We start from the raw sequence: 55,589 nt of genomic DNA, 5'->3' as shown, positions 1-55,589 counted from the left end.
CAAGGGATCGGGCGAGACGGCGCAGGCGCGCCTCGAGGCGTTCAGTGTCGACCTTCAGCGCATCGAGCTCGCTGAAGGCCGCTTCGGCTTCGCGCTGGCCGACCAGGGTACGGGATTCCTCCGCCAGGTACTCGGAGAGGTTCTGGGAGAAGCGTGCCAGGCCCTGGCGGGTCCAGCGGGCGCGCAGGCGCAGGTGGCCGGCGAGCAGCGAGGTGGCCACCGGGCCCAGCCAGCGCGACAGCTCGTATTCCCAGTCCAGCTCCAGGTCCTGCAGCACGCCGACCAGGTCCAGCAGCACGGCGCTATCGCCATGCAACTCGACCTGCGGGCTGTGCAGCACGGCGTTCTTGTCCCTGGCCAAGGCCAGCTGGGCCAGGCGGCCGGCGGGGGCGCGCAGGCTGCAGTCGACCTCGCCTTCCCAGTGGGCGGCGAGCATCAGGCCTTCGGCGTCGGGCAGGATGAACAGCTGCAGGGCCGGTTGCTGGCAGTCGATGGCGATCACCTTGCCCTCGAGCGCAGCCAGGCGCGGCAGCGCCGTGCTGTCCATGCGCAGGACACGGTTGAGCCCGTGCTCGACGCTGGCGAGCAGGCCGGCCAGGAGCATCAGGGCTTGATCCCCCGGTGCACGGCGACGATGCCGCTGGTCATGTTGTGGTAGGTGACGCGGTCGAAGCCGGCCTCGACCATCATGGCCTTGAGGGTTTCCTGGTCGGGGTGCATGCGGATCGACTCGGCCAGGTAGCGGTAGCTGTCGGCGTCGTTGGTGATCAGCTTGCCGGCCAGCGGCATGAAGGCGAACGAGTAGGCGTCGTAGGCGCGCGACATCAGCTTGTTGGTCGGCTTGGAGAATTCCAGCACCAGCAGGCGCCCGCCCGGCTTGAGTACGCGCAGCATCGAGCGCAGGGCATCTTCCTTGTGGGTGACGTTGCGCAGGCCGAAGGCGATGGTCACGCAGTCGAAGTGGTTGTCGGGGAACGGCAGCTTCTCGGCGTCGGCCTGGACGAACTCGATGTTGCCGGCCACGCCACGGTCGAGCAGGCGGTCGCGGCCGACCTTGAGCATCGATTCGTTGATATCGGCCAGCACCACCTGGCCGGTCGGGCCGACCAGGCGCGAGAACTTGGCGGCCAGGTCACCGGTACCGCCGGCGATGTCCAGCACCCGGTTGCCGCTGCGCACGCCGGACAGTTCGATGGTGAAGCGCTTCCACAACCGGTGCATGCCACCGGAGAGGACGTCGTTCATCAGGTCGTACTTGGCGGCCACGGAGTGGAAGACCTCGGCGACTTTCTTCGCCTTCTGGCTCTCGGGCACGTCCTGGTAGCCGAAGTGGGTGGTGGGTTCGGCGGGTTCGCCTTTGCGCTGGTCGTTCATATCGCTTCACCGAAAAAAATTACGGCCATTCTAGGGGCAACGGGCGGATTTGTCTTGGCGGGGTGTGTCGTGGGGCGGGCGCGGGCATAATGCGTTCATTGTCTTCATATCCAGGACCGCCCGCATGACCCAGATCAGCGTTGAACGCAAACACTCCCTCGGCCGCGAAGCCGCCCGGGCCAAGGCCGAGGCGCTGGTGGAAAGGCTCAGCCGCGAATACGACCTCAAGGCCACCTGGAACGGCGACCGCGTCGACGTGTCGCGCAGTGGTGCCAATGGCAGCGTGCATATCGGCGAAGACAGCATCCGTGTCGAACTCAAGCTGGGCATGATGCTGTCGATGCTCGGCGGCACCATCAAGGGCGAGATCGAGCGCGCGCTGGACAAGGCCCTGGCCTGACCCGGGCGGGCTACCAGCGACCAGCCGCAAGCTGCAAGATAAAAGCAAGGCGTGCACCATCCGTTTCTTCTTGCCGCTTTGTAGCTGCTCTTAGGGTGAGGATTCTAATTTTTCCCCCTACCTTGTGCTCAAGCCCTCGATCCCGGGGCCGTTTCTCCCTCCCTTTACGAGCATGAGGTGCAGCGCATGGCCAAAGTGAACCTGAAGAAAAAGGACGATGCCCCGGGCAATACCCTGGGCGAGGTGCGCGGCTACGCGCGCAGGATCTGGCTGGCGGGCCTGGGCGCCTATGCCCGCGTCGGCCAGGAAGGTTCGGAGTACTTCAAGGAGCTGGTCAAGGCCGGCGAAGGCGTCGAGAAACGCGGCAAGAAGCACATCGACCAACAGCTCGATGCGGCCAACAACCAGATCGACGAAGCGGGCGCGCAAGTGAGCCGCGTCAGAGGCCGGGTCGAGGTTCAACTGGACAAGATCGAAAAGGCTTTCGATACGCGGGTCGCCCGCGCCTTGAATCGCCTCGGCATTCCGTCTAAACATGACGTTGACGCGTTGTCCATCAAGCTCGAACAGCTGACCGAGTTGCTCGAGCGTGTCGCGCACAAACAATAAGGAGAGCAGGATGGCTGGCAAGAAGAGCACCGAGAAAGAAGGCAGTTCCTGGGTCGGCGGGATCGAGAAGTATTCCCGCAAGATCTGGCTGGCTGGCCTGGGTATCTACTCCAAGATCGACCAGGACGGCCCCAAGCTGTTCGAGTCGTTGGTCAAGGATGGCGAGAAGGCCGAGAAGCAGGCCAAGAAGAATGTCGACTCGGCCAAGGACAGCGCCAAGTCCGCGACTTCGTCGCGGGTCTCCGACGTGAAGGAGCGCGCACTGGGCAAGTGGAGCGAGCTGGAGGAGGCGTTCGACAAGCGCCTGAACAGCGCCATCTCGCGCCTGGGGGTGCCTAGCCGCAACGAGATCAAGGCCTTGCACCAGCAGGTCGACACCCTGACCAAGCAGATCGAGAAGCTGACCGGCGCTTCGGTGACCCCGGTTTCGGCCAAGAAGGCCGCTGCCGGCAAGAGCGCCGCCAAGCCTCTGGCCAAGGCAGCTAAACCTGCGACGAAGACGGCTGCGGCGAAACCGGCCAGCAAGGCGGCCAAGCCGGCGGCAAAACCTGCCGCGAAGACCGCGGCGGCCAAGCCTGCTGCCAAGGCTGCAGCCGCGAAACCGGCAGCGGCGAAGAAGCCTACGGTGAAAAAGGCACCGGCCAAGCCGGCGGCGACCAAGACTGCGGCACCGGCTGCCAGCGCGACCCCGGCCGCGACGCCGGCCCCGGTCAGCAATACCCCGTCGGCACCGGTGAGCCCAGCCAACCAAGGCTGATGACCGCGTCGCCGTCTTCGCGAGCACCGGTGTATGGCAAGGGCGCGCTTCGCGCCCCATTGTCGGCAAGCCGGCTCCCACATGATCCTGCAAACCGCATCATTCGCGGTCGAGTCGGACCCTGTGGGGGGCGGCTTGCCGACAATGGGGCGCGAAGCGACCCCAAATGACTGACCAGCACCAGGGTGCCAGCCCAGCCACCGCAGGCCCAACGGCCTACCCCTCCAGATACTTCTCCGCCAATTGCTCCGCCGCCTTCTGCGCCGGCCCTTGCAGGTGCGGTGCCACCAGCATCATCACCTGGTACACCACGATCCCCACATCCCCCTCGCGCCCCAGCACCCGCTGGTAATCCAGGGAAAACATCAAGGTCAGGGTGATCTGCTCAACCAGTTGCCCCAGCGCCTGGGTCCCGCTGGTCACCAGCCCCTGGGCCTTGAGGCTGGCCAGCAGGGCGGCGAGGGTGCGCTTGAGGGCGTTGATCAGGCTGCGCATGCCACGGGCCAGCTTCGGCAGGCGGCCGGTCAGGTTCGACAAGTCCTGGAACAGGAAACGGTACTGGGCCATGCGCTCGACGATCAGGTGCAGGAACAGCCAGTAGTCCTCGGCATCCAGGCGCACGTCCAGGGGCGGGTCGAGCAGGGGCACCAGCGCTTCCTCGAAACGCTCGAACAGCCCCAGCACCAGCGGCTCCTTGCCGTGGAAGTGGTAGTACAGGTTGCCTGGGCTGATGCCCAGTTCGTTGGCGATCTCCAGGGTCGAGACGTTGGGCTCGCCCTGCCGGTTGAACAACTGCAGGGCGCACTCGAGGATACGGTCGCGGGTTTTCATCGGTTCAGCGCGCCAGCACGTAGCTGCCTGGCGCGGGGCCCAGCACCGGGTAGGTGGCGTTGCCCAGCTCCACGCGCGGCGCCTTGAGGGGGCCGGAGCGTTGGCAGATCCACTCCAGCCACAACGGCCACCAGCTGCCGTCGCTGCGCGTGGCATCGTGGAACCAGGCCCGCGGGTCGCTGGACAGCCTGGAGTTATGCAGGTAGTAGGCCTTGGGGTTGCCGGGTGGGTTGATGATGCTCTGGATATGCCCGCTGTTGGCCAGTACGAAGCGCCGCTCGCCGCCGAGCAGCAGAGCCGAGCGGTACACCGCGTCCCACGGCGTGATGTGATCGTTGCTGCCGGCCACGGTGAAGCTGTCGATGGTGACCTGGCCGAGGTCGATCGGCGTGCCGCACACCTCCAGACCACCCGGCTGGGTCAGCGGGTTGAGCTTGAAAAAATCCAGCAACTCGCCATGCAGGGCGGCAGGCAGGCGGGTGTTGTCGGCGTTCCAGTAGAGGATGTCGAAGGCCGGCGGCGTCTTGCCGAGCAGGTAGTTGTTGACCCAGTAGTTCCAGATCAGGTCGTTGGGCCGCATCCAGGCGAAGATTCGCGCCACCTCGCCGCCGTCCAGCACACCGCGCTGGTACGAGCGACGCTTGGCCGCCTCGATGGTCTGTTCGTCGGCGAACAGGCTGGCGGGGCTGTCGAACTGACTGTCGAGCAAACTGACCAGGTAGCTGGCGCTGCGCACCCGGCGCAACTGGCGCTTGGCCTGCAGGTGGCCTAGCAGGGCGGCCATGGTCAGGCCACCGGCGCAGGCGCCCATGAGGTTGGGGTCGCGGTTGCCACTGATGCTGCGGCAGGCATTGAGCGCCTCTTCCAGCGCCTGCACGTAACTGGAGAACCCCCATTCGCGGTGGCGCGGGTCGGGGTTGCGCCAGCTGACCATGAACACCTGCAGGCCGTTCTTGAGCATGTACTGGACGAAGCTATTGTGTGGCCCGAGGTCGAAGATATAGAACTTGTTGATCTGTGGCGGTACCACCAGCAGCGGCCGGGCGTGCTGTTTCTCGCTCATCGGCTTGTACTGGATCAGCTCCAGCAGCTCGTTGCGAAACACCACCGCGCCCGGCGTGCAGGCCAGGTTGACGCCGACCTCGAAGGCGCGCTCGTCCACCTGGCGCGGCAGGCCGTCGTTGTGGCGCAGGTCGTCGAGCAGGTGGGCCAGGCCACGGACCAGGCTCTGGCCACCGGTGTTGAAGAGCTCCTTGACCGCCAGCGGGTTGAGCAGCGAGTTGCTCGGCGCCAGGGCGTCGTTGATCTGGTTGAACAAGAAGTGCGCCCGGGCACGGTCGTCATCGTCCAGCGAGCTTTCCTCGATCCACAGGCGGGTCTGCTTCTGCCAGGCCAGGTAGGCCTGCAGGCCGCGACGGTAGAAGGGGTTCTGGCTCCAGGTCGGGTCGCTGAAGCGGTTGTCGCGTGGGTGGGGCTGGTACGGAGTGTCGCCCAGCATCACTCGACCCAACTGGCCGCCCAGGGCCAGCAAATGATGGGCGGTGTGCAGCGGATTGCGCAGGCCAAGGCGGCCGACGTGGCGCAGGGTGGAGATCAGGTCGCGACCGCGCAGGCCGGCGATGGCGTTCTGTACATTGATCATCGTGGCGGGGACGGGGGGCACCCCTTTTGCCTTTTTGTCTTTCATGCCAACACTCCGTCGTCAGGCCATCATCCACAGGTTGTATCGAGCGCGCCCGGTGCGGCCTCAGCCACCGGAAGCGGGGCGGGGGTGCATGACCGCGCGCTGACGCTCTTGCTGGAGGAACTTCATGATGATCGGGGCGACGGCCTCGGCCCGGGTGATCAGGAACAGGTGGCCGTCGTCGATTATGTGTAGCTGGGCGTTGGGAATCCGCCAGGCCAACAGGCGCATGTTGATCAGGGGGATCAGCGGATCGTCGTCGCCGGCCAGCACCAGGGTGGGCTGGCGGATCTTGTGCAACCAGTGGATGCTGGTCCAGCCCAGGCCGGCGAACAACTGCCAGTAGTAGCCCATCTTGCCGCCGGAGCGCACCTTGGCGGCATGGTGCAGGGCCAGGTCGGGGTCGCGGCGAAAGCCACCGCCGTAGATCAACGGGGCGATGCGGATCACATGGGAGGGCTGTACGTAGCGCCGGGGGCTGGCCATCATCCACAGCACCTTGGGCTTGCCGGGCACCATGAAGGCGCCCGCGGCGGTGGCGGCCAGCACCAGCTTCTTGCAGCGCTCCGGGTAGTCATGGGCGAACTGCTGGGCCAGCGCGCCGCCCCAGGACACGCCGATGACATTGACCTGGCCGTAGTCCAGGTAATCGAGCATGCGCGCCGTCAGCTTGGCCAGGCCCGGGAAGCGATACGGGTGGCGGGGCGTGGACGAGCCGCCGACGCCCGGCACGTCGAAGGCGATGACCTCGATGTCCGGATCCAGCGCCTCGATGAACGGGAACACCAGCTCCAGGTTGGCACCGATGCCGTTGAAGATCAGCAAGGGCGTCAGGTGCGGTTTGCCTGGGCGGACGGCGGTGCGGATGGACTGGTTGTCCAGCTCGACGGTCCTGAAGATGTACGGTTGCGGCATGCACGGAACTCATGGGTGGGTGAAGCGCCATGGCCTGCGTGCGAGCGGCCATGGCGACGTGGTTCAACGCTCGTGGACGTAGGTCCCCGGCGCCGCCTCGCCTGCGGGATAGGCGCGATTGCCCAGGCGCGTGGGCGCTTTTTTCAGATCACCGGCACGCTCGCCCAGCCAGGCCTGCCAGTGCAGCCACCAGGAGTCGGCGTGCTTGACGGCATTCTCCTGCCAGGCCACTGGGTCGTCCGGGCGGTCCTCGCCGGTCATGAAGCGTGCCTTGGGGTTGCCCGGCGGGTTGAGAATGCTCTGGATATGGCCGCTGTTGGACAGCACGAACTCGATCTTGCCACCGAACAGGTGCGCCGAGCGGTAGCACGACTGCCAAGGGGTGATGTGGTCGGCGGTGCCGGCGACGCTGTAGATGTCGCACTGGACCTGCTTGAGGTCGATCGCCGTGCCGCAAACTTCCAGGGCGCCAGGGCGGGTCAGCGGGTTGTTCTTGAACATCTCGATCAGGTCGCCGTGGAAGGCCGCCGGCAGGCGCGTGGTGTCGTTGTTCCAGAACAGGATGTCGAAGATCGGGGGTTCGTTGCCGAGCAGGTAGTTGTTGACCCAGTAGTTCCAGATCAGGTCGTTGGGGCGCATCCAGGCGAATACCTTGGCCATGTCGCTGCCTTCCAGCACGCCGGCCTGGTAGGAATGGCGCTTGGCCGCCTCGAGGGTCTGCTCGTCGACGAACAGCGCGACCTGGGTATCCACCGTGGTGTCCAGCACGCTGACCAGCAGGGTGAGGGCGTTGACCTTGTGCTCGCCCAGTGCCGCGTAATGGCCGACCAGGGCGGTGCAGGTGATGCCGCCGGAGCAGGCGCCGAGCATGTTCAGGTCCTTGCTGCCGGTGATCGCCAGTACCGCGTCCACGGCCTCCTTGAGCGCGTCGATGTAGGTCGATAGGCCCCACTCGCGCTGGGCCTTGGTCGGGTTGCGCCAGCTGATGATGAAGGTCTGCTGGTTGGAGCGCAGGCAGAAGCGTGCCAGGCTCTTCTCCGGGCTCAGGTCGAAGACATAGAACTTGTTGATCTGCGGCGGCACCACCAGCAGTGGGCGGGCGTGCACCTGCTCGGTGATGGGGCGGTACTGGATCAGCTCCAGCACGTCGTTGCGGTAGACCACCGCGCCTTCGCTGGTGCCCAGGTTCTTGCCCACCTCGAAGGCGTCCATGTTCACCTGGCTGGGCATGCCGCCGTTGTTGACCATGTCCTTGGCCAGGTTGGACAGGCCGTCCAGCAGGCTCTTGCCGCCGGTTTCGAAGAAGCGCTTGACTGCGGCCGGGTTGGCCAGGGTGTTGGTCGGTGCCATGGCCTCGGTCATCAGGTTGATGACGAACTGGCCGCGGCTGATGTCCTGGGGCGAGAGGTCGCTGTTGCCGATCCAGTCGTGCAGCTCCTTGCGCCAGGCCAGGTAGGTCTGCAGGTAGCGGCGATAGAGCGGGTTCTGGCTCCAGGCCGGGTCGTTGAAGCGACGATCGTCGCCCTCGGGGCGCAGGGCGGACTTGCCCAGCAGGACGTTCTTCAATTCCAGGCCGAAATGCGCCACGTGCTTGGCGCTGTGCAGCGGCTGGCGAACGGCTTGGCGCAACACGGTGCGTGCCGATGTCAGCAGGTCCTTGCGGCGGATGCCGATGACCGGGTTCAGGCCCAGGGTGTTTTCCGAGGCTTGCCGCTGCAACTCATCGTTGTTCTTGTTACTCATCTACGACGCTCCGTTGTCCTGAGACGAGTACCGGTTGGCTGTGGCGGGTACACAGACGATTGCCCGGTACTGCTGCTCGGGTGACCAGTGATAAGAAACAGCGGTGCTGCGGGCCGGATGCATTCGGCGATGAGCTGCGGGTTTCTCTGCGTGTGAAGACAGCCTGCTTTCGCTCGCGACCTCTACATACCGGCCAAGCCCTGCCCGTGCTCGAGACGGTGCAGGAAACTTGCCAGCTCCATTGGTTACCCGACTTTCATGTAATGCGCAAGACAGCCCTTCACTGAGCCGTCAATCAGGCATTCAAGCAGATGCGTTTAGAAAATGCGCTCTAAAGCCTGGGGGCCTTGAGCTAGAGCATTAGTTTCACCATCGACTCGGACGGGTCGCGCGACTTGCCGGCCTTGTGCAGTTCATCGAGGTACTCGGCCCACAGCTGTTCCTGGCGCAGGCACAGCTGTTCGAGGTATTCCCAGGTGAACAATCCGCTGTCATGGCCGTCGTCGAAGGTCAGTTTCAGTGCATATTGGCCAGCCGGCTCCAGGCCCGTCAGGCCGACGTTGAGCTTGCCGTATTGCAGGATCGGATTGCCGTGGCCCTGGACTTCGGCGGAGGGGGAGTGCACGCGCAGGAATTCGGCGGGCAGGTGGTAGACCTCATCGGGGCCGTAGGTGAGGGTGAGGGTCCTGGAGGCTTTGTGCAGGTTGATGGCGGTGGGCAGGCGGGCCATGGGCTTCTTCTCTTGGGGCTACAAGCTTCAAGCTTCAAGCTACAAGAGGCGATATTCAAGCCACCGCGAAAAAATCATGCGGTCGCGTAGCTCTCGGGAGCGTCGAGCTGCAAGCGAAATCAGCTTGCAGCTTGCCGCTCGGTCTTCAGAGGATGTAGCGCGACAGGTCTTCGTTCTGCGCCAGCTCACCGAGGTGGCTGTTCACGTAGGCCGCATCGATACGGATCGGCGCTTCGTCGTGGGCGCTGGCCAGGTCGCCGGCGCTGAACGACACCTCTTCGAGCAGGCGCTCGAGCAGGGTGTGCAGGCGGCGGGCACCGATGTTCTCGGTCTTCTCGTTGACCTGGTAGGCGATCTCGGCCAGGCGCTTGATGCCGTCGGCGGCGAACTCGATGTTCAGGCCTTCGGTCTTGAGCAGTTCGCGGTACTGCTCGGTCAGCGAGGCGTGCGGCTCCTGCAGGATGCGCTCGAAATCTTCCGGGGTCAGCGCCTTGAGCTCGACACGGATCGGCAGGCGGCCTTGCAGCTCGGGCACCAGGTCGCTCGGCTTGCTCAGGTGGAAGGCGCCGGAGGCGATGAACAGGATGTGGTCGGTCTTGACCATGCCCAGCTTGGTGTTGACGGTGCAGCCCTCGATCAGCGGCAGCAGGTCGCGCTGCACGCCCTCGCGGGAGACATCGGCGCCGCCGACGTTGCCGCGCTTGGCCACCTTGTCGATCTCGTCGATGAACACGATGCCGTGCTGCTCGACCGCTTCCAGGGCCTTGGCCTTGAGCTCTTCCTCGTTGACCAGGCGGCTGGCTTCCTCGTCGCGGACCATCTTCAGCGCTTCCTTGACCTTGAGCTTGCGTGCCTTGCGGCGGCCCTTGCCCATGTTGGCGAACAGGCTCTGCAGCTGGTTGGTCATTTCTTCCATGCCGGGCGGCGCGGCGATCTCGACACCCATGGACTCGGCCACTTCGATCTCGATTTCCTTGTCGTCCAGTTGGCCTTCGCGCAGGCGCTTGCGGAACAGCTGGCGGGTGTTGGAGTCGGCGCTCGACTGCGATGCCTCCTCGGTGAAGCTGCTGACCCGGGCCTGGGGCAGCAGGGCGTCGAGGATGCGGTCCTCGGCGGCGTCCTCGGCGCGGTGGCGCACGCGGATGATCTCCTGCTCGCGGAGCATCTTCAGCGCGGCGTCGGCCAGGTCACGGACGATCGACTCGACATCGCGGCCAACATAGCCAACCTCGGTGAACTTGGTCGCCTCGACCTTGATGAACGGCGCGTTGGCCAGTTTGGCCAGGCGGCGGGCGATCTCGGTCTTGCCGACGCCGGTGGGGCCGATCATCAGGATGTTCTTCGGCGTGACTTCGCTGCGCAGTTCGGCAGGCAGCTGCATGCGCCGCCAGCGGTTGCGCAGGGCGATGGCCACGGCGCGCTTGGCGTCGTCCTGGCCGATGATGTGGCGGTTGAGTTCGTGGACGATTTCGCGGGGGGTCATGGACATGATGAATATGGTCCTCGGGCGGCGTGATCAGCGTGGAAAAGTCCCGCTGCGAGCGGGACGCCAGAACAGCTGATCACTCGGCCAGGTCCTGCTCCTCGATGGTCAGGTTGTGGTTGGTGAACACGCAGATGTCGCCGGCGATGTTCAGGGCGGTCTCGGCGATTTCGCGGGCCGAGAGGTCGGTCTTGTTCAGCAGGGCGCGGGCTGCGGCCTGGGCGTAGGCGCCGCCGGAGCCCATGGCGATCAGGCCGTCTTCGGGTTCGACCACGTCGCCGTTGCCGGTGATGATCAGCGAAGCGTCCTTGTTGGCGACCGCGAGCATGGCTTCCAGGCGGCTCAGGGAACGGTCGGTGCGCCATTCCTTGGCCAGTTCGACGGCGGCGCGTATCAGGTGGCCCTGGTGTTTCTCCAATTGGCCTTCGAACCGCTCGAAGAGGGTGAAGGCGTCGGCGGTGGCACCGGCGAAGCCGGCGATGACCTGGCCGTGGTACAGGCGACGGACCTTCTTGGCGTTGCCTTTCATCACGGTGTTGCCGAGGGAAACCTGGCCGTCGCCGCCCATGACGACTTTGCCGTGGCGGCGAACTGAAACGATGGTAGTCAAGGGAGAGTCTCCACGCAGCGGGGCGAAAATGCCTGTTGCAGACTCATATGGGGGGAGGGGGGAGCAGTTTCAAGCGCCAAGCTACAAGCGGTGAGAAAAAGCGGATCGGTGGAGGCCCTGCTTTCTCTCTTGCCGCTTGTAGCTCGCAGCTTACGGTTGGCTCTCGTGGCAGAGGTGCCCATCGACCAAGGTATAACGCACCGCACCCGGCAGGCAGTGGCCGATGAACGGGCAGTTCTCGCCGCGCGAGTACCATTGCTCGCCGGCCACGGTCGAGGCCTTCGGATCGAACAGCACCAGGTCTGCCGCGGCGCCTACCTTCAGTTCACCGGCGGGCAGGCGCAGGGCTGCCGCCGGGCCGCAGGTCAAGCGGGCCAGCAGGGTCGGCAGGTCGAGCAGGCCGTCCTCGACCAGGGTCATGGCCAGCGGCAGCAGCAGCTCGACGCTGCTGATGCCCGGCTCGGTGGCGCCGAACGGCGCCAGCTTGGCGTCGCGCTCATGGGGTTGGTGGTGGCTGGAGATCGCCTGGATCACCCCGGCCTTCACCGCCTCGCGCAGGCCGTCGCGGTCAGCGGCGGTGCGCAGCGGCGGTTGCACGTGGTACAGGCTGGAGAAGTCGCGCAGGGCCTCGTCGGTAAGAATCAGCTGGTACAGGGCCACGTCGGCGGTGACCGGCAGGCCCAACTGCTGGGCCTGGGCGATCAGGCGCGCGCCGCGGGCGCTGGTGATCTGCGTGAAGTGCGCGCGCACGCCGGTCTGCTCGACCAGCAGCAGGTTGCGTGCCAGGGCCACGGTTTCGGCAGTTTCCGGGATGCCCGAAAGGCCGAGGAAGCTGGCCATGGCGCCTTCGTGGGCCAGGCCGCCCTGGGCCAGGTCGCGGTCCTGGGAGTGGAACACCACGGTAAGGTCGAAGGTGGCGGCGTACTCCAGGGCACGTACCAGGGTGCGGTTGTTGGCGATGCCCTGCAGGCCGTTGCCGAAGGCCACGCAGCCCGTGTCGCGCAGCGCCACCAGTTCGGCCAGTTGCTCGCCCTCCAGGCCCTTGGTCAGGGCGCCGATCGGGTAGACCTTGCTGTTGCCGGCCTCGCGCGCACGGTCGAGGATCAGCTCGGCGACTGCCGAGGTGTCCAGCACCGGGCGGGTCAGCGGCGGGCAGCACAGGCTGGTGACGCCACCGGCGACGGCGGCGCGGGTCTCGCTGGCGATGTTGCCCTTGCGGCTGTAGCCCGGCTCGCGCAGGGCGACGTCGAGGTCGACCAGGCCAGGAGCGGCGACCAGGCCATCGGCCTGGATCGTGCGGCTGGCGCTGAAGCCGGCCGGTGCGGCGCCGATGACGTGGAGGCGGCCGCCGTCCAGGTGCAGGTCGGTGATCTGGTCCAGGCCGCTGTTGGGGTCGATGACCCGGGCGCCAAGAATGCTGATGCTCACAGGGCGTTCTCCTGGTCGAGTTGACGTTGCGCGGCCTGGCCGCTCATGGCCATGGACAGCACGGCCATGCGCACGGCGATGCCGTAGGTGACCTGGTTGAGGATCACCGACTGGGCGCTGTCGGCCACCGCCGACTCGATCTCCACGCCGCGGTTGATCGGCCCCGGGTGCATGACGATGGCGTCGGGCTTGGCGGCGGCCAGGCGCGCGGTGGTCAGGCCGAACAGGCGGTAGAACTCGCCTTCGCTGGGCAGCAGGCCACCGGCCATGCGTTCACGCTGCAGGCGCAGCATGATCACCACGTCGACGTCCTTCAGGCCCTGGGCCAGGTCGCTGTAGACCTTCACGCCGTATTGCTCGACGCCCACCGGTAGCAGGGTCTTCGGGCCGATCACGCGGATGTCGGGGCAGCCAAGGGCCTTGAGTGCCAGCATGTTCGAGCGGGCCACCCGCGAATGCAGGATATCGCCGACGATGGCCACCGAGAGGTTCTCGAAGCTGCCCTTGTGGCGACGGATGGTCAGCATGTCGAGCATGCCCTGGGTCGGGTGCGCGTGGCGGCCATCGCCGCCGTTGATCACCGCCACGTCCGGGCACACGTGCTCGGCGATGAAGTGCGCAGCGCCGGAGTCGGAGTGGCGCACGACGAACATGTCGGCGGCCATGGCCTCCAGGTTGCGCAGGGTGTCGAACAGGGTCTCGCCCTTGCTGGTCGAGGAGGTCGACACGTTCAGGCTGATCACGTCGGCCGACAGGCGCTGGGCGGCCAGTTCGAAAGTGGTGCGGGTGCGGGTCGAGTTCTCGAAGAACACGTTGCACACGGTCTTGCCGCGCAGCAACGGGACTTTCTTCACGGCCCGGGCGCCGACTTCCAGGAAGGAGTCGGCGGTGTCGAGGATCTCGGTCAGCAGTTCGCGGGGCAAACCGTCGAGTGAGAGAAAGTGGCGCAGCTGGCCCTGGTCATTGAGCTGCAGCGGGCGCTTGGCGTCGAATGGCGTCATCGCGAGGGACTCTTAAAGGGCGGAAGCGGTGGCGAGGTCCTGGCGCTCGAGGGCGAGCGGTGCGGGTCCGGTCAATTTTACCCGTTCATTGGGCGCCAGTGACAAGGTAGCGCCGAGCACGTTGGGGCGGATCGGCAGTTCGCCGGCATCCAGGTCGAGCAAGCAGACCAAGGTCACGCTGGCCGGACGGCCGTAGTCGAACAGTTCGTTGAGGGCGGCGCGGATAGTGCGACCGCTCATCAGCACGTCGTCCACCAGCACCAGGTGCTGGCCCTCGACCTCGAAGGGCAGTTCCGACGGGCGTACCTGCGGGTGCAGGCCGTTCTGGCTGAAGTCGTCGCGGTAGAAGGACACGTCCAGGGTGCCCAGCGCGCTGCTGTCGCCCAGTGCCTGCTGCAGGGCCTGGGCCACCCACACGCCGCCGGTGCGGATGCCGATGAAGCGCGGCTCGGCGATGTTGCGACGGGCCAGGTGGGCGCGAAGGTCGACGGCCATCTGCCGGATCAGGTCGGCGGGATTGGGTAGGCTCATTGCGTGCTCCTCGGGGCGCCGGGTTGGCCCGGCTGCAAAGCGGATGGGTTAGTGCCCGGTGTTGGCCTCCAGCCAGCCTTGCAGGAGCAGGGCGGCGGCGATGGCGTCGACCGGGTTGTCGCGGTAGCTGCCGCGCTGACCACCGCGGGCCAGGCGTTCGCCCTTGGCCTCGAAGGTGGTCAGGCGCTCGTCGTGGGTGTGCACCGGCAGGTTGTAGCGGCCGTGCAGGCGGCGGGCGAATTTCTCGGCACGGGCGCTCATCTCGCTGGGCGTGCCATCCATGTTCAGCGGCAGGCCGACGACGATGGCGTCGGGTTTCCATTCGTCGATCAGTTTTTCCACCTGGGCCCAGTCCGGCACGCCGTTCTGCGCCTTCAGGGTGCACAACTCGCGGGCCTGGCCGGTGATCACCTGGCCGACGGCCACGCCGATCTGTTTGCTGCCGTAGTCGAAGCCCAGCAGCAGGCGCAGTTCGGCCATCAGGCGTGGCCCGCCTGGCTGGTCAGCAGGCTGAGGTTGATCCCCAGGCTGGCGGCGGCAGCCTCCAGGCGCAGGTCGCTGGCCAGGCCGAAGATGATTTCCGGGTCGAACGGGCAGTTGAGCCAGGCGTTGTCGGCAAGCTCGGCCTCCAGCTGGCCGGCTTCCCAGCCGGCGTAGCCCAGGGTGATCAGGCTGCGCTTGGGGCCGATGCCGTCGGCGATGGCGAACAGCACGTCCTGGGAGGTGGACAGCGACAGCCCCTGCAGCTCGACGGTGGCCTGGTAGCTGCATTCGCTGGTGTGCAGCACGAAGCCGCGGTCGGTCTGCACCGGGCCACCCTGGTAGATCGGGATCTGCAGGGTGCTGACGGGCGGCTCTTCGTCCGGGCGCAACTGCTCCAGGATGTCGGCCAGGTTCAGCTCCTGCGGGCGATTGACCACCAGGCCCATGGCGCCGTTGGCGTTGTGCTCGACGATGTAGGTCAGGGTCTGGGCAAAGTTCGGATCGGCCATGTGTGGCATGGCGATCAGGAACTGATGCTTGAGGTAGCTCGGGTTGAGGGTTTTCATGGGTGATAGTGTGGCGTCAGGTGGGCTTGGCTTCAAGCTCCACCACGTTTCGAGCTTCAAGCTAGTTGCTGGACAACCGGTCACCGCGGGCGAAGCGCCAGGTGCGGATGATTTCCAGCCGGTCGAACTCCGCCAGGTCGCCGGTGAACGGTGCGAACGGCGCTGCCAGACGGACGATACGCTGGGCCGCCTGGTCGAGCACCGGCTGGCCGGAGGACTCCAGGACCAGCACCTCGTACAGCGAACCGTCGCGGTTGATCGACACCATCATCCGCAGGTTGCCGTAGATCTGCTGGCGGCGGGCCTGCTCGGGGTAGTTGAGATTGCCGACCCGCTCGACCTTCTTGCGCCACTCCTCCTTGTACCAGGCACCCTTGTCGCGCATCGTCGAGGCCGCGTTGAGGCGGTGGATGCGCGGGCGCTTGGCGTACAGCTGCTGCTCCTGGGACAGCTCCGCCTCGAGGCTGGCGATCTGGCTGGACAACTGCGAACTGTCGAACTCCGGCACCGCCGCCTGGGGCTTGGGCCGCGGCTTGCTTTCCTTGGGCTTGGGCTCCACCTTGTGCGGCTTGGGTGCCTGGGTGGCCACCGCGGATTTTTTCGGCGCAGGTGGCGTCTCGGGTCTGGCCGCCGGCGGCGGGGTGACCTTGTTGATCTTGCTGTCCTGGAACGGCGCGACCTCGGTGGTCTTGGGCACCGCCTTCTTCTCCAGGGTGCCACTGCCCTGCTGGTCGTCCTGGGCCTGGAAGTCAGCCTTCTGCGGCGGCTTCTCGCTCTTGAAGGTGGCCAGGGTGATGTCCATGGTGTGGCGGATTTCGGCCGGCTTGACCACGGTGAAGCCCACGCCGAGGATCAGTGCCAGGTGCACCAGCGCAGCCAGGAACAGGGTGAAGCCGAGCCGGTCCACCGGGCGAACGCGGGGTGGCAGCAGGTCGGCGGGGATGTCGGCGGGCAACGTCATCAGGTATCCACAGTCAGCTTCAAGCTAGAGCTGCAAGCTTCAAGTAGCGGCGGCCAGGCGCAGGCCCGCGTTTTCTTGCGGCTTGCAGCCCGAAGCTTGCGGCTGCGTATCATACCCCACTGCGCGCGTTTGCTCCGCGTCGGTGGTCAGTGCGCCTTGAGCTTGCGATCAATGGCGTCCATCAGTTGGGCGCCGATGCGGGTGTCGTAGGCGGCGTCGATCTCGCGGATGCAGGTCGGGCTGGTGACGTTGATCTCGGTGAGGTAGTCGCCGATCACATCCAGGCCGACGAACAGCAGGCCCTTCTCGCGCAGGGTCGGGCCGACCTGGGCGGCGATCCAGCGGTCGCGCTCGCTCAGCGGGCGGGCCTCGCCACGGCCGCCGGCGGCCAGGTTGCCACGGGTCTCGCCGCTGGCCGGGATGCGCGCCAGGCAGTAGGGCACCGGTTCGCCGTCGATCATCAGGATGCGTTTGTCACCGTCCTTGATCGCCGGCAGGAAGGCCTGGGCCATGATCTGCTGGCTGCCGTGCTGGGTCAGGGTCTCGAGGATCACCGAGAGGTTGGGGTCGCCTGGGCGGTGGCGGAATACCGAGGCGCCGCCCATGCCGTCCAGCGGCTTGAGGATCACGTCGCCATGGGTGGTGGCGAACTCACGCAGGATGTCGGCGCGGCGGCTGACCAGGGTCGGCGCCATGCACTGCGGGAAGCGCGTGGCGAACAGTTTCTCGTTGCAGTCGCGCAGGCTCTGCGGGCGGTTGACCACCAGCACGCCCTCGGCCTCGGCCTGCTCCAGCAGGTAGGTGCTGTAGACGAACTCCATGTCGAAGGGGGGGTCCTTGCGCATCAGGATCACGTCGAGCTCGGCCAGGGCGCAGTCCTGCTCCTCGCCCAGCTCGAACCAGCGTGCCGGGTCGGCGAACACGGTCAGCGGGCGCATCTGCGCACGGGCCTGGCCGGCGCCCAGGTAAAGGTCACGCTGTTCCATGTAGAACAGGGTCCAGCCGCGCTCCTGGGCCGCCAGCAGCATGGCCAGCGAGCTGTCCTTCTTGTAGGAAATGGACGCGATGGGGTCCATGACAATCCCGAGGCGAACGCTCATGGGTGAATTCCTCTTGGCGGCACCTGGGCCGCGATGGCTCTAAGACAAAAGTGGTTCAGGGTGGCGCCGCGAGCGCGGATGGTCAAGGGCCGGGCAGATGGAATGGCTATCCGGAGTGTGCTAAAAATGCCCACAGCTTCAAGCTGCAAGCCCCAAGCTGCAAGAAAAGGCCCGCCATGCCCCGATCCGCTTTTTCTTGCCGCTTGAAGCTTGGCGCTTGAGGCCTGAAGCTTGCCGCTCTCCGCGAGCATCGATGGTAGCGAAGATATGGAACAACCCCTGAAGGTGATGGTGATCGACGACTCGCGCACGATCCGCCGCACCGCCCAGATGTTGCTCGGCGAGGCGGGCTGCGAGGTGATCACCGCCAGCGATGGCTTCGATGCCCTGGCCAAGATCGTCGACCACAAGCCACAGATCATCTTCGTCGATGTCCTGATGCCACGCCTGGACGGCTACCAGACCTGCGCGGTGATCAAGCACAACAGCGCCTTCAAGGATACCCCGGTGATCCTGCTGTCCTCGCGCGATGGCCTGTTCGACAAGGCCCGCGGCCGGGTGGTCGGCTCCGACCAGTTCCTGACCAAACCATTTAGCAAGGAAGAACTGCTCGATGCGATCAGGGCTCACGTGCCCGGGTTCGCCGTGCAGGCACAACACGCACCCTGACCCCGTCCGCCATGGCGGTGTCTTCTTTCCTTTGATGGGGAAACAGCATGGCCCGAGTTCTGATTGTCGACGACTCGCCGACAGAAATGTACAAACTGACTGCCTGGCTGGAAAAGCACGGGTACCAGGTGCTCAAGGCCGACAACGGCGCCGACGGCGTGGCCCTGGCCCGCCAGGAAAAGCCCGATGCGGTGCTGATGGACATCGTCATGCCCGGCATGAATGGCTTCCAGGCCACCCGCCAGTTGAGCAAGGACGCCGAGACCAGCGCCATTCCGGTGATCGTGGTCACCACCAAGGACCAGGAAACCGACCGGATCTGGGCCAAGCGCCAGGGCGCCCGCGACTTCCTGACCAAGCCGGTGGAAGAGGCCGCGCTGATCGGCAAGCTGCAAGAAGTGCTCAAGGTTTGACCACCCGCCCCCACGGCGCGTCGCTGACCGCCTTCGAGCTGTTGCTGGACATCGACCGGCGCTGCCGCCTGCTGGTGGCCGACCAGCCCCTCCAGGACACCCGGGTGCAACACTGGAGTGGCATCGGCTTTCGCATCGCCGGGCAGTGGTTCGTGGCGCCCATGGGCGAAGTCGCCGAGGTATTGCGCGAGCCGCGCAGCAGCCGGGTGCCAGGCGTGCAGCCATGGGTCAGCGGCGTGGCCAACCTGCGTGGCCGGCTGTTGCCGGTGATGGACCTGTGTGCCTTCTTCGGCCTCGGCCCGGCGGCGCCGGGCAAGCAGCGCCGGGTGCTGGTGCTGGACCACGAGGAACTGTTCGCCGGCCTGCTGGTGGACGAGGTGCTGGGGTTGCAGCACTTTGCCCTGAGCAGCCTGGAGCTGGCGCCGCCGCAGCCGCTGCTGCATGCCGCGGCGCCCTTCGTCCAGGGGCATTTCCCCCGTGAGCGCAACTGGGCGATCTTCAGCCCGTTCGCCCTGGCCCAGGCGCCGGGCTTTCTCGATGTGGCGTTGTAGAGGACCGACCGTGAACAAGCCCGTCACCCCCGTCACCCCACCAGCCGTGACGCCGCGTGCCCGTAGCAGTGCGCAGATCACCGTGCTGTTCGTGGTGCTGATCCTGTCGATCATCCTGCTGTTCGCCAACTTCGCCTACCTCAATACCCAGTCCACCTACGACAAGCAGTACATCGGCCACGCCGGCGAGTTACGGGTGCTGTCCCAGCGTATCGCCAAGAACGCCACCGAGGCGGCGACCGGCAAGGCTCTGGCCTTCAAGCTGCTGAGCGATGCGCGCAACGACTTCGAGCGGCGTTGGAGCTACCTGCGCGAGGGCGACAAGGCCACCGGCCTGCCGCCGGCACCGACAACCGTGCGCGACGAGATGGCCGCCGTGCACCAGGACTGGGAGAACCTGCGCAAGAACACCGACACCATCCTGGCCAGCGAGCAGACCGTGCTGTCCCTGCACCAGGTGGCGGCGACCCTGGCCGAGACCGTGCCGCAGCTGCAGGTCGAGTACGAGAAGGTGGTGGAGATTCTGTTGCAGAGCGGTGCGCCCGCCAACCAGGTGGCCGTGGCCCAGCGCCAGTTGCTGCTCGCCGAGCGCATCCTCGGCTCGGTCAATACCGTGCTGGCCGGGGACGACAGTGCGGCCCAGGCCGCCGATGCCTTCGGCCGCGACGCCAGCCGCTTCGGCCAGGTGCTCGAAGGCATGCTCGGGGGCAACCCGGCGATCCAGGTGACCAAGGTCGAGGACCCGGATGCCCGCGCCCGCCTGGCGGAGATCGCCGAGCTGTTCCAGTTCGTCGCAGGCTCGGTGGACGAGATCCTCGAGACCTCGCCCGAGCTGTTTCGCGTACGCGAGGCGGCCGGCAACATCTTCAGCCTGTCGCAGACCCTGCTCGACGAGGCCTCGCACCTGGCCAACGGCTTCGAGAACCTGGCCAACGGGCGCACCCTCGACACCGTCGGCGGCTACGCCCTAGGCCTGCTGGCGCTGGCGTCGATCATCCTCATCGGCCTGGTGATGGTCCGCACCACCCGTCGCCAGTTGCGCGACACCGCCGAGAAGAACGAACGCAACCAGCAGGCGATCATGCGCCTGCTCGACGAGATCGAGGAGCTGGCCGACGGCGACCTGACCGTCACTGTCTCGGTCACCGAGGACTTCACCGGCGCCATCGCCGACTCGATCAACTACTCGGTCGACCAGTTGCGCGACCTGGTGGTGACCATCAATCACAGCGCCGAGCAGGTCGCCGCCGCGGTGCAGGACACCCAGAACACCGCGCGCCAGCTGGCCAAGGCCTCGGAGCACCAGGCCGAGCAGATCAGCGAGGCCTCGCTGGCGGTGGGCGATATGGTCGAGTCGATCGACCGGGTCTCGGCCCATGCCTACGAGTCGGCCAAGGTGGCCGAGCGTTCGGTCGCCATTGCCAACAAGGGCAACGAGGTGGTGCACAACACCATCCAGGGCATGGACAACATCCGCGAGCAGATCCAGGACACCGCCAAGCGGATCAAGCGGCTTGGCGAGTCTTCCCAGGAAATCGGCGATATCGTCAGCCTGATCGACGACATTGCCGACCAGACCAACATCCTGGCCCTTAACGCGGCGATCCAGGCCTCGCTCGCCGGCGAGGCCGGACGCGGCTTCGCCGTGGTCGCCGACGAGGTGCAGCGCCTGGCCGAGCGCTCGTCGTCGGCCACCCGGCAGATCGAGGCGCTGGTGCGGACCATCCAGGCCGACACCAACGAGGCCGTGATCTCCATGGAGCAGACCACCGCCGAGGTGGTGCGTGGGGCCCGCCTGGCCCAGGACGCCGGCGTTGCCCTGGCGGAGATCGAGGGGGTATCGCAGACCTTGGCCGAACTGATCCACAGCATCTCGGATGCTGCCCAGTTGCAGACGTCCTCGGCCGGTCAGATCTCCCACACCATGGCGGTGATCCAGCAGATCACCGCGCAGACTTCCGCCGGCTCCGGCGCCACCGCCGACAGCATCCGCCACTTGGCACGCATGGCCAGTGAAATGCGCCGCTCGGTGTCCGGTTTCACCCTGCCGGCGCCTGCCGAGCGACCTTGAGGAGCCACCGATGGTCGCTGCAGCAGTGAGCCCCGAACGTCACGACACGGTTGCCCTGGCCTGGGCCAAGGCGCCCATCCTCGATTGCTTGGGGCAGGCGCGCCAGGCGCTGGAGCGCTTTGCCAGCGAGCCGGAAGACCCGGCGGTGCTGGCCTTCTTCGTCGACAACCTGCACCAGGTGCAGGGTTGTCTGCGCATGCTCGAACTGCGCGGCGCGGCGCGCCTGGCCGAGGAACTGGAACTGCTCGGGCGGGCCATGGCCGACGGCCAGGTCAGCCCCCGTGGCGACTGCCTGGGGGCACTGTTCCGTGGCCTGGAGCAGCTTCCGCCGTACCTGGAGCGTTTGCGCAGCGCCCGTCACGACCTGCCGCTGGTGATGCTGCCGCTGCTGAACCAGCTGCGCGGCTGCCGCGGTGCCGACCCATTGTCCCAGGGCTGCCTGGTGGGCGATGCGGCGCAGCGCCTGGCGGGTGCCGCCGACCTGGCCAACCTCGACTTGTCCCTGGGCAACTGGCGCGAACAGCTGCAGGCCGGCCAGGGCCGCGATGCCCTGCGCTCGGTGGTGATGGCGCTGTGTGACGATCTGGTGCGCATCAAGGAGCGCCTGGACCAGTTCGTGCGGGGCGACCGCCAGCAGAGCGAGCAGCTCGAAGCGCTGTTGGCACCGCTGCGCCAGGTCGCCGACACCCTGGCCGTACTGGGATTCCAGCAGCCGCGGCGGGTGATCGTCGACCAGGTGCTGGCCCTGCAGGCCCTGGCCCAGGGCGAGCGGGCAGCGGACGACGCGGTATTGATGGATATGGCCGGCGCCCTGTTGTACGTGGAGGCGACCCTCAATGGCATGATCGGCCCGCTGGAGGAGGCCGGCCAGGCAGGGCTGCCCGGGGCGGACCTGGCGCAGATCCGCCAATTGGTGCTGAACGAGTCGTTGGCGGTGTTGCAGCAGGCCAAGGACCTGATCGGCGACTGCCTCGAGTCCGGTTGGCCGCGCCAGCGCCTGCAACCCTTGCCGGGCCTGTTGCAGCAAGTGCGGGGGGCGCTGGCGATGCTGATGCTGCCGGCCGCCGCCGAGGTATTCGGCGCTTGTGCCGGCTATGTGCAGGGCTGGCTGTCGCACCTGGACGAAGAACCGCCGGCGGACGAGCTGAACCACCTGGCCGAGGCCCTCAGCGCCGGTGAGTGCTACCTGCAATGGCAGGTGGCCGACCCCTTGGCCGATGGCCAGCCCTTCATCGACATGGCCTGTGTCAGCCTGGCGGCGTTGGGCGTGCCGTGCCGGCAACAGCAGGCGAGCGCCGAGGCCGAGGCGATCGACGACGAACTGCGCCAGGTGTTTCTCGAGGAAGCCGGCGAGCTGCTCCCGGAGGTCGAGCGCCACTGGCTGCGCTGGCGAGCGGACAATCGCCTGCACGATGCCCTGGTCGAGGTACGCCGTGCGCTGCACACCCTCAAGGGCAGCGGGCGGATGGTCCATGCCGAGGCTGTCGCGGAGCTGGCCTGGGGCGCCGAGCATCTGCTCAACCGCGTACTGGAGGGGCGCATCGCGCTGGGTGCCGAAGGGGTAGTGGCCTTGCAGCAGGTGTTCGTGCGCCTGCCCGACCTGCTCGCCGATTTTGCGGTCGGCCAGTTGCCGCCGCTGGAGGAGGTCGAGCAACTGGCCGGCCACCTGCACGCGCTGGCGATGAACGATGCGCCTGTGGCCAGCGAGGTCGAGGGGTTCGATCCGCAACTGCTGGAGATCTTCCGCAACGAGGCGCTGGGCCACCTCGGCCGCCTCGAAGCCTTCCTGCAGGCGGCCGACGGGCAGGGGGCGCCGGTCAGCGACAGCCTGCAGCGCGCCTTGCACACGCTCAAGGGCAGCGCCGCCATGGCCGGCGTCATGCCGATCGCTGAACTGGCCACTGCCTTCGACCGCCTGGTGCGCGAATACAAGGGGCACCAGTTGCGCTTGCAGGTCGCGGAGCTCGAATGGCTGGAGGCGGCCCGCTCATTGTTCCACGTGGGCCTGGCCCAGCTGGACAGCGCGCCGCTGGCGGCCATCCCCGGTGCGGTGGAGCTGATCGAGCAGGTCGGCGAGGCGGTGGATGCGCGCCTGGCGGTCCTGCAGGACGAGCCTCTGCACACGCGCAGGGTCAAGCGCGATCCCCAGTTGATCGCCCGCTTCCTGGCCCAGGGCATGGACATCCTGCTCGATGCCGAATCGTTGCTGTCGTGCTGGCAGGAGCATCCCGGCGAGCGCCAGGAACTGGATGCCTTGCTCGACGAACTGACCACCCTTGGCCACGCTGCCCATCTGGCGGACCTGTGGCAGGTGGATGAACTCTGCGAGGCCTTGCTCGACCTGTACGGTGCGGTGGAAGAGGGTAGCCTGGCGGCCAGTGCGCGCTTCTTCGCCCAAGCTCAGCAGGCCCATGAAGCCTTGATCGACATGCTCGACGAGATTGCCGCCGGCCAGGAGGCGACCGCCCGTCCGGAGTGCCTTGCCGCCTTGCGTGGGCTGCTGGACGACGCCCTCGAGCCAGGTGCCACGGGCCTGGTGGGCCAAGATGCGGTGACACCGCTGGCCTCACCCGGGCCTGTAGCGCAAGAGACAGACAGCCCGGGCGACAACGAACTGCTGGAAGTCTTCCTCGAAGAAAGCTCGGACATCGTCGAAAGCGCTGCCGCCGCATTGGAACGCTGGCAGGCCGACCCGCGCAGCAGCGTCGAGATCGAGAACCTGCTGCGCGACCTGCACACCCTCAAGGGCGGGGCGCGGATGGTCGAGATCGCGGCCATCGGCGACCTGGCCCACGAACTGGAGTTTCTCTACGAGCTGCTGGCAGCCGGACGCCTGCCGCCCAGCCCGGCCTTGTTCGCCCTGCTGCAGAATTGCCACGATCGCCTGGCGCACATGCTCGATGCGGTTCGCCTCGGCCAGCCGCTGCATGCCGCCACGGCGTTGATCGACTACATCCGCAATTTCAGCAGCGCCGCCCTGGCCGACAGCGTGGCCGCCCAGGCCGAGGCGGCGCCTGCCGAGGCGCCTGCCGCCGCCCCCGAGCGCCCGGCGGGCGACATGGTCAAGGTCGATGCCGAGCTGCTCGATGACCTGGGCAACCTGGCCAGCGAGCATTCGGTGATTCGGGGGCGCATCGAGCAACAGATCAACGATGCCCAATTCGCCCTCAACGAGATGGAGACCACCCTGGAGCGCATGCGCGACCAGTTGCTGCGCCTGGACATCGAGACCCAGGGGCGCATGTCCAGCCGCTACCAGCCCGAGGGCGATGCCTACGACGACTTCGACCCCTTGGAAATGGACCGCCACTCCCAGTTGCAGCAGTTGTCCCGGGCCTTGTTCGAATCGGCCTCGGACTTGCTCGACCTCAAGGAAACCCTGGCCCAGCGCGCCCAGGAGACGCACAGCCTGCTGTTGCAGCAGGCACGGGTCAACAGCCAGCTGCAGGAAGGCCTGACGGCCACCTTGATGGTGCCTTTCGAGCGCCTGGTGCCGCGCTTGCAGCGGGTGGTCCGGCAGGTGGCCAGCGAGCTGGGCAAGCAGGTCGAGCTGGTGGTCGGCAATGCCGAGGGCGAACTGGACCGCAGTGTCCTCGAACGCATGGTGGCGCCCCTGGAGCATATGCTGCGCAACGCCGTCGATCACGGCCTGGAAGCCCGCGAGGTGCGCCTGGCCGCCGGCAAGCCGGAGCTTGGGACCATCCACCTCAACCTGCTTCACGAAGGCGCCGACATCGTCATCGAGATGAGCGACGACGGTGCTGGCGTGCCCCTGGAGGCGGTGCGCAACAAGGCGATCAAGCGTGGCCTGCTGTCACCCCGGGCACAGCTCAGCGACCACGAGATCCTGCAGTTCATCCTGCGCCCCGGTTTCTCCACCGCCGAGAAGATCACCCAGATCTCCGGGCGCGGCCTGGGGATGGACGTGGTGCACGAAGAGGTCAAGCAACTGGGCGGCTCGATGAGCATCGAGTCCAGCCCTGGCAAGGGCGCGCGCTTTTTGATCCGCCTGCCGTTCACCGTGTCGGTGAACCGGGCCTTGATGGTGCACCTGGGCGAGGAGCAGTACGCCATCCCGCTCAACACCATCGAAGGCATCGTGCGTGTGCCGCCCGCTGAGCTGGAGGCTTGCTACCAGTTGGACCCGCCGCGCTACACCTACGCCGGCCATGCATACGAATTGCGTTACCTCGGCGAATTGCTGCAGGGGACGGCCCAGCCCAGCCTGCTGGGGCAGAGCGTGCCGCTGCCGGTCCTGCTGCTGCATGCCCAGGCGCAGTCGTACGCGATCCAGGCCGACAGCCTGTCGCCGAGCCGCGAGATCGTGGTCAAGAGCCTGGGGCCGCAGTTCGCCGCGGTACCGGGGCTGTCGGGGGCGACCTTGCTGGGCGATGGCCGGGTGGTGCTGATCCTCGACCTGCTCGGCCAGCTACGGGGCCAGCAGCGCCGCCTGGCCCGCCTGCCGGGCGGCCAGGGTGGGCCGCGCCCGCTGTTCGGCCCGGCGCCACGGCGGCGCTTGCTGGTGATGGTGGTGGACGACTCGGTGACCGTGCGCAAGGTCACCAGCCGTCTGCTGGAGCGCCACGGCATGAGCGTGCTGACCGCCAAGGACGGTGTCGATGCCATGGCTCAGCTTGAGGCGCATCGCCCGGACGTGCTGCTGCTGGACATCGAGATGCCACGCATGGACGGCTTCGAGGTGGCCACCCGAGTGCGTCGTGACACCCGCCTGAAGGATCTGCCGATCATCATGATCACGTCCCGTACCGGCCAGAAGCACCGCGACCGGGCCATGGCCATCGGGGTCAACGAATACCTGGGCAAGCCCTACCAGGAGTCGGTCCTGCTGCAGAGCATCGCCCACTGGAGCCAGCCTCATGCTTGAACATATCGCCGGCCAGCGCAGCAGCCTGACGGGCCTGCTGCTGCCTTTGGGCGACCGCACCCTGGTGCTGCCCAACGTCGCCGTGGCCGAGCTGATCGGCCAGCGTGCCTTCGCCTGCCGCCCGGGCAACCCGGCTTGGCACCTGGGCTGGATCGACTGGCGCCAGCAGCGCTTGCCGCTGATCGGCTTCGAGGCCGCCTGTGGCGGCGAGACTGCCTGCGGGGAGCGCTCGCGCGTCGTTGTGCTCAACGCCCTGGGCGACACCGGGCTACGCTATCTGGCGCTGCTGCTGCAGGACATCCCCCGCTCATGCAAGCTCGACAGCCAGCTCAACTATGTGGACGTGCCCTTGGCCAGCCTGGAACTGGCGGCCGTGCAGGTCGGCGAGCAGGTCGCGCGGGTACCGGACCTGGCGGGTCTCGAGCGGCTAGTCCGCGAAGCCTCCCCAGCTTCAAGCCTCAAGCCGCAAGCTTCAAGCTGATCGCTGCCTGCTTTTTCTTGTAGCTTGCAGCTGCCCCTAGGAACCCGCGTCGACTGCAGAGGTCTGTGCTTGCATGTATCACGGTGAACGTTTCAACGCCTGGACGCACCTGGTCGGTGCCGTGCTGGCCTGCATCGGTGCCATCTGGCTGATCGTCGTGGCCGGGCTGCAGGGCGACCCCTGGAAGATCGTCAGTTTCTCCATCTACGGCGCCACTCTGCTGCTGCTCTACAGCATCTCCACCCTCTACCACAGCACCCGCGGGCGGGCGAAGGTGATCATGCGCAAGCTCGACCACCTGTCGATCTACCTGCTGATCGCCGGCAGCTATACGCCGTTCTGCCTGGTCAGCCTGCGCGGGCCCTGGGGCTGGAGCCTGTTCGGCGTGGTCTGGGGCCTGGCCGTGGTCGGCATGCTGCAGGAGATCAAGCCGCGCTCGGAGGCGCGGGTGCTGTCGATCATCATCTACGCGGTGATGGGCTGGATCGTCCTGGTGGCGGTCAAGCCCCTGCTGTACAGCCTGGGAGCCGCCGGCTTCGCCTGGCTGGCGGCCGGCGGGGCGTTCTATACCATCGGCATCATCTTCTTCGCCTTCGACAGCCGCTTTCGCCACTGGCATGGCATCTGGCACCTGTTCGTCATCGCCGGCAGCCTGTTGCACTTCATCGCCGTGTTCTTCTACGTGCGTTAAAAGTCGCCCCACAACTGCTGCGCCACCGACAACGCCACCACCGGCGCGGTCTCGGTGCGCAGCACACGTGGGCCGAGGCGGGCGGCGTGGAAACCGGCGGCCTTGGCCTGCTCGACCTCGGTATCGCTCAAGCCGCCTTCCGGGCCGATCAGGAAGGCCAGGCGCGCAGGTTTGGCATGGCGGGTCAAGGGCTCGGCCACCGGGTGCAGGACCAGCTTGAGGTCCGCGTCGCTCGCCTTGAGCCATTCGGCCATGGCCACCGGCGGGTGGATCACCGGCAGGGTCGAGCGGCCGCATTGCTCGCAGGCGCTGATCGCTACCTGGCGCCAATGGGCCAGTCGTTTGTCGGCGCGTTCGTCCTTCAGGCGCACCTCGCAGCGTTCGCTGACGATCGGGGTGATTTCAGTGGCGCCCAGTTCGGTGGCTTTCTGGATCGCCCAGTCCATCCGTTCGCCACGGGACAGGCCCTGGCCCAGGTGAATGCGCAGCGGCGATTCGGCCTGGCCGGGCAGGGCCTGGTCGAGGGCGACGCGCACGGTCTTCTTGCCGACTTCGAGCAACTGGCCACGGTATTCCTGGCCGCTGCCGTCGAACAGTTGCACGGCGTCACCGGGGGCCATGCGCAGCACGCGGCCAATGTAGTGGGCCTGGGCCTCGGGGAGTTCGTGCTCGCCGAGGCCCAGGGGGGCATCGATGAAGAAGCGGGACAGTCTCATGAAGGGCTCGACAGTAAAGTGGTGACGCATTCCGTGTGGGAGCGGGCTTGCCCGCGAATGCGTCCGATCAGGCAACGGGGCCGTGCTGGCTGGCGCATTCGCGGGCAAGCCCGCTCCCACAGGGGAATGCGCGATGCTTGTGGTCAACCCGGATCGCGGAAATCGGGGTGGAAGTCCTTCGGCACCGTCACGCTGACGCTGTCGCGGGTGGCGATGTCGATGCCTTCGCTGGCCACTTCGGCCAGGAAGTCGATCTGTTCCGGGGTGATCACGTACGGCGGCAGGAAATACACCACGCTGCCCAGCGGGCGCAACAGGGCACCACGGGTCAGGGCATGCTCGAAGACCTTCAGGCCACGCCGTTCCTGCCAGGGGTAGGCGACCTTGCCGGCCTTGTCCTGGACCATCTCGATGGCCAGGGCCATGCCGGTCTGGCGCACTTCGGCCACGTGCGGGTGGTCGGCCAGGTGCGCGGTGGCGCTGGCCATGCGCGCGGACAGGGCTTTGTTGGCCTCGATCACCTGGTCCTGCTCGAAGATGTCCAGGGTCGCCAGGGCCGCTGCGCAGGCCAGCGGGTTGCCGGTGTAGCTGTGCGAATGGAGGAAGGCGCGCAGGGTCGGGTAGTCGTCGTAGAAGGCCTGGTACACCTCGTCGGTGGTCAGGCAGGCGGCCAGTGGCAGGTAGCCGCCGGTCAGCGCCTTGGACAGGCACAGGAAGTCCGGGCGGATGCCGGCCTGTTCGCAGGCGAACATCGTCCCGGTGCGGCCGAAGCCCACGGCGATCTCGTCATGGATCAGGTGCACGCCATAGCGGTCGCAGGCCTCGCGCAGCAGCTTGAGGTACACCGGATGGTACATGCGCATGCCACCGGCCCCCTGGATCAGCGGCTCGACGATCACCGCGGCGATGCTGGCGTGGTGTTCGGCCAGGGTCTGCTCCATGGCGGCGAACATGTTCCGGGAATGCTCTTCCCAGCCCATGCCCTTTGGGCGCAGGTAGCAGTCGGGGCTCGGGACCTTGATGGTGTCGAGCAGCAGTGCCTTGTAGGTTTCGGTGAACAGCGGCACGTCGCCCACCGACATGGCGGCGATGGTCTCGCCGTGGTAGCTGTTGCTCAGGGTGACGAAGCGCTTCTTGTCGGGCTGGCCCTTGTTCTGCCAATAGTGGAAGCTCATCTTCAGCGCCACTTCGATGCACGACGAGCCGTTGTCGGCATAGAACACCCGCTCCAGCCCGGCCGGGGTCATGGCCACCAGGCGTTCGGACAGCTCGATCACCGGCTGGTGGCTGAAACCGGCCAGGATCACATGCTCGAGCTGGTCGACCTGGTCCTTGATGCGCTGGTTGATGCGTGGGTTGGCATGGCCGAACACGTTGACCCACCAGGAGCTGACGGCGTCCAGGTAGCGCTTGCCCTCGAAGTCTTCCAGCCACACGCCCTCGCCACGGCGGATGGGGATCAGCGGCAGGTGCTCGTGGTCTTTCATCTGGGTGCAGGGGTGCCACAGGACCTTGAGGTCGCGTTGCATCCACTCGTTGTTCAGGCCCATGGGCACTTCTCCTGGCGACGCGGCGTGTATGAACCGGTAAGCCTAAGCAAAGCCGGCGGACGGGACAACCGCAGTGCTGACTGAAACAAAAAATCCAGTGCTGCTAGGCACTTGATGGCGCTGTGCTGGCGAGGTTCGCATACCTGACGTATTCTTAACGCATCACCCCCTGGGGGCTCGTTTCCCCCCTTTTTTCGTCATCTCTGATCCGGAGTTCGCCAAAATGGCTGCTGCTTGGGTGCGCCTGTGCGCGTTGATATTGATCGGTGTGTCCAGCGGTGCCGCGCTGGCAAAGGACAAGACACCGTCGGCGATCGTGGTGGGTGGCGGCCTGGCGGGCCTGACCGCAGCCTACGAACTGCAGAACAAGGGCTGGCAGGTCACCCTGCTGGAGGCCAAGTCCGGCATGGGAGGACGCTCGGGCCTGGCCACCAGCGAATGGATCGGCAACAGCAAGGCTCAGCCGGTGCTCAATCAGTATCTGGAGCGTTTCAAGCTTGAAACACTGCCGGCGCCGGAGTTCGTGCGCACCCCCGGCTACCTGATCGACGGCGAATACTTCAGCGCCGCCGACCTGGCCACCAAGCAGCCAGTCACTGCCGAAGCGCTCAAGCGCTACGAGAAGACCCTCGACGACCTGGCCCGTTCGATCGACGATCCGCTGAACCCGGCGGCCAACAGCACGCTGTTCGCCCTCGACCAGATGAACGTCTCCACCTGGCTGGACAAGCTGCAGTTGCCGACCACTGCGCGCCAACTGATCAACCAGCAGATTCGCACCCGCTACGACGAGCCCTCGCGCCTGTCGCTGCTCTATTACGCCCAGCAGACCCGTGTCTACCGTGGCGTCAGCGACCGAGACCTGCGCGCCGCGCGCCTGCCAGGCGGCAGCCCGGTGCTGGCCCAGGCGTTCGTCAAGCAGCTCAAGACCATCAAGACCAGCTCGCCGGTGACCGCCATCGTCCAGGACAAGAACGGCATCATGGTCAAGGTCGGCGATGTCGGCTACCAGGCCGATTACCTGGTCATGGCCGTGCCGCTGCGTGCGCTGGCGAAGATCCAGATGACCCCGGGGCTGGACAGCCAGCACCTGGCGGCCCTCAAGGGGACCAACTACGGCTGGCGCGACCAGATGATGCTCAAGTTCAAGCAGCCGGTATGGGAAAGCCGTGCGCGCATGTCTGGCGAGATCTTCAGCAACGCCGGCCTGGGCATGTTGTGGATCGAGCCGGCGCTCAAGGGCGGGGCCAACGTGGTGATCAACCTGTCCGGCGACAATGCGCGCCTGTTGCAGGCGTTCGGCGACAAGCAGATGGTCGACCAGGTCCTGATTCGTCTGCACGCCTTCTACCCGCAGGCCCGTGGTGCGTTCACCGGCTATGAAGTGCGCCGCTACAGCACCCAGGCCGGCATGGGCGGCGCGTACCTGGCCTACGGGCCAGGGCAGATCAGCAAGTACTGGCGCCTGTGGGAGCGCCCGGTGCAGCGTATCGCCTTTGCCGGCGAGCACACCGATGCCCTGTACCCGGGCACCCTCGAAGGCGCCCTGCGCAGTGGCCAGCGGGCGGCCAGCCAGGTGCAGGACCTGGCGGCCGGTAAGTCGTTCGATCCGGCCAAGGCCAAGCCGGTGGCTGCGGCGCCTGCCGTCGGCAAGGACAAGCCAGCCGGCTTCTTCTCGCGCCTGTTCGGTGGCGACGACAAGCCGCAGCCCAAGGAAGCCCCCATCAAGGCAGCGCCCGAGGCGGGCTGATTCGACGTAACAGCTGGGGCTGCAAGGCAGCCCCAAGTGCGCTCCCTTGCGACAACACCTCATCTCCCGTCTACCGTTAATGTTTCCTTAATAGGAAGCTCGCACACTACATATCGGATTTATCGATAATCCGAAGCAAGTTTTTCCGCTTTTATTCGATACGTTTCGCGCTAGTCTGTGCGTAGCTTTCACGGGGAACATGCCAACATGCAACTGCGCAACTCACCTTCTCGCTATGGCCTGGTCAGCATCGTCCTGCACTGGGGCGTAGCCCTGGCGGTCTTCGGCCTGTTCGGCCTGGGCCTGTGGATGGTCGGCCTCGACTACTACAGCCCATGGCGCAAGTCGGCGCCCGACCTGCACAAGAGCATCGGCCTGATACTGCTGGCGGTGATGCTGCTGCGCGTGCTCTGGCGCTTCGTCAGCCCGCCACCACCGGCACCGGCCAACCACGGGGCATTCACCCGGCTGGCCGCCAAGCTGGGGCACCTGGCACTGTACCTTGGCCTGTTCGCGGTGATGATCGCCGGCTACCTGATCTCCACCGCCGACGGTGTCGGTATCCCGGTATTCGGCCTGTTCGAGGTGCCGGCGCTGCTCAGCGATCTGCCCGACCAGGCGGACACTGCCGGGGTCATCCACCTCTACCTGGCCTGGGGGCTGGTGATCTTCGCCATCCTGCATGGCCTGGCAGCCCTCAAGCACCATTTCATCGACCGTGACGCGACCCTGACCCGCATGCTGGGCCGCAAAGCTTGACTCTCAACCTCAATTGCAAAGGAAGGAAGTAAGGATGTTGAAAAAGACTTTTGCCGCCCTGGCGCTCGGTACCGCCCTGTTCTCCGCCGGCCAGGCCATGGCCGCCGAATACAAGATCGACAAGGAAGGCCAGCACGCGTTCGTCGACTGGAAGATCAGCCACCTGGGCTACAGCTTCATCCACGGCACGTTCCGCGACTTCGACGGTGCGTTCACCTGGGACAGCGCCAAGCCCGAGGCCAGCAAGATCAACGTGGACCTGAAGACCGCCAGCCTGTGGTCGAACCACGCCGAGCGTGACAAGCACATCGCCAGCGCCGATTTCCTGGACGTGAAGAAGTATCCAGAGGCCAAGTTCGTTTCCACCAGCGTCAAGCCGACCGGTGACAAGACCGCCGACGTGACCGGCGACCTGACCCTGCACGGCGTGACCAAGCCGGTCACCTTCAAGGCCGTGTTCAACGGTGAAGGCAAGGACCCATGGGGCGGCGAGCGTGCGGGCTTCAACGCCACCACCACGCTGAACCTGAACGACTTTGGCATCAAGGGCCCGGGCCCAACCTCCCAGACCCTGGACCTGGACATCAGCATCGAAGGCGTGAAGAAGTAACGCGCTGATCCCTTAGGGCTGCTGTGCGCAGCCCTATCGCGACACAAGGCCGCTCCCCCAGGTTTTCTGCATCAACCACTTTAGCAGTGGCGTTGCAGGATCCTGTGGGAGCGGCCTTGTGTCGTGATAGGGCCGCGTCGCGGCCCCAACGGTTTGCTGGTCAGCGATTGCGGGTCAGCAGGGCAGGGCGCTCGCCCCGCGGACGGCTCGGCAGATCATCCAGTTGCTCGGGCGTTGGGTAACGGTCGAGCTTGGACTCCTTGCGAATGATCACCGGCTGCTGCTGTTCGCGCTGTTCGCGTGGGTTGCGCACCGCTGGCTCCTGCCGGGAGAAGTCATCGCGGCCCGCGCGGTTGCGCCCGGCGCTGCCATCACGGCGCGCGCCACCGTTGTTGTTGCGGGCACGCTTTTCGCCGGAGCCCTGGCGCTGACCACCGCCATTGCGGCCCTGGCCCCCCGCGTTACGCTGGCCGTTGCCCTGGTTGGCGTTGCCGCCATTGCCACCGGGGCGACGGTTGCGGCCCTGGTTCTTGGCGTTCTGGTAGGGGCTTACGTAGTCGGCACGGTTGCCGAAGTTGTCGATATCGTCATCCAGGAATTCCTCCGGGTCACGATCGGCCGGAATCGGCGGGATGCTGGCCTGCGCCTGGCCAGCCTGTTGGCGTGGCTTCTTGTTGTCGCGTGGCTTGCGCGCTTGCTTCTGCTGCTTGTCGCCGGCCTTGGCCTTCTCGGCGGGTTTCTCGGCGGCCTGCTGCTTGGCCTTGCCTTTGTCCTTGCCCTTGTCCTTGCGCCCGCCGCTGCCTTCCTTGCCGCCTTCGCCGCGTGCCTGGTTGCGCCCGCCACGACCGCTGTTCTGCGGACGTTCACGGACTTCCGGCTTCTCGGCCTCCACCTGGCTGGGGTCGAAGCCCATCAGGTCGCCATCGGGAATCTTCTGCCGAGTGACGCGCTCGATGCTCTTGAGCAGCTTCTCTTCGTCTGGCGCCACCAGCGAGATGGCTTCGCCCGAGCGGCCGGCGCGGCCGGTGCGGCCGATGCGGTGGACATAGTCTTCCTCGACGTTGGGCAGCTCGAAGTTGACCACGTGGGGTAATTGGTCGATATCCAGGCCGCGCGCGGCGATATCGGTGGCCACCAGCACGCGCACGGTGTTGGCCTTGAAGTCGGCCAGGGCCTTGGTGCGGGCGTTCTGGCTCTTGTTGCCGTGGATCGCGGCGGCGCTCAGGCCGTGCTTTTCCAGGTACTCGGCCAGGCGGTTGGCGCCATGCTTGGTGCGGGTGAACACCAGCACCTGTTCCCAGGCGCCCAGGGTGATCAGGTGCGCCAGCAGGGCGCGCTTGTGGCTGGCAGGCAGGCGGTAGACGCGCTGCTCGATACGCTCGACCGTGGTGTTTGGCGGCGTGACCTCGATGCGCTCGGGGTTGTGCAGCAGCTTGTCGGCAAGGTCGGTGATGTCCTTGGAGAAGGTGGCCGAGAACAGCAGGTTCTGGCGCTTGGCCGGCAGGCGGGCGAGGACCTTCTTGACGTCGTGGATGAAGCCCATGTCGAGCATGCGGTCGGCTTCGTCGAGGACCAGGATCTCCACGTGGGCGAGGTCGACGCTGCCTTGGCCGGCCAGGTCGAGCAGGCGGCCGGGGCAGGCCACCAGGACGTCGACGCCCTTGGCCATGGCCTGGATCTGCGGGTTCATGCCGACGCCGCCGAAGATGCAGGCGCTGACCAGGTGCAGGTCACGGGCATAGACCTTGAAGCTGTCATGCACCTGGGCGGCCAGTTCGCGGGTCGGTGTCAGCACCAATACCCGTGGCTGGCGTGGGCCGTGGCGCTGGGACTTGTCGGGGTGGCCGCCGGGGAACAGGCGCTCGAGGATCGGCAAGGCGAAGCCGCCGGTTTTGCCAGTACCTGTCTGGGCGGCGACCATCAGGTCGCGGCCTTGCAACACGGCGGGAATGGCCCGCTGTTGCACCGGAGTGGGCTGGGTATAGCCCGCAGCCTCGATAGCGCGGACAAGAGCCTCGGAGAGACCGAGGGAAGCAAAGGACATGGGCAATCCTGTTCTCGTGGGGGCTGGGCCCGATGGGATGATCTGCCTGGCGCGACGGGCATCGGAAGGATGCGATCGCGTCCGGTCCAGCAGGGCGTCACTGCGCATCCGGGAAGCGGCGGGCGGGCACTGGGGGGTGCGTTGCCGACGGTCGAGATGCCTGTTGCGAGGCCGAGCGTCCGGGCGTGAGCCGGGCGGGAAGGCCCGAGTATAACAGAGCTATCGCGGTGTGCCGCGTTCCTGCTGCTCAACGGTGTCAGGAATATCGGCGCCATCGCCGTCATAGCGTGCGTTGATCGCTGCATAGGCCGGTTCCAGCTTGAAGCGCCGCAGTTCGGCGGCGAACGCCTGGGCCAGTTGCTCGCGGCCTGGTTTGCGTGCCAGGCCCAGGTACTGCGGGTGGCGGCTGATCACCAGGGGCAGTTCCTCGACCTGCCGCTCGAGCCCCAGTTGGCGGCGTAGGTAGCGCCCGCCACGGCGGTCGGTCACCAGCAGGTCGATGCGGCCCAGGAGCAGTTTGCCGAAGTTCGCCTCGAGGGTGGGCGCCGCTTCCCGGCGAAACAGCGGGGATTCGCTGAACGCGGCACTGTAGGCGTAGCCCGGGGCAGTGCCCACGGTCAGGCCGGCGAGGTCTTCCAGGCGTTCGACGGCATGACGCCGGGCACGGGCCTGGAACAGCACGAACTCGACCTGCGACATGGGCTCGTCCGGGTAGACCAGGTAGGGCCTGCGCGAGTCGAGCTGGAAAATGTCCATCACGCCGTCGGCCTGGCCCTGCTCGACCATGGCCAGGCAGCGCTTCCACGGCAGGAACTGCCAGTCGATGTCGAAGCCCAGGCGCTTGAACACTTCGTTGCTGACTTCGTAATCGATGCCACGCGGCTGGCCATTGTCCCGGTAGATATAGGGCGCCCAGTCGTCGCTGACCAGGCGCAGCCGCTCGGCCTGGGCCAGCGGGCCCAGGCAGGCGAGCAGCAGGAGGCAGAAGAGGCGGGTGACATGGCGCATGGCGGGCAGGGTACGCCGTCCGCCGGTCGATGGCCAGAGAGCCGCTGCGCAGGGCCTGGACGCACCTTTTCGGTGCTCATCCAGGCCCCTGCCGGATTAGCGTGGCAGCTTGAGGTTGTTCCAGATCGCCAGGCTCGGCTCGGCCTGGTTCAGGGTGTAGAAGTGCAGCCCGGGTGCGCCGCCTTGCAGCAGTTGCTCGCACATGCGGGTGATCACTTCCTCGCCGAACGCCTGGATGCTGCGGGTGTCGTCCCCGTAGGCTTCCAGCTGCTTGCGGATCCAGCGCGGGATCTCGGCGCCGCAGGCATCGGAGAAGCGTGCCAGCTTGCTGTAGTTGGTGATCGGCATGATGCCGGGTACCACCGGAATGTCCACACCCAGCTTGCGCACGCGCTCGACGAAGTAGAAATAGCTGTCGGCGTTGAAGAAGTACTGGGTGATGGCGCTGTCGGCGCCGGCCTTGACCTTGTGCACGAAGTTGGCCAGGTCGTCCTCGAAGTTGCGTGCCTGGGGGTGCATCTCGGGGTAGGCGGCGACTTCCAGGTGGAAGTGGTCACCGCTTTCCTGGCGGATGAACTCGACCAGGTCGCTGGCGTAGCGCAGTTCGCCATAGGCCATGCCCATGCCCGACGGCAGGTCGCCACGCAGGGCGACGATGCGCTTGATTCCGGCTGCCTTGTACTGGGCGATCAGGGTGCGCAGTTCGTCCTTGCTGTCACCGACGCAGGACAGGTGTGGCGCGGCGGCTACCTTGGCCTCGCTTTCCAGTTGCAGCACGGTGTTGAGGGTACGGTCGCGGGTCGAGCCCCCTGCGCCATAGGTGCAGGAGAAGAAATCGGGGTTATAGGTGGCCAGCTGGCGGGCGACGCCCATCAGTTTTTCATGGCCGGCCTCGGTCTTGGTGGGGAAGAACTCGAAACTGTAGCGGCGTTCTTGTGACATCACTCGTTCCTCGAGCAGCGGGCTTGAGCTTCAAGCGGCGAGCTGCAAGTGAAAGCCAGATCGGTGGTGGCCGATCTGGCTGGGGCATCGTTCAAGGTCCATTCAGCTGCAAGAAGCATCGGCACGCGCTGATTTTTCTTGCCGCTTGCAACTGACAGCTTGCCGCTGGTTAGTAGCGGTAGGTGTCTGGCTTGAACGGGCCGTCGACGGTCACGCCGATGTATTCGGCCTGCTGCGGGGTCAATTGGGTGACCACGCCGCCGAAGCCGCGGACCATCTCCAGGGCCACTTCCTCGTCGAGCTTCTTGGGCAGCACTTCCACGGTCAGGCGCTCGGCCTTCTGCGCGGCCGGCAGCTCGGCGAACTTCTGGCCGAACAGGAAGATCTGCGCCAGCACCTGGTTGGCGAACGAGCCGTCCATGATGCGGCTCGGGTGGCCGGTGGCGTTGCCCAGGTTCACCAGGCGGCCTTCGGCCAGCAGGATCAGGTAGTCGTCGTTCTGCGGGTCGAAGGTGCCGGCGCCGGTGCGGTGGATCTTGTGCACCTGCGGCTTGACCTCTTCCCAGGCCCAGTGCTTGCGCATGAAGGCGGTGTCGATCTCGTTGTCGAAGTGACCGATGTTGCAGACCACGGCACGCTTCTTCAGGGCCTTGAGCATGTTGGCGTCGCAGACGTTGACGTTACCGGTGGTGGTGACGATCAGGTCGATGCGGCCCAGCAGGTCACGGTTGATGCCGTCCTCGGTGCCGGTGTTGATGCCGTTCTTGAACGGCGACACGACTTCGAAACCGTCCATGCACGCCTGCATGGCGCAGATCGGGTCGACTTCGGTGACCTTGACGATCATGCCTTCCTGGCGCAGGGACTGGGCCGAGCCCTTGCCCACGTCGCCGTAGCCGATCACCAGGGCCTGCTTGCCCGACAGCAGGTGGTCGGTACCGCGTTTGATGGCGTCGTTGAGGCTGTGGCGGCAGCCGTACTTGTTGTCGTTCTTGCTCTTGGTGACCGAGTCGTTGACGTTGATCGCCGGGACTTTCAGCTCGCCCTTGGCCAGCATGTCCAGCAGGCGGTGCACGCCGGTGGTGGTCTCTTCGGTGATGCCGTGGATCTTGTCCAGCATCGCCGGGTACTTCTTGTGCAGGATCTCGGTCAGGTCACCGCCGTCGTCCAGCACCATGTTGGCGTCCCATGGCTGGCCATCCTTGAGGATGGTCTGCTCGATGCACCACTCGTACTCCTGCTCGGTCTCACCCTTCCAGGCGAACACTGGGATGCCGGCGGCGGCGATGGCGGCAGCGGCCTGGTCCTGGGTCGAGAAGATGTTGCAGGACGACCAGCGTACTTCGGCACCCAGGGCGATCAGGGTCTCGATCAGCACGGCGGTCTGGATGGTCATGTGGATGCAGCCGAGGATCTTCGCGCCCTTGAGCGGTTGCTCGGCCTGGTATTTGCGGCGCAGGCCCATCAGCGCGGGCATTTCCGACTCGGCGATGATGATTTCCTTGCGGCCCCAGTCGGCCAGGGAGATATCGGCGACCTTGAAATCGGAAAAACCTGCAGGCGTGTTTACAGCGCTCATCGAGAGCCTCCATTCGTAGTGTGCGAATGGGCGCCGTTGTGCGTTGAGCGTCCGCGGGAGCGGACAACGCCCCATCCGAGCCTGACAGGTGGAACCTGCTGCAGCGCCCCTCGGACAGGTGGCGGGCATGACCCCTCTGCGGGTGGTCATGTGAAGCGGCTGGGATTATAGCTGCGGCGCAGGCCCAGGCCCAAGGTTTTCTGTCGATTAATCGCGACGATAGTCGATGTTCAATGGAGAGTGACTGGCGGGTCTGCCATCATTACCGCACGTCAGCCAAGCAGGTCAGGAGCACCGATGAATTTCCACACCCGCAAGTGGGTAAAACCCGAAGACCTCAACCCCAACGGCACCCTGTTCGGCGGCAGCCTGCTGCGCTGGATCGACGAGGAGGCGGCGATCTACGCCATCGTCCAGCTGGGCAACCAGCGGGTGGTGACCAAGTACATCTCGGAGATCAACTTCGTCAGCGCCTCGCGCCAGGGCGACATCATCGAGCTGGGCATCACCGCCACCGAGTTCGGTCGTACCTCGATCACCCTCAAGTGCGAAGTGCGCAACAAGATCACCCGCAAGAGCATCCTGACGGTGGACAAGATGGTCTTCGTCAACCTCGGCGAGGACGGCCTGCCAGCGGCGCACGGGCGCACCGAGATCAAGTACATCCAGGACCAGTTCCCCGATACCGCGGTCGAATGAGCTTCAAGCTGCAAGAGAAGGGCGTGCACACTCACGCTTTTTCTTGCAGCGTACAGCTAGTCAGGCTGGGCGCTGACCCCGCGTACAACGCGGCCGATGCTCAAACCCTGCACCAGGATCGACGACAGCACCACGATGTAGGTGATCGACAGCAGCAGGTCACGCTCGGCGCCGGCCGGTAGCGACAGCGCCAGCGCCACGGACACGCCACCGCGCAGGCCGCCCCAGGTCAGTACCCGCACGGTGCCCTTGGGCACACTGCGCCACCGGCGCAGCAGGACGATCGCCGGCGCCACGGTCAGCAGGCGCGACAGCAGTACCGCCACGGCCAGCACGGCGCCTGCGGCCAGGTGCATCCAGTTGAACGGCAGCAGCAACAGCTCCAGGCCGATCAGGGCGAACAGCAGGGCGTTGAGCATATCGTCGATCAACTCCCAGAAACCGTCCATGTAGCGGCGGGTCATGTCGTTCATCGCCAGGTTGCGCCCCAGGTTGCCAATGATCAGGCCGGCCACCACCATGGCGATCGGCGCCGACACGTGCAGCTCGTAGCACATGGCCGAGCCACCGATGACCAGCGCCAGGGTCAGCATCACCTCGACCTGGTACTGCTCGACGCTCTTGATCATGCGGTAGGTGGCGTAGCCGATCAGGCCGCCGAAGACGATGCCGCCGATGGCCTCGCGGGCGAACAGCACGGCGGTGTCGGCGAAGCTTGGCGTCTCGCCGAGCTGGACGATGCCCAGCAGTACGGTGAACACCACCACCGCGGTACCGTCGTTGAACAGCGACTCGCCGACGATGGTGGTCTTCAGTGGTTTGGAGGCGTTGGCGGTACGCAGAGCACCCAGCACGGCGATCGGGTCGGTGGGCGAGATCAGCGCACCGAACAGCAGGCAGTACATCAGCGGCACGTCCCAGCCGAACAGGGCGAAGATCCAGTGCGCCAGGAAACCGATCACCACGGTGGCGATCAGCACGCCGACGGTGGCCAGCAGGCCGATCGGCCAGCGGTAGCTGCGCAGGTCGGCCAGGTTGACGTGCAGGGCGCCGGCGAACAGCAGGAAAGCCAGCATCCAGTGCATGAGCAGATCGTTGAAGTCGATCTGGTTCATCAGCCCTTCGACGCGTTCTTCCAGGCCAGGGAAGCCGATCAGGCTCAGGCCCTGGATGATCAGGGAGAACAGCAGCGCGGTGACCATCACGCCAATGGCTGGCGGTAGGCCGATGAAGCGGTAGTTGACGTAGGTGAGGAGGGTGGTCAGGCAGATAAATGCGGCAACGAGTTCGAGCATCCCGAATCCTGTGACAGTGGCTTCCAAGTCATTACCCGAATGGCTCGGGCAGTTCTTTGATGATCTGGCGGAGCAGCCGGGACACATCTTATGACCGGTTTTGTTGGAATCGTTCAAGTCTGAGGGGTATGCGGCCTTGAGTCGTACACGGATGAGGCGGGCCGCGAGTGGCTGGCCCTGAGACCCATGGCGCATGGCAAGGGCTGGTGCCCTTGTCCGTGGGCAAGCCCGCTCCCATAGGGATCTGCAAAACCACATGACGTGTGATCGACGCGAACTCCTGTGGGGCTTGCCAGCGAATGGGCTGCGCAGCAGCCCCAAGGCCCCACGCGAAACGGATATAGTGTGGATCGCCCCGGCCATTGACGGCCCGAATGCTTTGCAAGGAACCCCTCTGCGTGTTGGCAACTTCTCTGGTGCTGGTCGCGGCCCTGCTGCACGCGACTTGGAATACCCTGATCAAGTTCAGTGGCGAGCGCCTGCTGGTGATCGCCAGCATGGATGCGGTGGCACTGTTGTTCGCTGTGCTGGCGATAGCATTCGTCGAGCTGCCGCCGGCCGAGGTCTGGCCCTGGCTGCTGGCCTCGGCGTTGGCCGAGCAGTTGTACCGTTTCCTGCTGATCCAGGCCTATCGGGTCGGCGACCTGGGGTTGGTCTATCCTCTGATGCGTGGCTTGTCGCCGCTGGTGGTGCTGGGGTTGACCCTGGCGTTCGCCGGCGAGTCGCTGAGCAGCCAGCAGATCATCGGTATCCTGCTGATCCCCTGCGGCATGGCCTGCCTGCTGTGGCAGGGCGGCGGTGGCGATCGCTTGCCCTGGTCGATGTTACCGGTAGTGGCGCTGATCGGCCTGTGCATCGGCTGCTACACCTGGTTCGACGGCCAGGCCGTGCGGCTGTGGGGCAAGCCCTGGGACTACCTGGTCTGGCTGACCCTGCTCAGTGCCTGGCCGTTCCCGTTGCTGGCCTGCGTGGCGCGCCGCGCACCGTTCGTGCTGTTCTGGCGTACCCAGTGGCGCCTGGGGCTGGCGGTGGGGGTATGCGTATTGCTGAGCTACGCCCTGGTGTTGTGGGCCATGCACCTGGGGTCGGTGGCCGAGGCGGCGGCGCTACGTGAGCTGAGCGTGATCCTGGTGGTGCTGATGGGCATGCGCTACCTCAAAGAACCTTTTGGCGGCCCGAGACTCCTAGCTTGCGGGCTGGTCCTGGCGGGCATGCTGGTGATGAAGCTCTGATACCGATCATTCTGAACAAGGAGTCCTGTCCATGACCGTTGCCCTGTGGTGCATTTTGATCGCGATGATCCTGCCGCCGCTGTGTGGCTTGACGGCGAAGCTGAGCAGTGGCCGTTTCGGCATGCGCGACAACCATGACCCGCGTGCCTTCCTAGATACCCTCTCAGGGTTGCCGCGCCGCGCCCATGCCGCCCAGCAGAACGGCTACGAAGCCTTTCCCGCGTTCGCCGCGGCAGTGCTGGTGGCCGATATCGTCGGCAATGCCGAGCAGGTCACCCAAGACGTGCTGGCGGTGCTCTATATCACCAGCCGGCTGCTCTACATCATCTGCTACCTGGCCGACCTGGCCGTCCTGCGCTCCCTTGTGTGGTTCGTCGGGGTGGCCCTGATCGTGACGTTCTTCATCGTTTCGATCTGAGTAGGCGTATTCGCGGGCTTGCACGTGGGGGCGCTTCGCGCCCCGAGATGGCAGTGCTTGCCCGCGAAAACGCTTGGCGCTGATTCAGGGGACTTTAGGCACTTCGGGCAACGGCTTGCCCTTGGGCCACAACAGCCAGATCTGCCCCTGCTGCTTCATGTTGCCCGCCAGTTCGCCGGCCTCCGGGCCTGTGCCCCAGAACAGGTCGGCACGTACCTCGCCGGTGATGGCGCCGCCGGTGTCCTGGGCGCCGACCGGGCGCACCACCGGGCTGCCGTCCGGGCGGGTGGTGGAGAGCCAGAGCAGGCTGCCCAGGGGAATCACCTTGCGGTCGATGGCCACGCTATAGCCGGCGGTCAGCGGTACGTTGAGCGAGCCGCGTGGCCCTTCGTTGCTGTCCGGGCGCGTGCCGAAGAACACATAGCTGGGGTTGCTCGCCAGCAGCTCGGGCACCCGTTGCGGGTTGGCCTGGGCCCAGGCATGGATGCTGCCCATGGTCACGTCTTCTTTCTTCAACTGGCCCTGTTCTACCAGCCAGCGACCGATCGGCCGGTACGGATGGCCGTTCTGGTCGGCGTAGCCCAGGCGCAGTTGGCGCCCGTCCTCCAGTTGGACACGCCCCGAGCCTTGGATTTGCAGGAACTGCAGGTCCATCGGATCGGTCAGCCAGGCCAGCACCGGCGCCTTGACGCCATCGCGATAGATCGTTTCCGCCGTGTCGTAGGGCTTGAGCACGCGGCCTTCCAGACGCCCGCGCAGACGCTTGCCCTTGAGCTCGGGGTAGATGCTGGCCAGGTCGACCACGACCATGTCTTCCGGGATGCCATAGACCGGTACCTGGGCGCTGTCGGTGCGTTCGAGGCTGCCGGCGTAGACAGGTTCGTAGTACCCGGTGATCAGGCCATTGGCACTGTTTTCGGCCGAGCGCAGGCCGTAGACCTCGAAGTTCTGCTGCAGGAACGCGCGGACTTGGGCGGCATCTTGGGCAAGGGGCTGCGCGGCCTCGCAGGTGGTGGCCCAGACCGGATCGCGCTTGAGCTTCTCGCAACCGTTGCGCCATGCCTGGAAGCCAGCCAGCAGGTCGCTATCGCTGACGGTCGGCAGGTCTTTCCAGGTCGCGGGTGCATAGGTGGCGATGGCATGGGGTTCAGGCTTGGCGCTTTCGCCGCCGTTGCAGCCGGCCAGCAGGGCCAGGGCGGGAAGCGCCCAGGCGAAGTGGCGCAAGGCAGATTTCATGGTCGAATCCTTGAGAGGGAGAGCCTGCTTGGCTGCCCCTGTTTTTCGTAAGGGTATTGGTGTTTGTCGAGCAGGCGAGGATACTGTCGGCCCGTTCCCCGAACCAGTGAGACCATGATGTACAAATGTTTCACCATGCTGCTGGTCAGCCTGTCCCTGGTGGCCTGCGACCGTGTCGATCCTAACTCACCCTTGGGCCAGCGCAAGGCCATCTTCAAGGAGATGCTGAAAACCAGCGAGGACATGGGCGGCATGCTGCGCGGTCGGTTGCCCTTCGATGGCGGGAAGTTCGCCGCGGGCGCGGTGAAGCTCGATGGCTTGGCGCATGCGCCCTGGCAGCACTTCCCTCAGGTCAAGGATGACGGCCAGAGCAGCGCGCGGCCGCAGGTCTGGGAGCGCCAGGCACGCTTCCATGAGCTGGCGCGGCAATTGGAGGGCGTGACCGGGGAACTGGTTGGCGTGACCCGTGCGCAGCCGCTTGAGGCTGCACGGTTGAAATCGCCGATGGACAAGGTGGAGGCCGCGTGCAAGGCCTGCCATACAGAGTTTCGTAATCACTGAGTGGCGGGCTTGCCCCGCCGGCCGCTGGTTCTAATACGACAGCGCGGCCCGGCGGGGCCCGCCAGTCAGGTCACTTGTCCAGTTCGCGTTTCGCCGCTTCCAGTTCCTCCCTGGATTCGGCGAGTTTCTTCTCGCGCTTGCTGATCTTGTCGGCATCGCCCTTGGCCTGGGCTTCCCTCAGGTCGGACTCGCGCTCCTGCACTTCGCGTTCGGCCTTGCGAACCTTCTGCTCGCGTTCCGCCCGCAGCCCGGCGTCGGTGCAGTGTTCCTTGTTTTCCTTCAATGCCTTCTCCAGGCCGCGGATCTCGCCCCAGTTGTCGTGCTTTTTGGCGTACTCGAGCTGGTTCTCGATGGCGCTGCGCTTGGCCGCGCAACCGGTCAGGCCCGGATCGGGCTGCGCGGCCTGCAGCGAGGCCGATGCCAGGCCGAGCACGGTGAATAGGGCGAATGAACAAAGCGGCTTCATGACAGCCTCCTTCCGGGGCAATTGACGATGGATGGGGAAATACTGCCCCCATCCTCCTCGTCAGTGAATCCCGCTGCGATCTTTCGGCTGTTTTTTCAGAAAAGTCTTACATGGTTAGCAGGTAAGCCCCTGTCAACGCTCCAAGTCGTCCACGGCTTCCTGCAGTTCCTTCTTGGCCTCGGCGAGCTTCTCTTTGCGCTTGTTGATCTTCTCCGGGTCACCCTTCTTCATGGCCTTGTCCAGGTCCTTGGTGCGCTGGTTGACCTCATGACGGGACTCGAGCACCTTCTGCTCGCGCTCCTTGCGCAGGCTGGCGTCGGTGCAATGTTCGGTGACTTCGCTCAGGGCTTTTTCCAGGCCGGCCAATTGTTCGGCATCGCCGTGGGTACGTGCCTGGGCGATCTGCTCGGCGATGGCCTGGCGCTTGGCTGCGCAACCGGTCAGGCCTGGCTGCTCCTCGGCGGCCAGCGCGGCATGGGCGGTCAGGCCGAACAGGGCAGACAGGACGAGGGACGAAAGCAGTTTCATCGGGGACTCCATTCGGGGCAGGGCGGCAGAAAAGGAAATGCTGCCTTGATCCGCAGAAATTAGAAACCCTCGATTGCATGCCGGTGCAATTGTTTGGCCAGTATCTGTACATCCTCGTTCTGGAAAAACGCATGCAGTTGCTCGGCCCGGTGGCGGCCGATGCCCGGCTCCGCCATCCATTGCGTGGGGCTCCTGGCTGCCAGGGTCTGCCAGTCCGGCCCCAGTTCGAGATCCTTGGGGGCCGGGACGCCAAGGGCGCGCAGCCAGCGCGGGAAAGGCTGCCTACGCGCCTGGGCGAAGGCCTGCTGCAACTGCTCGGCGCGTGTCTCGGCGATCCCGGGTACGCGCAGTAGTTCATCGCGGGTCAGGGCGAGCCAGCCGTCCAGGGTGCCGACCAGGCCACTTTCGACCAATTGTGCCCAGGCCGCCGTCCCTACGCGTGGCATCGCCAGCCCTTGCTTGCCGCCGAGCCAGGCCAGCCGGGCGATGAACTGCTCCCGGCAGGCCTCGCTGTCCTGCCAGCAGCTCAGCGGGTGATAGCGGCCAGGTTCCGGCACGCTCAGCGGTGCGCGCTGAACACTGCGATGCACCACGTTTTCCAGCCTGGGGATGGTCAGCCCGGCAAGGCTGATCGCCACCTGGTCGCCCGGGCGTATGTCCAGCGCCTGCCAGCGCGCCAGCGAACCCAGGCTGACCTGGCTGATGCGCCGGTCATCCAGCAGTAGTGGCTGCAGGTGCAGCACGGGTGTGACACGCCCGGTTCGCCCGACCCTGAAATGGACCTTGCGCACCTCGGCCATGGCTCGACGGTACGGGTATTTCCAGGCGGCGATCCAGTAGGGCGCCTGGGCGCGCCAGCGTTGTGCGGGCGGGCGACTGTCCTGGCGCAGGATCACGCCATCGCTGGCAAATGGCAGCGGCGAGCGATACCAGTGCTGGCGCCAGTGGGCGGCTTGTGCCGGGCTGTCGATGGCGACGCTGAATTGCTGGCTGTCGGGGAAGCCCAGCGATGCCAGCCGTGCGAGGCGTTCGCCCTGGGAAGCCGGGCCTTCGGGCCAGTCCCAGACGAACAGGCCGATACCGGCGCCTTGCTCGGCGGTCAATTGCCTGCGCGCCATCAGCCCGGCCACGGTACCGCGCGCATTGGCGCCGCCGGCGGTTGCCTGTACGTGCTCATCGAGACGCCAGTAGAGCTCCCCTTGCAGAACCAGGTCGAGCGGCTGGGGCAATTGCCGAACGACCCCCGCCAGTTGGGGAACATGGCGACTCCAATCGTGCCCTCGCACGCCATCGCCACGGCTGAGCAGACGCACCAGCTGGCCTTGGCGATAGACCAGCGATACGGCGACCCCATCGACCTTGGGCTGGATCCAGACGCCGTGCTTGCCGCGCATCCAGCGTTCCATGGCGTGTTCATCGACCAGCTTGGCAACGCCGGTATGGGCGATCGGGTGGGCGATGGTGCCACGGGCGCTGGCCAGCGGGTTGTCGGTGTATGCCAGTGCGAAGCAACCTTGAAGCTGCAGCAGCCGCTGCCGGCTCTGGTCGTACAGCTCGTCCGGCACCAGCGAGATGCCTTGGCGATGATAGTGGTCGTCCCACCGGGCGAGGGTCTGGCGCAATTGCGCGACCTCCTTGCGAGCGCGCTCGTCAGCCCATGCCGGGCAATCCCCGGCATGGGCCATGGATGACAGGACGAACAGGGCAACGATCAACACGAACGGCATGGCCAGCATCCTTGCGTGGCAACGGGAAATGCTTAGCCTAGGCAAGCCTCGCCCTGGCCGCCGCGCGCAGTTGTCAGCCGATATGTCACGAAAAAGCCCCTGCCGATCACTCGGCAGGGGCTTTGGTCTTGCAGCTTGCCGCTGCTTACAACCCGGCAGCGTCGCGCAGGGCGTCGGCGCGGTCGGTGCGTTCCCAGGTGAACGTGGTGAAGGTGTCGTCGCCGACGGTCTTCTGCTGCGGAATACGGCCGAAGTGGCCGTAGGCAGCGGTCTCCTGGTACATCGGGTGGAGCAGGTCGAGCATGGTAGTGATCGCATACGGACGCAGGTCGAAGCATTCACGGACCAGTTGCACGATCTTGTCGTCGGCGACCTTGCCGGTGCCGAAGGTGTTGATCGAGATGGAGGTCGGCTGGGCGACGCCGATGGCGTAGGACACCTGGATCTCGCAGCGCTCGGCCAGGCCGGCGGCGACGATGTTCTTGGCCACGTAGCGACCGGCATAGGCGGCCGAACGGTCGACCTTGGACGGGTCCTTGCCGGAGAAGGCGCCGCCACCGTGGCGAGCCATGCCGCCGTAGGAGTCGACGATGATCTTGCGGCCGGTCAGGCCGCAGTCGCCCACCGGGCCACCGATGATGAAGTTGCCGGTCGGGTTGATGTGGAACTGGGTGTCCTTGTGCAGCAGTTCGGCCGGCAGGGTGTGCTTGACGATCAGCTCCATGACCGCTTCACGCAGGTCCTTGTAGGACACTTCCGGGTTGTGCTGGGTCGACAGGACGATGGCATCGATGCCGACCACCTTGCCGTTCTCGTAGCGGCAGGTGACCTGGGACTTGGCGTCCGGGCGCAGCCACGGCAGCAGGCCAGACTTGCGCGCCTCGGCCTGGCGCTCGACCAGGCGGTGCGAGAAGCAGATCGGTGCCGGCATCAGTACGTCGGTTTCGTTGCTGGCATAGCCGAACATCAGGCCCTGGTCGCCAGCGCCCTGGTCTTCAGGCTTGGAGCGGTCGACGCCCTGGGCGATGTCCACGGACTGCTTGCCGATGATGTTCATCACCGCGCAGGTGGCGCCGTCGAAACCGACCTCGGAGCTGTTGTAGCCGATGTCGATGATGACCTTGCGCACCAGTTCCTCCAGGTCGACCCAGGCGGAGGTGGTCACTTCGCCGGCGATGATGGCGACACCGGTCTTGACCAGGGTTTCGCAGGCCACGCGGGCATACTTGTCCTGGGCAATGATTGCATCAAGGACCGCGTCCGAAATCTGGTCGGCGATCTTGTCCGGATGCCCTTCGGACACGGACTCGGAGGTGAAAAGGGAGTATTCGCTCATCTCGACGGGTTCCTAAAATTTACCGATGGTGAGTGTCGCCAGTGGCCCGCTGGAAATGGCGGACCTGGATCTGGAAACCGTTACGCAAGCCCACGTAGAGGCTGTCCCCGGGTGCCAGCCCCGCAACATTGGCCCAACGGGCCAGGTCGTCCTGCTCGAAGCCCAGCCAGAGGTCGCCGCAGGCTTCCCGCGCCCACCCCTGGTCATGGCTGCACAACTCGGTGATCAGCAGGCTGCCGCCGGCCTTCACCCGTTTGGCCAGCAGGCGCAGGGCCAGGGCCGGGTCGCTGAAATGGTGCAGGACCATGTTCAGCACAACGCAGTCGGCTTCCACATCCGTTGCACCCAGTGCATCGGCCAACTGCAGGGTTACATTGTCCAGGCCTTCGCGCTGGCAGACCTGGCGTGCCAGCTCGAGCATGGTCGGGCTGTTGTCCAGCGCCGTGACCTGGGCGAAGCGCCGCGCCAGGTCCGGCAGGAAACCGCCGTCGCCCGGGCCGACCTCCAGTGCGCTGGCCGTCGGCGCGAAGCTGAGCTTGTCGAGCAGGGCCAGCAGGCTCTCGCGGTACTGCGGCAGGCCGGCGATCAGGTCTTGCTGGGCGCGGAACTTCTCTTCCACGCGCAGGAAGAAATCCTGGCTGGTGGCCGCCCGGCGCTGCTGTACCTGGGCGATGCGCGCCTGCACGTCCTGCGCCAGGGCCAGGCCGTCGACCTCCTCGAGCAGTGCCGCGTGCAGGCGGCCGCCCAGGCGCAGGCTATCGGGCAGGGCGCGGCGATAGAAGATCGCGTTGCCTTCGCGGCGGGTGGCCACCAGATCGGCCTGGGCGAGCACCTTGAGGTGGTGGCTCATGCCCGACTGGCCGATGCCGAAGATCTGCGCCAACTCCAGCACGCCGAACGAATCGCTGGCCAGGGCGCGCAGCACGTTCAGGCGCAAGGGGTCGCCACCGGCCTTGCACAGGGCGGCCAGTTCGTCGCTTCGCTGGTGGTCTGCCGAGGGCGCACGTAGGTTCATGAGGCGGCAGTCTAGACAGGGGATGCTGTCGTCGCAATAGCAATATCAAAAAGTTTTGATATTGCCGATGAGCTGTAAGCTTCGAGCGCCACGCTGCGAGCGATAAAGCGGGCCGATCACCGCTCTGCCTCCCTTTGTAGCTTGAAGCTCGTCACTCGTGGCTGGATTCGTGGCTGGAAAAGTTTGCCCCCGGACCCGCCTGTGGGCGAAAATGGCCGCCTTTTTTCGTTCCACTACCTTATTCAAGCCCCAGGAGACTCAGCGATGCCCAGCCGTCGTGAACGTGCCAACGCCATTCGTGCCCTCAGCATGGATGCCGTGCAAAAGGCCAACAGCGGCCACCCAGGTGCCCCCATGGGCATGGCGGATATCGCCGAAGTGCTTTGGCGCGACTACCTGAAGCACAACCCGAGCAACCCGAAATTCGCCGACCGCGATCGCTTCGTGCTGTCCAACGGCCACGGCTCGATGCTGATCTATTCGCTGCTGCACCTGACCGGCTACGACCTGTCGATCGACGACCTCAAGGCCTTCCGCCAACTGCACAGCCGCACCCCGGGCCACCCGGAGTACGGCTACACCGCGGGCGTCGAGACCACCACCGGCCCGCTGGGCCAGGGCCTGGCCAACGCCGTGGGCTTCGCCCTGGCGGAGAAGGTGCTGGCCGCCCAGTTCAACCGTGACGGCCACACCATCGTCGACCACAACACCTACGTGTTCCTCGGTGATGGCTGCATGATGGAAGGCATTTCCCACGAAGTCGCCTCGCTGGCCGGCACCCTGGGCCTGAACAAGCTGATCGCCTTCTACGACGACAACGGCATCTCCATCGATGGCGAGGTTCACGGCTGGTTCACCGACGACACGCCGAAGCGTTTCGAGGCCTACAACTGGCAGGTGATCCGCAACGTCGACGGCCATGACGCCGACGAGATCAAGATGGCGATCGAGACCGCGCGCAAGAGCGACCGGCCGACCCTGATCTGCTGCAAGACCATCATCGGCTTCGGCTCGCCCAACAAGCAGGGCAAGGAAGACTGCCACGGCGCGCCGCTGGGCAACGACGAGATCGCCCTGGCGCGCAAGGAACTGAACTGGAACCACGGCCCGTTCGAGATCCCTGCCGAGATCTACGCCGAGTGGGACGCCAAGGCCGCCGGCGCCAAGCTCGAGGCCGACTGGAACCTGCGCTTCGACGCCTACGCCAAGGCCTACCCTGAGCTGGCCGCCGAGTTCCAACGCCGCCAGAGCGGCGAGTTGCCAGCCGATTTCGCCGAGAAGGCCCAGGTCTACATCAACGAAGTCGCTGCCAAGGGCGAGACCATCGCCAGCCGCAAGGCCAGCCAGAACACCCTGAACGCCTTCGGCCCGCTGCTGCCCGAGTTCCTCGGTGGTTCGGCCGACCTGGCCGGCTCCAACCTGACCCTGTGGAAAGGCTGCAAGGGCGTCGAGGCCGATGACGCCAGCGGCAACTACGTGTTCTACGGCGTGCGCGAGTTCGGCATGACCGCCATCATGAACGGCGTCGCCCTGCACGGCGGCCTGGTGCCGTACGGCGCGACCTTCCTGATGTTCATGGAATACGCGCGCAACGCGGTGCGCATGTCGGCGCTGATGAAACAGCGCGTGATCCACGTCTACACCCACGACTCCATCGGCCTGGGCGAGGACGGCCCGACCCACCAGCCGATCGAGCAACTGACCGCCCTGCGCAGCACGCCGAACCTGGACACCTGGCGCCCGGCCGATGCGGTCGAGTCGGCCGTGTCCTGGAAGAGCGCCCTGGAGCGCCGGGACGGCCCGTCGGCGCTGATCTTCTCGCGCCAGAACCTGCAGCATCAGGAGCGCGACGCCCAGCAGATCGCCGACATCGCCCGTGGTGGCTACGTCCTCAAGGACTGCGCCGGCGAGCCTGAGCTGATCCTGATCGCCACCGGTTCGGAAGTGGGGCTGGCGGTCCAGGCGCATGCCACGCTGACCGAGCAGGGCCGCAAGGTGCGCGTGGTATCCATGCCATGCACCAGCGTGTTCGATGCCCAGGATGCCGCCTACAAACAGTCGGTACTGCCGGTCGAGGTGGGCGCGCGCATCGCCATCGAAGCGGCCCATGCGGACTTCTGGTACAAGTACGTGGGCCTCGAAGGCCGTATCATCGGCATGACCACCTACGGCGAATCGGCTCCGGCCGGTGCGCTGTTCGAAGCGTTCGGCTTCACCCTGGAGAACATCCTGGGTACTGCCGAAGAGCTGCTGGAAGACTGATCGGTCGGTGAGGCTGTACCGGCCTTTTCGCGGGCAAGCCCGCTCCCACAGGTATCGCGTGAACCTGTGGGAGCGGGCTTGCCCGCGATGGGCCGTGCAGCGGCCCCATTGGCCTGCCCAGACAACGCACTAGTTCGTGAGCCTGTTCATGCCCCACCAGCGTCCCTACAAAGTTGCACTCAACGGATACGGCCGCATCGGCCGCTGTGTCTTGCGCGCACTGTTCGAGCGAGGGGCGGATGCCGGCTTCGAGATCGTTGCGCTGAACGATTTGGCCGATCAGGCCAGCCTCGAATACCTGACTCGCTTCGACTCCACCCACGGGCGTTTCCCCGGCGAGGTGAAGGTCGACGGCGATTGCCTGCACATCAACGGCGACTGCGTGAAGGTGCTGCGCAGCGCAAGCCCGGAAGGCATCGACTGGGCCGCCCTGGGTATCGACCTGGTGCTGGAGTGCTCCGGCGCCTACCACACCCGTGCCGATGGCCAGCGCTTTCTCGATGCCGGAGCGCCACGGGTACTGTTCTCCCAGCCGATGGCCAGCGAGGCGGACGTGGATGCCACGGTGGTCTACGGCATCAACCAGGGTTGCCTGGACGGCAGCGAGCGCCTGGTGTCGAACGCCTCCTGCACCACCAACTGCGGCGTGCCGCTGCTGCGCGTGCTCGACCAGGTATTCGGTATCGAGTACGTGTCGATCACCACCATCCACTCGGCGATGAACGACCAGCCGGTGATCGATGCCTACCACCACGAAGACCTGCGCCGCACGCGCTCGGCCTTCCAGTCGGTGATCCCGGTGTCCACCGGCCTTGCGCGGGGCATCGAGCGCCTGCTTCCGGAACTTGCCGGGCGAATCCAGGCCAAAGCCGTACGCGTGCCGACCGTCAACGTGTCGTGCCTGGACATCACCCTGCAGACCGCCCGCGACACCAGCGCGGCTGAGGTCAACCGGGTGTTGCGCGAGGCGGCGCTGGACGGCCCGTTGAAAGGCTTGCTGGCCTACACCGAACTGCCGCACGCCAGCTGTGATTTCAACCATGACCCGCATTCGGCGATCGTCGATGCCAGCCAGACCCGTGTCTCAGGCCCCCGCCTGGTGAACCTGCTGGCCTGGTTCGACAACGAATGGGGGTTCGCCAACCGTATGCTCGACGTTGCCGACCATTTCCTGCACGTCGTCCACCAAACCCGCACCAAACAGCCCTGAAGGACTGCATTCATGACCGTGTTGAAGATGACCGACCTCGACCTGCAAGGTAAGCGCGTACTGATCCGCGAAGACCTCAACGTCCCCGTGAAGGACGGTGTGGTAGCCAGCGACGCGCGTATCCAGGCTGCGCTGCCGACCATCAAGCTGGCCCTGGAGAAGGGTGCGGCGGTAATGGTCTGCTCGCACCTGGGCCGTCCGACCGAGGGTGAGTTCTCCGCCGAGAACAGCCTCAAGCCGGTCGCCGACTACCTGGCCAAGGCACTGGGCCGCGACGTACCGCTGGTCGCCGACTACCTGGATGGCGTCGAGGTCAAGGCTGGCGACCTGGTGCTGTTCGAGAACGTGCGCTTCAACAAGGGCGAGAAGAAGAACGCCGACGAGCTGGCGCAGAAGTACGCCGCCCTGTGCGATGTGTTCGTCATGGACGCCTTCGGTACTGCCCACCGCGCCGAGGGCTCCACCCATGGTGTGGCCAAGTTCGCCAAGATCGCCGCGGCCGGCCCGCTGCTGGCCGCCGAACTGGACGCCCTGGGCAAGGCCCTGAAGGCCCCGGCCAAGCCGATGGCGGCGATCGTCGCCGGCTCCAAGGTGTCCACCAAGCTGGATGTGCTCAACAGCTTGAGCAGCGTCTGCGACCAGTTGATCGTCGGTGGCGGCATCGCCAACACCTTCCTCGCCGCCGCAGGCCACAAGGTCGGCAAGTCGCTGTACGAGCCTGATCTGGTCGAGACGGCCAAGGCCATCGCCGCCAAGGTCAGCGTGCCGCTGCCGGTCGACGTAGTGGTCGCCAAGGCGTTCGCCGAGAGCGCCGAGGCCACCGTCAAGGCCATCGCCGAGGTGGCCGATGACGACATGATCCTGGACATCGGCCCGCAGACCGCCGCACAGTTCGCCGAGCTGCTGAAGTCGTCGCAGACCATCCTGTGGAACGGCCCGGTCGGTGTGTTCGAGTTCGACCAGTTCGGCAACGGCACCAAGGTGCTGGCCAAGGCCATCGCCGACAGCGCCGCGTTCTCCATCGCCGGTGGCGGCGACACCCTGGCGGCCATCGACAAGTATGGCGTCGGTGCCAATATCTCCTACATTTCTACCGGTGGCGGTGCGTTCCTCGAATTCGTCGAAGGCAAGGTCCTGCCCGCCGTGGCAATCCTGGAAGAACGGGCCAAGGCCTGAGAACGAAGGCGCCTGGCAAAGGGAGCGGCCTGATGGTCAAGCAATTGCCGTGGATGATCGTGGCCCTGTCGCTGGGCGCCTGCTCCAGCAACAAGGGCCAGGATACCGAGCCGTCGCAGCCACCTGCCGGCGGCTGCTACCAGTCCCAGTGGCAGGCGGAGACGGTACCGGTGATCAACAAGCGCCTGGGCCCGGAGGGCCTGGAAAAATACGACGACGAGCACCAGCGCAAGGCGCCGGGATGCCCTTGATCGGGTACCTGGCAACCTGGCGGTTGTTTTGTGGTCTTGAAGAAGGGGCCGCTGTGCGGCCCTTCGCGGGGATATCGAATGAACGCGCTGATGGCCTCGATGGCCCTGGCGACACTGGCAGGATGCTCGTTGCTGCAGCCGGCGCAACCCGCCCCGGCGGACAACTGGACCCGTTGGGTCTGCGACAGCCAGGCCGAAGTGCTCTGGCGCTTCGCCAACGCCACGCAGGATGCGGTCGACGTGCGCCTGGGCGGTGGCGACCAGGTCTACCGTCTCACGTCCGAGCCGGGCGCCTCCGGCGCGCTGTACAGTGACGGGGTGCTGGCTTTCCACACCAAGGGCGACGAAGGCCTGCTGTACTGGGTGGCGACCAACGATCTGATAGGGCGGGGCTGCAAGGCACCGTGACTGGCCGGGCCGCGATGATGGCCCACACTACTTGAACAGCAACCGCCCCTGCGGCAGGCTTGCACGAAACAACGACGCTTGTCGGGAGAGAGATACACAATGGCACTCATTAGCATGCGCCAGATGCTGGACCACGCCGCCGAGTTCGGCTACGGCGTTCCGGCTTTCAACGTCAACAACCTCGAGCAGATGCGCGCCATCATGGAAGCCGCCGACAAGACCGACTCCCCGGTCATCGTCCAGGCCTCGGCCGGTGCCCGCAAGTACGCCGGTGCCCCCTTCCTGCGCCACCTGATCCTGGCGGCGATCGAAGAATTCCCGCACATCCCGGTGTGCATGCACCAGGACCACGGCACCAGCCCGGACGTGTGCCAGCGCTCCATCCAGCTGGGCTTCAGCTCGGTGATGATGGACGGTTCCCTGCGCGAAGACGGCAAGACCCCGTCGGACTACGACTACAACGTCCGTGTGACCCAGCAGACCGTGGCGTTCGCCCATGCCTGCGGCGTGTCCGTGGAAGGCGAGCTGGGCTGCCTGGGCAGCCTGGAAACCGGCCAGGCCGGTGAGGAAGACGGTGTCGGCGCCGAAGGTATCCTGGATCACAGCCAGATGCTGACCGACCCGGAAGAGGCCGCCGACTTCGTCAAGAAGACCCAGGTCGACGCTCTGGCGATCGCCATCGGCACCAGCCACGGCGCCTACAAGTTCACCAAGCCGCCGACCGGCGACATCCTGGCCATCGACCGCATCAAGGAAATCCACAAGCGCATCCCCAATACCCACCTGGTGATGCACGGTTCTTCCTCGGTCCCGCAGGACTGGCTGGCGATCATCAACGAGTTCGGTGGTGACATCAAGGAAACCTACGGCGTACCGGTCGAGGAGATCGTCGAGGGCATCAAGCACGGCGTGCGCAAGGTGAACATCGACACCGACCTGCGCCTGGCCTCCACTGGCGCGATCCGTCGCTTCCTGGAGCAGAACAAGTCCGAGTTCGACCCGCGCAAGTACTTCGCCAAGACCATCGAAGCCATGCGTGACATCTGCATCGCCCGCTACGAAGCCTTCGGCACTGCCGGCAACGCCTCGAAGATCAAGCCGATCTCCCTGGAAGGCATGTTCCAGCGCTACGCCAAGGGCGAGTTGGCTGCCAAGATCAACTGATCCGGCCTTCGCAACGAAAAAAACCCGCAGTGATGCGGGTTTTTTTGTGCGTGCATGGGGACTGCGAGGCAGCCCCAGGAACGGGCCATGACCGTTAGTCGGCTCATCGTACTTTTGTTAGCTGATAGCGATCTGATTTCATTGCTTCCTGCAAGGCCGAGTCTAGAGTAATCAATCGGATCCAATCTCAGACGGAATCCCCCTTACAAGAGACGCGGCATGGATGGAGCTCACCCCCAGACCCCGGACGGCCAATCCGTTCTGCTGGTTGTCGACGACTACCCGCAGAACCTGACCAGCATGCAAGCCCTGCTGGCGCGGCACGATCGGCGCATATTGACGGCTGGCTCGGGCAGGGAGGCATTGGATGCCCTGCTGCAGCACGATGTGGACTTGGTCTTGCTGGATGTGTGCATGCCCGGCATGGACGGTTTCGAGGTCGCCCGCCTGATGCGCGGTAGCCAGCGCACGCGCCTGATTCCGATCATCTTCCTTAGCGCCAACGAGCAATCCGAGGCCGCCGTGCTCGAGGGCTATGCCATCGGCGCGGTGGACTACCTGTTCAAGCCCTTCGACCCGCAGATCCTCAAGCCCAAGGTCCAGGCATTGCTGGAGCATCAGCGCAACCGGCGCATGCTGCAGTGCCTGACCCGCGAACTGGAGTCGGCCAGGGCGTTCAA

At 65.8% G+C, this 55,589-nt stretch carries 51 protein-coding genes, 2 pseudogenes and 1 riboswitch (2 of these 54 cut by a window edge); of the genes and pseudogenes, 24 read left to right on the top strand and 29 right to left on the bottom strand.

The window, feature by feature from the left end:
- A protein-coding gene (locus WCE05_RS05150) for an SCP2 domain-containing protein (protein ID WP_225788832.1) crosses the window boundary here: on the bottom strand, window positions 1–604 show its 5' portion. Its footprint begins 20 nt before the window's first position; 604 of the gene's 624 nt are visible here — the first part of the coding sequence; the start codon lies at window positions 602–604; the stop codon falls past the left edge of the window.
- The gene (gene ubiE / locus WCE05_RS05145; RefSeq protein ID WP_225788833.1) at window positions 604–1,374 is read right to left on the bottom strand and encodes a bifunctional demethylmenaquinone methyltransferase/2-methoxy-6-polyprenyl-1,4-benzoquinol methylase UbiE; all 771 of its coding nucleotides are present in this window, start codon (window positions 1,372–1,374) and stop codon (window positions 604–606) included. Before ubiE ends, WCE05_RS05150 begins: the two co-directional genes overlap by 1 nt.
- A gap of 124 nt (window positions 1,375–1,498) precedes the next feature.
- Between ubiE and WCE05_RS05140 the strand changes: the two genes are divergently transcribed.
- The 3 genes from WCE05_RS05140 to WCE05_RS05130 all read left to right on the top strand — a co-directional run bounded on the left by WCE05_RS05140 (window position 1,499) and on the right by WCE05_RS05130 (window position 3,140).
- Complete coding sequence (locus tag WCE05_RS05140) at window positions 1,499–1,774, top strand: polyhydroxyalkanoic acid system family protein (RefSeq protein WP_225788834.1); 276 nt, start codon at window positions 1,499–1,501, stop codon at window positions 1,772–1,774.
- A 186-nt stretch (window positions 1,775–1,960) separates the two neighbouring features.
- Window positions 1,961–2,383, top strand: a complete 423-nt coding sequence (locus WCE05_RS05135; protein WP_225788835.1) for a phasin family protein — start codon at window positions 1,961–1,963, stop codon at window positions 2,381–2,383.
- Window positions 2,384–2,393: 10 nt separating this feature from the next.
- The gene (locus WCE05_RS05130; protein WP_368815534.1) at window positions 2,394–3,140 is read left to right on the top strand and encodes a phasin family protein; all 747 of its coding nucleotides are present in this window, start codon (window positions 2,394–2,396) and stop codon (window positions 3,138–3,140) included.
- A 216-nt stretch (window positions 3,141–3,356) separates the two neighbouring features.
- On the opposite strand, the gene WCE05_RS05125 is transcribed toward WCE05_RS05130, so the two are convergent.
- From WCE05_RS05125 to gshB, 14 genes are all read right to left on the bottom strand, one after another.
- Window positions 3,357–3,971: a TetR/AcrR family transcriptional regulator gene (locus tag WCE05_RS05125; RefSeq protein ID WP_225788837.1), complete on the bottom strand. Its 615-nt coding sequence runs from the start codon at window positions 3,969–3,971 to the stop codon at window positions 3,357–3,359.
- Between the two features lie 4 nt (window positions 3,972–3,975).
- Complete coding sequence (gene phaC / locus WCE05_RS05120; protein ID WP_225788838.1) at window positions 3,976–5,658, bottom strand: class II poly(R)-hydroxyalkanoic acid synthase; 1,683 nt, start codon at window positions 5,656–5,658, stop codon at window positions 3,976–3,978.
- Window positions 5,659–5,718: 60 nt separating this feature from the next.
- Entirely contained in the window at window positions 5,719–6,570 is an 852-nt protein-coding gene (phaZ, locus tag WCE05_RS05115) for a poly(3-hydroxyalkanoate) depolymerase (protein WP_225788839.1), read from the bottom strand.
- Between the two features lie 63 nt (window positions 6,571–6,633).
- Window positions 6,634–8,313: a class II poly(R)-hydroxyalkanoic acid synthase gene (phaC, locus tag WCE05_RS05110; RefSeq protein ID WP_225788840.1), complete on the bottom strand. Its 1,680-nt coding sequence runs from the start codon at window positions 8,311–8,313 to the stop codon at window positions 6,634–6,636.
- Window positions 8,314–8,665: 352 nt separating this feature from the next.
- Window positions 8,666–9,043, bottom strand: coding sequence for a gamma-butyrobetaine hydroxylase-like domain-containing protein (locus WCE05_RS05105; protein WP_368815533.1), 378 nt, complete (start codon window positions 9,041–9,043; stop codon window positions 8,666–8,668).
- Between the two features lie 145 nt (window positions 9,044–9,188).
- The gene (gene hslU, locus WCE05_RS05100; protein WP_225788842.1) at window positions 9,189–10,532 is read right to left on the bottom strand and encodes an ATP-dependent protease ATPase subunit HslU; all 1,344 of its coding nucleotides are present in this window, start codon (window positions 10,530–10,532) and stop codon (window positions 9,189–9,191) included.
- A gap of 73 nt (window positions 10,533–10,605) precedes the next feature.
- Window positions 10,606–11,136, bottom strand: a complete 531-nt coding sequence (gene hslV / locus WCE05_RS05095; protein ID WP_043207181.1) for an ATP-dependent protease subunit HslV — start codon at window positions 11,134–11,136, stop codon at window positions 10,606–10,608.
- 150 nt (window positions 11,137–11,286) lie between these two features.
- Window positions 11,287–12,564, bottom strand: a complete 1,278-nt coding sequence (locus WCE05_RS05090) for a dihydroorotase (RefSeq protein WP_368815532.1) — start codon at window positions 12,562–12,564, stop codon at window positions 11,287–11,289.
- On the bottom strand, window positions 12,561–13,565 hold the full coding sequence (locus WCE05_RS05085) for an aspartate carbamoyltransferase catalytic subunit (protein ID WP_368815531.1): 1,005 nt from the start codon (window positions 13,563–13,565) through the stop codon (window positions 12,561–12,563). Before WCE05_RS05085 ends, WCE05_RS05090 begins: the two co-directional genes overlap by 4 nt.
- Before the next feature lie 12 nt (window positions 13,566–13,577).
- Window positions 13,578–14,096 (bottom strand): bifunctional pyr operon transcriptional regulator/uracil phosphoribosyltransferase PyrR, encoded by a 519-nt coding sequence (gene pyrR, locus WCE05_RS05080; RefSeq protein WP_225788845.1) that lies wholly within the window; start codon window positions 14,094–14,096, stop codon window positions 13,578–13,580.
- Between the two features lie 48 nt (window positions 14,097–14,144).
- Window positions 14,145–14,576 carry a Holliday junction resolvase RuvX gene (ruvX, locus tag WCE05_RS05075; RefSeq protein WP_225788846.1) on the bottom strand — a complete coding sequence of 144 codons (432 nt, stop codon included), beginning with the start codon at window positions 14,574–14,576 and terminating at the stop codon, window positions 14,145–14,147.
- The gene (locus WCE05_RS05070) at window positions 14,576–15,145 is read right to left on the bottom strand and encodes a YqgE/AlgH family protein (protein WP_225788847.1); all 570 of its coding nucleotides are present in this window, start codon (window positions 15,143–15,145) and stop codon (window positions 14,576–14,578) included. The genes ruvX and WCE05_RS05070 overlap by 1 nt, the downstream gene beginning before the upstream one ends.
- Window positions 15,146–15,206: 61 nt before the next feature.
- On the bottom strand, window positions 15,207–16,106 hold the full coding sequence (locus tag WCE05_RS05065; RefSeq protein ID WP_253102780.1) for an energy transducer TonB: 900 nt from the start codon (window positions 16,104–16,106) through the stop codon (window positions 15,207–15,209).
- A gap of 146 nt (window positions 16,107–16,252) precedes the next feature.
- Window positions 16,253–17,206 (bottom strand): glutathione synthase, encoded by a 954-nt coding sequence (gene gshB / locus WCE05_RS05060; protein WP_225788849.1) that lies wholly within the window; start codon window positions 17,204–17,206, stop codon window positions 16,253–16,255.
- A gap of 267 nt (window positions 17,207–17,473) precedes the next feature.
- Here gshB and WCE05_RS05055 point away from each other — a divergent pair, with 267 nt between their 5' ends.
- The 7 genes from WCE05_RS05055 to WCE05_RS05025 all read left to right on the top strand — a co-directional run bounded on the left by WCE05_RS05055 (window position 17,474) and on the right by WCE05_RS05025 (window position 26,967).
- Window positions 17,474–17,875, top strand: a complete 402-nt coding sequence (locus WCE05_RS05055) for a PleD family two-component system response regulator (RefSeq protein ID WP_225788850.1) — start codon at window positions 17,474–17,476, stop codon at window positions 17,873–17,875.
- A gap of 47 nt (window positions 17,876–17,922) precedes the next feature.
- A complete protein-coding gene (pilH, locus tag WCE05_RS05050) occupies window positions 17,923–18,288 on the top strand; it encodes a twitching motility response regulator PilH (protein WP_225788851.1) in 366 nt (121 codons plus the stop codon).
- Window positions 18,285–18,839 carry a chemotaxis protein CheW gene (locus WCE05_RS05045; protein ID WP_225788852.1) on the top strand — a complete coding sequence of 185 codons (555 nt, stop codon included), beginning with the start codon at window positions 18,285–18,287 and terminating at the stop codon, window positions 18,837–18,839. Before pilH ends, WCE05_RS05045 begins: the two co-directional genes overlap by 4 nt.
- Before the next feature lie 10 nt (window positions 18,840–18,849).
- The gene (locus WCE05_RS05040) at window positions 18,850–20,910 is read left to right on the top strand and encodes a methyl-accepting chemotaxis protein (RefSeq protein ID WP_225788853.1); all 2,061 of its coding nucleotides are present in this window, start codon (window positions 18,850–18,852) and stop codon (window positions 20,908–20,910) included.
- Window positions 20,911–20,920: 10 nt separating this feature from the next.
- Window positions 20,921–25,795, top strand: a complete 4,875-nt coding sequence (locus WCE05_RS05035; RefSeq protein WP_368815530.1) for an Hpt domain-containing protein — start codon at window positions 20,921–20,923, stop codon at window positions 25,793–25,795.
- The gene (locus tag WCE05_RS05030) at window positions 25,788–26,276 is read left to right on the top strand and encodes a chemotaxis protein CheW (protein ID WP_225788855.1); all 489 of its coding nucleotides are present in this window, start codon (window positions 25,788–25,790) and stop codon (window positions 26,274–26,276) included. The genes WCE05_RS05035 and WCE05_RS05030 overlap by 8 nt, the downstream gene beginning before the upstream one ends.
- A 73-nt stretch (window positions 26,277–26,349) precedes the next feature.
- A complete protein-coding gene (locus WCE05_RS05025; RefSeq protein WP_225788856.1) occupies window positions 26,350–26,967 on the top strand; it encodes a hemolysin III family protein in 618 nt (205 codons plus the stop codon).
- Here WCE05_RS05025 and WCE05_RS05020 read toward each other — a convergent pair.
- Both WCE05_RS05020 and WCE05_RS05015 read right to left on the bottom strand, forming a co-directional pair.
- Window positions 26,964–27,683 (bottom strand): 16S rRNA (uracil(1498)-N(3))-methyltransferase, encoded by a 720-nt coding sequence (locus WCE05_RS05020; protein ID WP_225788857.1) that lies wholly within the window; start codon window positions 27,681–27,683, stop codon window positions 26,964–26,966. The two genes, WCE05_RS05025 and WCE05_RS05020, sit on opposite strands and share 4 nt — an antisense overlap.
- A gap of 143 nt (window positions 27,684–27,826) precedes the next feature.
- Window positions 27,827–29,233, bottom strand: coding sequence for an adenosylmethionine--8-amino-7-oxononanoate transaminase (locus WCE05_RS05015; protein WP_225788858.1), 1,407 nt, complete (start codon window positions 29,231–29,233; stop codon window positions 27,827–27,829).
- 223 nt (window positions 29,234–29,456) lie between these two features.
- On the opposite strand from WCE05_RS05015, the pseudogene WCE05_RS05010 reads away from it, so the two are divergent.
- The 3 genes and pseudogenes from WCE05_RS05010 to WCE05_RS05000 all read left to right on the top strand — a co-directional run.
- Window positions 29,457–30,926, top strand: a pseudogene (locus WCE05_RS05010) (flavin monoamine oxidase family protein); the annotation flags it as partial.
- Between the two features lie 264 nt (window positions 30,927–31,190).
- Entirely contained in the window at window positions 31,191–31,742 is a 552-nt protein-coding gene (locus tag WCE05_RS05005; protein ID WP_225788859.1) for a cytochrome b, read from the top strand.
- Window positions 31,743–31,776: 34 nt separating this feature from the next.
- The gene (locus tag WCE05_RS05000; RefSeq protein WP_225788860.1) at window positions 31,777–32,352 is read left to right on the top strand and encodes a YceI family protein; all 576 of its coding nucleotides are present in this window, start codon (window positions 31,777–31,779) and stop codon (window positions 32,350–32,352) included.
- Between the two features lie 160 nt (window positions 32,353–32,512).
- On the opposite strand, the gene WCE05_RS04995 is transcribed toward WCE05_RS05000, so the two are convergent.
- From WCE05_RS04995 to ahcY, 4 genes are all read right to left on the bottom strand, one after another.
- A complete protein-coding gene (locus WCE05_RS04995) occupies window positions 32,513–34,396 on the bottom strand; it encodes a DEAD/DEAH box helicase (protein ID WP_368815529.1) in 1,884 nt (627 codons plus the stop codon).
- A 219-nt stretch (window positions 34,397–34,615) separates the two neighbouring features.
- Complete coding sequence (locus WCE05_RS04990; protein WP_253080923.1) at window positions 34,616–35,404, bottom strand: ABC transporter substrate-binding protein; 789 nt, start codon at window positions 35,402–35,404, stop codon at window positions 34,616–34,618.
- 96 nt (window positions 35,405–35,500) lie between these two features.
- A complete protein-coding gene (metF, locus tag WCE05_RS04985) occupies window positions 35,501–36,346 on the bottom strand; it encodes a methylenetetrahydrofolate reductase [NAD(P)H] (RefSeq protein ID WP_225788863.1) in 846 nt (281 codons plus the stop codon).
- A 169-nt stretch (window positions 36,347–36,515) separates the two neighbouring features.
- Window positions 36,516–37,925, bottom strand: a complete 1,410-nt coding sequence (gene ahcY, locus WCE05_RS04980; RefSeq protein WP_225788864.1) for an adenosylhomocysteinase — start codon at window positions 37,923–37,925, stop codon at window positions 36,516–36,518.
- 21 nt (window positions 37,926–37,946) lie between these two features.
- Window positions 37,947–38,043, bottom strand: a riboswitch (S-adenosyl-L-homocysteine riboswitch).
- A 179-nt stretch (window positions 38,044–38,222) separates the two neighbouring features.
- On the opposite strand from ahcY, the gene WCE05_RS04975 reads away from it, so the two are divergent.
- A complete protein-coding gene (locus WCE05_RS04975; protein WP_317235049.1) occupies window positions 38,223–38,624 on the top strand; it encodes a hotdog domain-containing protein in 402 nt (133 codons plus the stop codon).
- A gap of 56 nt (window positions 38,625–38,680) precedes the next feature.
- On the opposite strand, the gene WCE05_RS04970 is transcribed toward WCE05_RS04975, so the two are convergent.
- Window positions 38,681–39,919 carry a sodium:proton antiporter gene (locus WCE05_RS04970; RefSeq protein ID WP_225788865.1) on the bottom strand — a complete coding sequence of 413 codons (1,239 nt, stop codon included), beginning with the start codon at window positions 39,917–39,919 and terminating at the stop codon, window positions 38,681–38,683.
- A gap of 398 nt (window positions 39,920–40,317) precedes the next feature.
- Here WCE05_RS04970 and WCE05_RS04965 point away from each other — a divergent pair, with 398 nt between their 5' ends.
- Together WCE05_RS04965 and WCE05_RS04960 are read left to right on the top strand one after the other, a co-directional pair.
- Window positions 40,318–41,151, top strand: a complete 834-nt coding sequence (locus WCE05_RS04965) for an EamA family transporter (RefSeq protein ID WP_225788866.1) — start codon at window positions 40,318–40,320, stop codon at window positions 41,149–41,151.
- Window positions 41,152–41,182: 31 nt separating this feature from the next.
- Entirely contained in the window at window positions 41,183–41,569 is a 387-nt protein-coding gene (locus WCE05_RS04960; RefSeq protein WP_225788867.1) for an MAPEG family protein, read from the top strand.
- 84 nt (window positions 41,570–41,653) lie between these two features.
- On the opposite strand, the gene WCE05_RS04955 is transcribed toward WCE05_RS04960, so the two are convergent.
- Window positions 41,654–42,805 carry a murein transglycosylase A gene (locus tag WCE05_RS04955; protein ID WP_368815528.1) on the bottom strand — a complete coding sequence of 384 codons (1,152 nt, stop codon included), beginning with the start codon at window positions 42,803–42,805 and terminating at the stop codon, window positions 41,654–41,656.
- A 117-nt stretch (window positions 42,806–42,922) separates the two neighbouring features.
- On the opposite strand from WCE05_RS04955, the gene WCE05_RS04950 reads away from it, so the two are divergent.
- Complete coding sequence (locus WCE05_RS04950) at window positions 42,923–43,366, top strand: cytochrome c (protein ID WP_253168200.1); 444 nt, start codon at window positions 42,923–42,925, stop codon at window positions 43,364–43,366.
- A 70-nt stretch (window positions 43,367–43,436) separates the two neighbouring features.
- On the opposite strand, the gene WCE05_RS04945 is transcribed toward WCE05_RS04950, so the two are convergent.
- The 5 genes from WCE05_RS04945 to WCE05_RS04925 all read right to left on the bottom strand — a co-directional run bounded on the left by WCE05_RS04945 (window position 43,437) and on the right by WCE05_RS04925 (window position 48,438).
- A complete protein-coding gene (locus WCE05_RS04945; protein ID WP_225788869.1) occupies window positions 43,437–43,832 on the bottom strand; it encodes a DUF1090 domain-containing protein in 396 nt (131 codons plus the stop codon).
- Window positions 43,833–43,964: 132 nt separating this feature from the next.
- Entirely contained in the window at window positions 43,965–44,360 is a 396-nt protein-coding gene (locus WCE05_RS04940; RefSeq protein ID WP_225788870.1) for a DUF1090 domain-containing protein, read from the bottom strand.
- Window positions 44,361–44,419: 59 nt separating this feature from the next.
- Window positions 44,420–46,087: an NAD-dependent DNA ligase LigB gene (gene ligB, locus WCE05_RS04935; RefSeq protein ID WP_225788871.1), complete on the bottom strand. Its 1,668-nt coding sequence runs from the start codon at window positions 46,085–46,087 to the stop codon at window positions 44,420–44,422.
- 145 nt (window positions 46,088–46,232) lie between these two features.
- The gene (metK, locus tag WCE05_RS04930) at window positions 46,233–47,423 is read right to left on the bottom strand and encodes a methionine adenosyltransferase (protein WP_225788872.1); all 1,191 of its coding nucleotides are present in this window, start codon (window positions 47,421–47,423) and stop codon (window positions 46,233–46,235) included.
- Between the two features lie 19 nt (window positions 47,424–47,442).
- A complete protein-coding gene (locus WCE05_RS04925; protein WP_225788873.1) occupies window positions 47,443–48,438 on the bottom strand; it encodes a metalloregulator ArsR/SmtB family transcription factor in 996 nt (331 codons plus the stop codon).
- Window positions 48,439–48,702: 264 nt separating this feature from the next.
- Between WCE05_RS04925 and tkt the strand changes: the two genes are divergently transcribed.
- The 7 genes and pseudogenes from tkt to WCE05_RS04890 form a co-directional block, all read left to right on the top strand.
- The gene (gene tkt / locus WCE05_RS04920; protein WP_368815527.1) at window positions 48,703–50,700 is read left to right on the top strand and encodes a transketolase; all 1,998 of its coding nucleotides are present in this window, start codon (window positions 48,703–48,705) and stop codon (window positions 50,698–50,700) included.
- 148 nt (window positions 50,701–50,848) lie between these two features.
- The gene (epd, locus tag WCE05_RS04915; protein ID WP_368815526.1) at window positions 50,849–51,910 is read left to right on the top strand and encodes an erythrose-4-phosphate dehydrogenase; all 1,062 of its coding nucleotides are present in this window, start codon (window positions 50,849–50,851) and stop codon (window positions 51,908–51,910) included.
- Window positions 51,911–51,922: 12 nt separating this feature from the next.
- Complete coding sequence (locus tag WCE05_RS04910) at window positions 51,923–53,086, top strand: phosphoglycerate kinase (protein ID WP_225788876.1); 1,164 nt, start codon at window positions 51,923–51,925, stop codon at window positions 53,084–53,086.
- A 32-nt stretch (window positions 53,087–53,118) separates the two neighbouring features.
- A complete protein-coding gene (locus WCE05_RS04905; RefSeq protein WP_225788877.1) occupies window positions 53,119–53,337 on the top strand; it encodes a hypothetical protein in 219 nt (72 codons plus the stop codon).
- 78 nt (window positions 53,338–53,415) lie between these two features.
- Complete coding sequence (locus WCE05_RS04900; RefSeq protein ID WP_368815525.1) at window positions 53,416–53,745, top strand: MliC family protein; 330 nt, start codon at window positions 53,416–53,418, stop codon at window positions 53,743–53,745.
- 99 nt (window positions 53,746–53,844) lie between these two features.
- Window positions 53,845–54,909, top strand: a complete 1,065-nt coding sequence (gene fba / locus WCE05_RS04895; protein WP_225788879.1) for a class II fructose-bisphosphate aldolase — start codon at window positions 53,845–53,847, stop codon at window positions 54,907–54,909.
- A 219-nt stretch (window positions 54,910–55,128) separates the two neighbouring features.
- Window positions 55,129–55,589: pseudogene (locus WCE05_RS04890) on the top strand (diguanylate cyclase) (its annotated part continues 895 nt past the right edge of the window); the annotation flags it as partial.

Origin of the sequence: Pseudomonas sp. I2 (assembly GCF_040984075.1) — a bacterium.
GTDB classification, from domain to species: Bacteria; Pseudomonadota; Gammaproteobacteria; order Pseudomonadales; family Pseudomonadaceae; genus Aquipseudomonas; species Aquipseudomonas guariconensis_B.
The sequence above is the reverse complement of the archived record's forward strand: the minus strand, read 5'-3'. Positions and strand labels throughout refer to the sequence as shown.

Excerpts from the sequence above, each read along its gene's own strand:
- WCE05_RS04960 (WP_225788867.1), top strand. The coding sequence starts at position 41,183 with ATGACCGTTGCCCTGTGGTGCATTTTGATCGCGATGATCCTGCCGCCG.
- fba (WP_225788879.1), top strand. The coding sequence starts at position 53,845 with ATGGCACTCATTAGCATGCGCCAGATGCTGGACCACGCCGCCGAGTTC.
- WCE05_RS04900 (WP_368815525.1), top strand. The coding sequence starts at position 53,416 with ATGAACGCGCTGATGGCCTCGATGGCCCTGGCGACACTGGCAGGATGC.
- WCE05_RS04950 (WP_253168200.1), top strand. The coding sequence starts at position 42,923 with ATGTACAAATGTTTCACCATGCTGCTGGTCAGCCTGTCCCTGGTGGCC.
- WCE05_RS04970 (WP_225788865.1), bottom strand. The coding sequence starts at position 39,919 with ATGCTCGAACTCGTTGCCGCATTTATCTGCCTGACCACCCTCCTCACC.
- WCE05_RS04990 (WP_253080923.1), bottom strand. The coding sequence starts at position 35,404 with ATGCGCCATGTCACCCGCCTCTTCTGCCTCCTGCTGCTCGCCTGCCTG.
- WCE05_RS04925 (WP_225788873.1), bottom strand. The coding sequence starts at position 48,438 with ATGAACCTACGTGCGCCCTCGGCAGACCACCAGCGAAGCGACGAACTG.
- WCE05_RS05015 (WP_225788858.1), bottom strand. The coding sequence starts at position 29,233 with ATGGGCCTGAACAACGAGTGGATGCAACGCGACCTCAAGGTCCTGTGG.
- WCE05_RS05125 (WP_225788837.1), bottom strand. The coding sequence starts at position 3,971 with ATGAAAACCCGCGACCGTATCCTCGAGTGCGCCCTGCAGTTGTTCAAC.
- WCE05_RS05035 (WP_368815530.1), top strand. The coding sequence starts at position 20,921 with ATGGTCGCTGCAGCAGTGAGCCCCGAACGTCACGACACGGTTGCCCTG.
- epd (WP_368815526.1), top strand. The coding sequence starts at position 50,849 with ATGCCCCACCAGCGTCCCTACAAAGTTGCACTCAACGGATACGGCCGC.
- WCE05_RS04945 (WP_225788869.1), bottom strand. The coding sequence starts at position 43,832 with ATGAAGCCGCTTTGTTCATTCGCCCTATTCACCGTGCTCGGCCTGGCA.
- phaC (WP_225788840.1), bottom strand. The coding sequence starts at position 8,313 with ATGAGTAACAAGAACAACGATGAGTTGCAGCGGCAAGCCTCGGAAAAC.
- WCE05_RS05025 (WP_225788856.1), top strand. The coding sequence starts at position 26,350 with ATGTATCACGGTGAACGTTTCAACGCCTGGACGCACCTGGTCGGTGCC.
- WCE05_RS04955 (WP_368815528.1), bottom strand. The coding sequence starts at position 42,805 with ATGAAATCTGCCTTGCGCCACTTCGCCTGGGCGCTTCCCGCCCTGGCC.
- metK (WP_225788872.1), bottom strand. The coding sequence starts at position 47,423 with ATGAGCGAATACTCCCTTTTCACCTCCGAGTCCGTGTCCGAAGGGCAT.
- WCE05_RS05130 (WP_368815534.1), top strand. The coding sequence starts at position 2,394 with ATGGCTGGCAAGAAGAGCACCGAGAAAGAAGGCAGTTCCTGGGTCGGC.
- WCE05_RS05085 (WP_368815531.1), bottom strand. The coding sequence starts at position 13,565 with ATGACGCCATTCGACGCCAAGCGCCCGCTGCAGCTCAATGACCAGGGC.
- WCE05_RS05055 (WP_225788850.1), top strand. The coding sequence starts at position 17,474 with ATGGAACAACCCCTGAAGGTGATGGTGATCGACGACTCGCGCACGATC.
- tkt (WP_368815527.1), top strand. The coding sequence starts at position 48,703 with ATGCCCAGCCGTCGTGAACGTGCCAACGCCATTCGTGCCCTCAGCATG.
- phaZ (WP_225788839.1), bottom strand. The coding sequence starts at position 6,570 with ATGCCGCAACCGTACATCTTCAGGACCGTCGAGCTGGACAACCAGTCC.
- ruvX (WP_225788846.1), bottom strand. The coding sequence starts at position 14,576 with ATGGCCGAACTGCGCCTGCTGCTGGGCTTCGACTACGGCAGCAAACAG.
- phaC (WP_225788838.1), bottom strand. The coding sequence starts at position 5,658 with ATGAAAGACAAAAAGGCAAAAGGGGTGCCCCCCGTCCCCGCCACGATG.
- ubiE (WP_225788833.1), bottom strand. The coding sequence starts at position 1,374 with ATGAACGACCAGCGCAAAGGCGAACCCGCCGAACCCACCACCCACTTC.
- metF (WP_225788863.1), bottom strand. The coding sequence starts at position 36,346 with ATGTCACAAGAACGCCGCTACAGTTTCGAGTTCTTCCCCACCAAGACC.
- WCE05_RS04940 (WP_225788870.1), bottom strand. The coding sequence starts at position 44,360 with ATGAAACTGCTTTCGTCCCTCGTCCTGTCTGCCCTGTTCGGCCTGACC.
- WCE05_RS04995 (WP_368815529.1), bottom strand. The coding sequence starts at position 34,396 with ATGTCCTTTGCTTCCCTCGGTCTCTCCGAGGCTCTTGTCCGCGCTATC.
- WCE05_RS05135 (WP_225788835.1), top strand. The coding sequence starts at position 1,961 with ATGGCCAAAGTGAACCTGAAGAAAAAGGACGATGCCCCGGGCAATACC.
- hslU (WP_225788842.1), bottom strand. The coding sequence starts at position 10,532 with ATGTCCATGACCCCCCGCGAAATCGTCCACGAACTCAACCGCCACATC.
- pilH (WP_225788851.1), top strand. The coding sequence starts at position 17,923 with ATGGCCCGAGTTCTGATTGTCGACGACTCGCCGACAGAAATGTACAAA.
- WCE05_RS04905 (WP_225788877.1), top strand. The coding sequence starts at position 53,119 with ATGGTCAAGCAATTGCCGTGGATGATCGTGGCCCTGTCGCTGGGCGCC.
- WCE05_RS05105 (WP_368815533.1), bottom strand. The coding sequence starts at position 9,043 with ATGGCCCGCCTGCCCACCGCCATCAACCTGCACAAAGCCTCCAGGACC.
- WCE05_RS05000 (WP_225788860.1), top strand. The coding sequence starts at position 31,777 with ATGTTGAAAAAGACTTTTGCCGCCCTGGCGCTCGGTACCGCCCTGTTC.
- ahcY (WP_225788864.1), bottom strand. The coding sequence starts at position 37,925 with ATGAGCGCTGTAAACACGCCTGCAGGTTTTTCCGATTTCAAGGTCGCC.
- gshB (WP_225788849.1), bottom strand. The coding sequence starts at position 17,206 with ATGAGCGTTCGCCTCGGGATTGTCATGGACCCCATCGCGTCCATTTCC.
- WCE05_RS05020 (WP_225788857.1), bottom strand. The coding sequence starts at position 27,683 with ATGAGACTGTCCCGCTTCTTCATCGATGCCCCCCTGGGCCTCGGCGAG.
- WCE05_RS04975 (WP_317235049.1), top strand. The coding sequence starts at position 38,223 with ATGAATTTCCACACCCGCAAGTGGGTAAAACCCGAAGACCTCAACCCC.
- pyrR (WP_225788845.1), bottom strand. The coding sequence starts at position 14,096 with ATGAGCCTACCCAATCCCGCCGACCTGATCCGGCAGATGGCCGTCGAC.
- WCE05_RS05140 (WP_225788834.1), top strand. The coding sequence starts at position 1,499 with ATGACCCAGATCAGCGTTGAACGCAAACACTCCCTCGGCCGCGAAGCC.
- WCE05_RS04910 (WP_225788876.1), top strand. The coding sequence starts at position 51,923 with ATGACCGTGTTGAAGATGACCGACCTCGACCTGCAAGGTAAGCGCGTA.
- WCE05_RS05005 (WP_225788859.1), top strand. The coding sequence starts at position 31,191 with ATGCAACTGCGCAACTCACCTTCTCGCTATGGCCTGGTCAGCATCGTC.
- WCE05_RS05070 (WP_225788847.1), bottom strand. The coding sequence starts at position 15,145 with ATGAAAACCCTCAACCCGAGCTACCTCAAGCATCAGTTCCTGATCGCC.
- ligB (WP_225788871.1), bottom strand. The coding sequence starts at position 46,087 with ATGCCGTTCGTGTTGATCGTTGCCCTGTTCGTCCTGTCATCCATGGCC.
- WCE05_RS05065 (WP_253102780.1), bottom strand. The coding sequence starts at position 16,106 with ATGACGTTGCCCGCCGACATCCCCGCCGACCTGCTGCCACCCCGCGTT.
- WCE05_RS05030 (WP_225788855.1), top strand. The coding sequence starts at position 25,788 with ATGCTTGAACATATCGCCGGCCAGCGCAGCAGCCTGACGGGCCTGCTG.